General features: G+C 60.2%; 61 protein-coding genes (1 of these 61 running past the window's edge). 36 read left to right on the top strand and 25 right to left on the bottom strand.

Features of this window, described 5'->3' with window-relative positions:
- The 5 genes from ACR0MO_RS10765 to ACR0MO_RS10785 form a co-directional block, all read left to right on the top strand.
- Positions 1-391, top strand: partial view of an ABC transporter substrate-binding protein gene (locus tag ACR0MO_RS10765; protein WP_480891163.1) — the final stretch only. 1,097 nt of this gene lie to the left of the window's left edge; the window shows 391 of its 1,488 coding nt (coding positions 1,098-1,488); the start codon falls outside the window, past its left edge; the stop codon is at positions 389-391.
- A gap of 69 nt (positions 392-460) precedes the next feature.
- Positions 461-1,408, top strand: coding sequence for an ABC transporter permease (locus ACR0MO_RS10770; protein WP_480891166.1), 948 nt, complete (start codon positions 461-463; stop codon positions 1,406-1,408).
- A complete protein-coding gene (locus tag ACR0MO_RS10775) occupies positions 1,405-2,220 on the top strand; it encodes an ABC transporter permease (RefSeq protein WP_170521202.1) in 816 nt (271 codons plus the stop codon). The genes ACR0MO_RS10770 and ACR0MO_RS10775 overlap by 4 nt, the downstream gene beginning before the upstream one ends.
- Positions 2,217-3,815 carry an ABC transporter ATP-binding protein gene (locus ACR0MO_RS10780; protein WP_480891169.1) on the top strand — a complete coding sequence of 533 codons (1,599 nt, stop codon included), beginning with the start codon at positions 2,217-2,219 and terminating at the stop codon, positions 3,813-3,815. The genes ACR0MO_RS10775 and ACR0MO_RS10780 overlap by 4 nt, the downstream gene beginning before the upstream one ends.
- 35 nt (positions 3,816-3,850) lie before the next feature.
- The gene (locus ACR0MO_RS10785; RefSeq protein WP_480891172.1) at positions 3,851-5,302 is read left to right on the top strand and encodes an aldehyde dehydrogenase family protein; all 1,452 of its coding nucleotides are present in this window, start codon (positions 3,851-3,853) and stop codon (positions 5,300-5,302) included.
- On the opposite strand, the gene pncB is transcribed toward ACR0MO_RS10785, so the two are convergent.
- Positions 5,299-6,591 (bottom strand): nicotinate phosphoribosyltransferase, encoded by a 1,293-nt coding sequence (pncB, locus tag ACR0MO_RS10790; protein ID WP_170623290.1) that lies wholly within the window; start codon positions 6,589-6,591, stop codon positions 5,299-5,301. The two genes, ACR0MO_RS10785 and pncB, sit on opposite strands and share 4 nt — an antisense overlap.
- Positions 6,592-6,756: 165 nt before the next feature.
- Between pncB and ACR0MO_RS10795 the strand changes: the two genes are divergently transcribed.
- Positions 6,757-7,287: a hypothetical protein gene (locus ACR0MO_RS10795; protein ID WP_170453574.1), complete on the top strand. Its 531-nt coding sequence runs from the start codon at positions 6,757-6,759 to the stop codon at positions 7,285-7,287.
- Here the strand turns inward: ACR0MO_RS10795 and pncA are convergent.
- Positions 7,284-7,877 (bottom strand): bifunctional nicotinamidase/pyrazinamidase, encoded by a 594-nt coding sequence (pncA, locus tag ACR0MO_RS10800; RefSeq protein ID WP_170453575.1) that lies wholly within the window; start codon positions 7,875-7,877, stop codon positions 7,284-7,286. The genes ACR0MO_RS10795 and pncA overlap by 4 nt on opposite strands.
- A 92-nt stretch (positions 7,878-7,969) precedes the next feature.
- Between pncA and trhO the strand changes: the two genes are divergently transcribed.
- Together trhO and ACR0MO_RS10810 are read left to right on the top strand one after the other, a co-directional pair.
- The gene (gene trhO, locus ACR0MO_RS10805) at positions 7,970-8,875 is read left to right on the top strand and encodes an oxygen-dependent tRNA uridine(34) hydroxylase TrhO (protein WP_170453576.1); all 906 of its coding nucleotides are present in this window, start codon (positions 7,970-7,972) and stop codon (positions 8,873-8,875) included.
- Positions 8,876-8,940: 65 nt separating this feature from the next.
- Positions 8,941-9,453: a potassium channel family protein gene (locus ACR0MO_RS10810; protein ID WP_170623288.1), complete on the top strand. Its 513-nt coding sequence runs from the start codon at positions 8,941-8,943 to the stop codon at positions 9,451-9,453.
- A gap of 3 nt (positions 9,454-9,456) precedes the next feature.
- Here ACR0MO_RS10810 and ACR0MO_RS10815 read toward each other — a convergent pair whose 3' ends face one another.
- The gene (locus ACR0MO_RS10815; RefSeq protein ID WP_170623286.1) at positions 9,457-9,786 is read right to left on the bottom strand and encodes a hypothetical protein; all 330 of its coding nucleotides are present in this window, start codon (positions 9,784-9,786) and stop codon (positions 9,457-9,459) included.
- Between the two features lie 188 nt (positions 9,787-9,974).
- Here ACR0MO_RS10815 and betB point away from each other — a divergent pair, with 188 nt between their 5' ends.
- The 3 genes from betB (at position 9,975) to ACR0MO_RS10830 (ending at position 15,370) form a co-directional block, all read left to right on the top strand.
- The gene (gene betB, locus ACR0MO_RS10820; RefSeq protein WP_170623284.1) at positions 9,975-11,429 is read left to right on the top strand and encodes a betaine-aldehyde dehydrogenase; all 1,455 of its coding nucleotides are present in this window, start codon (positions 9,975-9,977) and stop codon (positions 11,427-11,429) included.
- A 147-nt stretch (positions 11,430-11,576) separates the two neighbouring features.
- A complete protein-coding gene (locus ACR0MO_RS10825) occupies positions 11,577-14,018 on the top strand; it encodes an FAD-dependent oxidoreductase (RefSeq protein ID WP_170623282.1) in 2,442 nt (813 codons plus the stop codon).
- Positions 14,015-15,370, top strand: a complete 1,356-nt coding sequence (locus ACR0MO_RS10830; RefSeq protein ID WP_480891177.1) for an MmgE/PrpD family protein — start codon at positions 14,015-14,017, stop codon at positions 15,368-15,370. Before ACR0MO_RS10825 ends, ACR0MO_RS10830 begins: the two co-directional genes overlap by 4 nt.
- A gap of 144 nt (positions 15,371-15,514) precedes the next feature.
- Here ACR0MO_RS10830 and ACR0MO_RS10835 read toward each other — a convergent pair whose 3' ends face one another.
- Genes ACR0MO_RS10835 through ACR0MO_RS10855 form a run of 5 tightly spaced genes read right to left on the bottom strand, consistent with a single transcriptional unit; the run spans position 15,515 to position 20,167 of the window.
- Positions 15,515-17,647, bottom strand: coding sequence for a hypothetical protein (locus tag ACR0MO_RS10835; protein WP_480891179.1), 2,133 nt, complete (start codon positions 17,645-17,647; stop codon positions 15,515-15,517).
- Positions 17,644-18,513, bottom strand: a complete 870-nt coding sequence (gene motA, locus ACR0MO_RS10840) for a flagellar motor stator protein MotA (RefSeq protein WP_170453583.1) — start codon at positions 18,511-18,513, stop codon at positions 17,644-17,646. Before motA ends, ACR0MO_RS10835 begins: the two co-directional genes overlap by 4 nt.
- A 47-nt stretch (positions 18,514-18,560) precedes the next feature.
- Positions 18,561-19,142, bottom strand: coding sequence for a MotE family protein (locus ACR0MO_RS10845; RefSeq protein ID WP_480891181.1), 582 nt, complete (start codon positions 19,140-19,142; stop codon positions 18,561-18,563).
- Positions 19,142-19,627 (bottom strand): DUF6468 domain-containing protein, encoded by a 486-nt coding sequence (locus tag ACR0MO_RS10850; protein ID WP_170521227.1) that lies wholly within the window; start codon positions 19,625-19,627, stop codon positions 19,142-19,144. Before ACR0MO_RS10850 ends, ACR0MO_RS10845 begins: the two co-directional genes overlap by 1 nt.
- 9 nt (positions 19,628-19,636) lie before the next feature.
- The gene (locus tag ACR0MO_RS10855; protein ID WP_480891183.1) at positions 19,637-20,167 is read right to left on the bottom strand and encodes a flagellar basal body-associated FliL family protein; all 531 of its coding nucleotides are present in this window, start codon (positions 20,165-20,167) and stop codon (positions 19,637-19,639) included.
- A gap of 86 nt (positions 20,168-20,253) precedes the next feature.
- On the opposite strand from ACR0MO_RS10855, the gene fliF reads away from it, so the two are divergent.
- From fliF to fliP, 4 genes are read left to right on the top strand one after another with little or no spacing between them, the layout of a single operon-like run.
- Entirely contained in the window at positions 20,254-21,840 is a 1,587-nt protein-coding gene (fliF, locus tag ACR0MO_RS10860; protein ID WP_480873142.1) for a flagellar basal-body MS-ring/collar protein FliF, read from the top strand.
- Entirely contained in the window at positions 21,840-22,436 is a 597-nt protein-coding gene (locus ACR0MO_RS10865; protein WP_170453586.1) for an ABC transporter ATP-binding protein, read from the top strand. Before fliF ends, ACR0MO_RS10865 begins: the two co-directional genes overlap by 1 nt.
- Positions 22,429-22,716: a FliM/FliN family flagellar motor C-terminal domain-containing protein gene (locus ACR0MO_RS10870; protein ID WP_170453587.1), complete on the top strand. Its 288-nt coding sequence runs from the start codon at positions 22,429-22,431 to the stop codon at positions 22,714-22,716. Before ACR0MO_RS10865 ends, ACR0MO_RS10870 begins: the two co-directional genes overlap by 8 nt.
- Positions 22,716-23,444, top strand: coding sequence for a flagellar type III secretion system pore protein FliP (gene fliP, locus ACR0MO_RS10875; protein WP_170453588.1), 729 nt, complete (start codon positions 22,716-22,718; stop codon positions 23,442-23,444). The genes ACR0MO_RS10870 and fliP overlap by 1 nt, the downstream gene beginning before the upstream one ends.
- Before the next feature lie 105 nt (positions 23,445-23,549).
- On the opposite strand, the gene ACR0MO_RS10880 is transcribed toward fliP, so the two are convergent.
- Positions 23,550-24,158: an ABC transporter substrate-binding protein gene (locus tag ACR0MO_RS10880; protein ID WP_170453589.1), complete on the bottom strand. Its 609-nt coding sequence runs from the start codon at positions 24,156-24,158 to the stop codon at positions 23,550-23,552.
- On the bottom strand, positions 24,148-24,963 hold the full coding sequence (locus ACR0MO_RS10885) for an MlaA family lipoprotein (RefSeq protein ID WP_170453590.1): 816 nt from the start codon (positions 24,961-24,963) through the stop codon (positions 24,148-24,150). Before ACR0MO_RS10885 ends, ACR0MO_RS10880 begins: the two co-directional genes overlap by 11 nt.
- Positions 24,964-25,254: 291 nt before the next feature.
- Between ACR0MO_RS10885 and ACR0MO_RS10890 the strand changes: the two genes are divergently transcribed.
- The 4 genes from ACR0MO_RS10890 to ACR0MO_RS10905 are packed head-to-tail and all read left to right on the top strand — an operon-like array spanning position 25,255 to position 27,997.
- Positions 25,255-25,710 carry a RidA family protein gene (locus ACR0MO_RS10890; RefSeq protein WP_480891186.1) on the top strand — a complete coding sequence of 152 codons (456 nt, stop codon included), beginning with the start codon at positions 25,255-25,257 and terminating at the stop codon, positions 25,708-25,710.
- Entirely contained in the window at positions 25,707-26,474 is a 768-nt protein-coding gene (locus tag ACR0MO_RS10895) for a glycerophosphodiester phosphodiesterase family protein (RefSeq protein WP_480891188.1), read from the top strand. Before ACR0MO_RS10890 ends, ACR0MO_RS10895 begins: the two co-directional genes overlap by 4 nt.
- A gap of 45 nt (positions 26,475-26,519) precedes the next feature.
- A complete protein-coding gene (locus ACR0MO_RS10900) occupies positions 26,520-27,707 on the top strand; it encodes a GNAT family N-acetyltransferase (RefSeq protein ID WP_170453593.1) in 1,188 nt (395 codons plus the stop codon).
- A complete protein-coding gene (locus tag ACR0MO_RS10905) occupies positions 27,704-27,997 on the top strand; it encodes a 4a-hydroxytetrahydrobiopterin dehydratase (protein ID WP_170453594.1) in 294 nt (97 codons plus the stop codon). Before ACR0MO_RS10900 ends, ACR0MO_RS10905 begins: the two co-directional genes overlap by 4 nt.
- Here ACR0MO_RS10905 and ACR0MO_RS10910 read toward each other — a convergent pair.
- The 4 genes from ACR0MO_RS10910 to ACR0MO_RS10925 form a co-directional block, all read right to left on the bottom strand.
- Positions 27,994-28,305 carry a hypothetical protein gene (locus ACR0MO_RS10910; RefSeq protein ID WP_170453595.1) on the bottom strand — a complete coding sequence of 104 codons (312 nt, stop codon included), beginning with the start codon at positions 28,303-28,305 and terminating at the stop codon, positions 27,994-27,996. The two genes, ACR0MO_RS10905 and ACR0MO_RS10910, sit on opposite strands and share 4 nt — an antisense overlap.
- Before the next feature lie 24 nt (positions 28,306-28,329).
- Positions 28,330-28,674, bottom strand: a complete 345-nt coding sequence (locus tag ACR0MO_RS10915) for an EF-hand domain-containing protein (protein WP_480708411.1) — start codon at positions 28,672-28,674, stop codon at positions 28,330-28,332.
- Between the two features lie 11 nt (positions 28,675-28,685).
- Entirely contained in the window at positions 28,686-28,931 is a 246-nt protein-coding gene (locus ACR0MO_RS10920; RefSeq protein WP_170453597.1) for a glycine zipper 2TM domain-containing protein, read from the bottom strand.
- 103 nt (positions 28,932-29,034) lie between these two features.
- On the bottom strand, positions 29,035-29,520 hold the full coding sequence (locus ACR0MO_RS10925) for a peroxiredoxin family protein (RefSeq protein WP_170623267.1): 486 nt from the start codon (positions 29,518-29,520) through the stop codon (positions 29,035-29,037).
- A 100-nt stretch (positions 29,521-29,620) separates the two neighbouring features.
- Here ACR0MO_RS10925 and ACR0MO_RS10930 point away from each other — a divergent pair, with 100 nt between their 5' ends.
- The 5 genes from ACR0MO_RS10930 (at position 29,621) to ACR0MO_RS10950 (ending at position 32,878) form a co-directional block, all read left to right on the top strand.
- Positions 29,621-30,832 carry an NAD(P)/FAD-dependent oxidoreductase gene (locus ACR0MO_RS10930; RefSeq protein ID WP_480891191.1) on the top strand — a complete coding sequence of 404 codons (1,212 nt, stop codon included), beginning with the start codon at positions 29,621-29,623 and terminating at the stop codon, positions 30,830-30,832.
- The gene (rsmD, locus tag ACR0MO_RS10935) at positions 30,829-31,389 is read left to right on the top strand and encodes a 16S rRNA (guanine(966)-N(2))-methyltransferase RsmD (protein WP_480891193.1); all 561 of its coding nucleotides are present in this window, start codon (positions 30,829-30,831) and stop codon (positions 31,387-31,389) included. The genes ACR0MO_RS10930 and rsmD overlap by 4 nt, the downstream gene beginning before the upstream one ends.
- Before the next feature lie 150 nt (positions 31,390-31,539).
- Positions 31,540-31,887, top strand: a complete 348-nt coding sequence (locus ACR0MO_RS10940; protein ID WP_480780731.1) for a hypothetical protein — start codon at positions 31,540-31,542, stop codon at positions 31,885-31,887.
- Positions 31,888-32,038: 151 nt separating this feature from the next.
- The gene (locus ACR0MO_RS10945; RefSeq protein ID WP_480891196.1) at positions 32,039-32,674 is read left to right on the top strand and encodes an HAD family hydrolase; all 636 of its coding nucleotides are present in this window, start codon (positions 32,039-32,041) and stop codon (positions 32,672-32,674) included.
- A 24-nt stretch (positions 32,675-32,698) separates the two neighbouring features.
- Entirely contained in the window at positions 32,699-32,878 is a 180-nt protein-coding gene (locus tag ACR0MO_RS10950; protein ID WP_480891199.1) for a hypothetical protein, read from the top strand.
- Here ACR0MO_RS10950 and map read toward each other — a convergent pair.
- The 3 genes from map to sfsA all read right to left on the bottom strand — a co-directional run bounded on the left by map (position 32,866) and on the right by sfsA (position 35,331).
- On the bottom strand, positions 32,866-33,678 hold the full coding sequence (map, locus tag ACR0MO_RS10955) for a type I methionyl aminopeptidase (RefSeq protein WP_480708409.1): 813 nt from the start codon (positions 33,676-33,678) through the stop codon (positions 32,866-32,868). The two genes, ACR0MO_RS10950 and map, sit on opposite strands and share 13 nt — an antisense overlap.
- Before the next feature lie 108 nt (positions 33,679-33,786).
- Positions 33,787-34,584, bottom strand: a complete 798-nt coding sequence (locus ACR0MO_RS10960) for a hypothetical protein (RefSeq protein WP_480891202.1) — start codon at positions 34,582-34,584, stop codon at positions 33,787-33,789.
- A gap of 33 nt (positions 34,585-34,617) precedes the next feature.
- Complete coding sequence (gene sfsA, locus ACR0MO_RS10965) at positions 34,618-35,331, bottom strand: DNA/RNA nuclease SfsA (protein ID WP_480708407.1); 714 nt, start codon at positions 35,329-35,331, stop codon at positions 34,618-34,620.
- Positions 35,332-35,380: 49 nt separating this feature from the next.
- On the opposite strand from sfsA, the gene ACR0MO_RS10970 reads away from it, so the two are divergent.
- Genes ACR0MO_RS10970 through ACR0MO_RS10985 form a run of 4 tightly spaced genes read left to right on the top strand, consistent with a single transcriptional unit; the run spans position 35,381 to position 38,295 of the window.
- Positions 35,381-36,103: a molybdopterin-binding protein gene (locus tag ACR0MO_RS10970; RefSeq protein WP_170623257.1), complete on the top strand. Its 723-nt coding sequence runs from the start codon at positions 35,381-35,383 to the stop codon at positions 36,101-36,103.
- Positions 36,100-36,810: a GNAT family N-acetyltransferase gene (locus ACR0MO_RS10975; protein WP_170623255.1), complete on the top strand. Its 711-nt coding sequence runs from the start codon at positions 36,100-36,102 to the stop codon at positions 36,808-36,810. Before ACR0MO_RS10970 ends, ACR0MO_RS10975 begins: the two co-directional genes overlap by 4 nt.
- A gap of 28 nt (positions 36,811-36,838) precedes the next feature.
- Positions 36,839-37,396, top strand: a complete 558-nt coding sequence (locus tag ACR0MO_RS10980) for a peroxidase-related enzyme (RefSeq protein WP_480583912.1) — start codon at positions 36,839-36,841, stop codon at positions 37,394-37,396.
- Positions 37,393-38,295: an OmpA family protein gene (locus ACR0MO_RS10985; protein WP_170623253.1), complete on the top strand. Its 903-nt coding sequence runs from the start codon at positions 37,393-37,395 to the stop codon at positions 38,293-38,295. The genes ACR0MO_RS10980 and ACR0MO_RS10985 overlap by 4 nt, the downstream gene beginning before the upstream one ends.
- Positions 38,296-38,353: 58 nt before the next feature.
- On the opposite strand, the gene ACR0MO_RS10990 is transcribed toward ACR0MO_RS10985, so the two are convergent.
- The gene (locus tag ACR0MO_RS10990; protein ID WP_170453610.1) at positions 38,354-39,259 is read right to left on the bottom strand and encodes a LysR family transcriptional regulator; all 906 of its coding nucleotides are present in this window, start codon (positions 39,257-39,259) and stop codon (positions 38,354-38,356) included.
- 226 nt (positions 39,260-39,485) lie between these two features.
- Between ACR0MO_RS10990 and ACR0MO_RS10995 the strand changes: the two genes are divergently transcribed.
- Both ACR0MO_RS10995 and ACR0MO_RS11000 read left to right on the top strand, forming a co-directional pair.
- Positions 39,486-39,926 (top strand): DUF4399 domain-containing protein, encoded by a 441-nt coding sequence (locus ACR0MO_RS10995; RefSeq protein WP_170521267.1) that lies wholly within the window; start codon positions 39,486-39,488, stop codon positions 39,924-39,926.
- Positions 39,927-39,995: 69 nt separating this feature from the next.
- The gene (locus ACR0MO_RS11000) at positions 39,996-40,604 is read left to right on the top strand and encodes a LysE family translocator (RefSeq protein ID WP_170453612.1); all 609 of its coding nucleotides are present in this window, start codon (positions 39,996-39,998) and stop codon (positions 40,602-40,604) included.
- A gap of 6 nt (positions 40,605-40,610) precedes the next feature.
- Here ACR0MO_RS11000 and ACR0MO_RS11005 read toward each other — a convergent pair whose 3' ends face one another.
- On the bottom strand, positions 40,611-42,638 hold the full coding sequence (locus ACR0MO_RS11005; RefSeq protein ID WP_480891205.1) for an FAD-dependent oxidoreductase: 2,028 nt from the start codon (positions 42,636-42,638) through the stop codon (positions 40,611-40,613).
- A gap of 137 nt (positions 42,639-42,775) precedes the next feature.
- On the opposite strand from ACR0MO_RS11005, the gene ACR0MO_RS11010 reads away from it, so the two are divergent.
- The 3 genes from ACR0MO_RS11010 to ACR0MO_RS11020 all read left to right on the top strand — a co-directional run bounded on the left by ACR0MO_RS11010 (position 42,776) and on the right by ACR0MO_RS11020 (position 45,538).
- Entirely contained in the window at positions 42,776-43,261 is a 486-nt protein-coding gene (locus ACR0MO_RS11010; RefSeq protein WP_170453614.1) for an RNA pyrophosphohydrolase, read from the top strand.
- Between the two features lie 67 nt (positions 43,262-43,328).
- Entirely contained in the window at positions 43,329-44,702 is a 1,374-nt protein-coding gene (locus ACR0MO_RS11015) for a radical SAM protein (protein ID WP_480891208.1), read from the top strand.
- Complete coding sequence (locus ACR0MO_RS11020) at positions 44,699-45,538, top strand: DUF547 domain-containing protein (RefSeq protein ID WP_170453616.1); 840 nt, start codon at positions 44,699-44,701, stop codon at positions 45,536-45,538. The genes ACR0MO_RS11015 and ACR0MO_RS11020 overlap by 4 nt, the downstream gene beginning before the upstream one ends.
- A 165-nt stretch (positions 45,539-45,703) precedes the next feature.
- Here ACR0MO_RS11020 and ACR0MO_RS11025 read toward each other — a convergent pair whose 3' ends face one another.
- Together ACR0MO_RS11025 and nth are read right to left on the bottom strand one after the other, a co-directional pair.
- Positions 45,704-46,693 (bottom strand): adenosine kinase, encoded by a 990-nt coding sequence (locus ACR0MO_RS11025; RefSeq protein ID WP_170521279.1) that lies wholly within the window; start codon positions 46,691-46,693, stop codon positions 45,704-45,706.
- Entirely contained in the window at positions 46,690-47,334 is a 645-nt protein-coding gene (gene nth, locus ACR0MO_RS11030) for an endonuclease III (protein ID WP_480891211.1), read from the bottom strand. The genes ACR0MO_RS11025 and nth overlap by 4 nt, the downstream gene beginning before the upstream one ends.
- A gap of 130 nt (positions 47,335-47,464) precedes the next feature.
- On the opposite strand from nth, the gene ACR0MO_RS11035 reads away from it, so the two are divergent.
- Both ACR0MO_RS11035 and ACR0MO_RS11040 read left to right on the top strand, forming a co-directional pair.
- Positions 47,465-48,316: a bifunctional helix-turn-helix domain-containing protein/methylated-DNA--[protein]-cysteine S-methyltransferase gene (locus tag ACR0MO_RS11035; protein WP_170453618.1), complete on the top strand. Its 852-nt coding sequence runs from the start codon at positions 47,465-47,467 to the stop codon at positions 48,314-48,316.
- A gap of 177 nt (positions 48,317-48,493) precedes the next feature.
- The gene (locus tag ACR0MO_RS11040) at positions 48,494-48,928 is read left to right on the top strand and encodes a glyoxalase superfamily protein (RefSeq protein ID WP_170631145.1); all 435 of its coding nucleotides are present in this window, start codon (positions 48,494-48,496) and stop codon (positions 48,926-48,928) included.
- A gap of 54 nt (positions 48,929-48,982) precedes the next feature.
- Here the strand turns inward: ACR0MO_RS11040 and ACR0MO_RS11045 are convergent, their stop codons facing one another.
- Entirely contained in the window at positions 48,983-50,422 is a 1,440-nt protein-coding gene (locus ACR0MO_RS11045; RefSeq protein WP_480891213.1) for an aldehyde dehydrogenase family protein, read from the bottom strand.
- 211 nt (positions 50,423-50,633) lie between these two features.
- Here ACR0MO_RS11045 and ACR0MO_RS11050 point away from each other — a divergent pair, with 211 nt between their 5' ends.
- Complete coding sequence (locus ACR0MO_RS11050) at positions 50,634-51,284, top strand: peroxiredoxin (RefSeq protein WP_480891215.1); 651 nt, start codon at positions 50,634-50,636, stop codon at positions 51,282-51,284.
- Positions 51,285-51,324: 40 nt separating this feature from the next.
- Here ACR0MO_RS11050 and ACR0MO_RS11055 read toward each other — a convergent pair whose 3' ends face one another.
- The 3 genes from ACR0MO_RS11055 to ACR0MO_RS11065 form a co-directional block, all read right to left on the bottom strand.
- Positions 51,325-52,098, bottom strand: a complete 774-nt coding sequence (locus tag ACR0MO_RS11055) for a glycosyltransferase family 25 protein (protein WP_480583796.1) — start codon at positions 52,096-52,098, stop codon at positions 51,325-51,327.
- Between the two features lie 101 nt (positions 52,099-52,199).
- Positions 52,200-53,213, bottom strand: a complete 1,014-nt coding sequence (locus ACR0MO_RS11060) for a Hint domain-containing protein (RefSeq protein WP_170623236.1) — start codon at positions 53,211-53,213, stop codon at positions 52,200-52,202.
- A 240-nt stretch (positions 53,214-53,453) separates the two neighbouring features.
- The gene (locus tag ACR0MO_RS11065; RefSeq protein ID WP_170453623.1) at positions 53,454-54,143 is read right to left on the bottom strand and encodes an outer membrane beta-barrel protein; all 690 of its coding nucleotides are present in this window, start codon (positions 54,141-54,143) and stop codon (positions 53,454-53,456) included.
- Positions 54,144-54,177: the final 34 nt, after the last annotated feature.

Consider the following 54,177-nt stretch of genomic DNA (forward strand, 5'->3'; position numbering starts at 1 on the left):
ACAACTGGCCGAGGTTGGGATTACCGCCGAGATCATCAATGTCGAATGGGCGCAATGGCTGGAATCGGTGTTCAAAGGCAAGGATTTCGGCCTGACCATCGTCAGCCATACCGAGCCGATGGATATCGGTATCTATGCGCGGCCTGACTATTATTTCCAATATGACAGCACCGATTTTCAGGCGCTGATGGATCTGCTGAACACCACAACCGACCCGGACGAACGCACCCGGTTGATGGGCGAGGCACAACGCCTGATCGCCAGCGACTATGTCAACGGATACCTGTTCCAACTGGCCAAACTGGGCGTGGCCAAGGCTGGCGTGCAGGGGCTGTGGCAGAACGCGCCCACGGCGGCGATTGATCTGACGGCGATCAGTTGGGCCGAGTAAACTGGTGTTTCTGACTGGCAGGCTCATCGTATCGGCCTGCCAGACATATGACCTTAATACAGACCGGAAATGCTCGGATACGCTCTCAAACGACTGATCTCTTTGATGATCAGCCTTGCTGTCGCCTCGGTGGTGATCTTTGCCGTGATCGAGATCGCGCCGGGCGATCCGGCCTCGTTCATGCTGGGTGTGAACGCGCAAGAGGATACGCTGGCTGCGCTGCGGGCCGAGTTGGGCTTGGACGGGTCCAAAGTACAGCGGTATTTCAGCTGGGTCGGTGGGATGCTGGTGGGGGATTTCGGCACCTCTTACACCTACCGCACGCCGGTCTCGCAGATGATTGCGGATCGGCTTTGGGTCTCCTTGCCACTGGCTTTGTATGCGCTGACCCTGTCGACCCTGATCGCCTTTCCGGCAGGCATCTACGCTGCCGCGCGCCGGGGCAAACCCGGCGATCTGACGGTGATGGGAGCCACGCAACTGGGCATCGCCGTGCCGAACTTCTGGTTCGCGATGATGCTGGTCCTGATCTTTGCCATCAACCTGCGCTGGTTCAATGCGGGCGGGTTTGCAGGCTGGGACAAAGGGTTCTGGACCGGTATGCATTCCCTGACCCTGCCCGCGATTGCCCTGGCCCTGCCGCAAGCGGCCATTCTGGCGCGTGTGATGCGGTCGTCCTTGCTGGACATTCTGGGCGAGGATTTCATGCGCACCGCCCGCGCCAAGGGTCTGTCCCGCCGTCAGGCGCTGTGGCGGCACGGGGTTCGAAATGCGCTGATCCCGGTGCTGACCATTATAGGGCTGCAATTCTCGTTCCTGCTGGCCGGGTCGATCATCATCGAACAGGTCTTCTACCTGCCCGGCCTCGGGCGGCTGGTGTTTCAGGCAATCTCGGCCCGTGACCTGATCGTGGTGGAATCGGTAGTCATGCTGCTGGTCTTCGCTGTCATCACGGTGAACTTTCTGGTCGATCTGGCCTATGCCGCCGTTGACCCAAGGCTAAGGAGCCGGACATGAGCCGCAACCTGATCCTTGGCGCGGTGCTGTCCTCGTTGGTCCTGCTGGCGGCGTTGGTGTCTTTTGTCTGGACGCCGTATGATTTTGCGGCTCTGAACATTCCGCAGAAATTGCAGCCGCCCAGCGCGCAGCACTGGTTCGGCACCGATCATTTCGGGCGCGACATGTTCTCGATGATCATGGTCGGCGCGCGGACGTCGATTGCGGTGGCACTGGTCGCAGTTGGGATTGGCATCGGCTTGGGCGTGCCGCTGGGTCTGACAGCGGCGGCACGCAAAGGGTCGTGGCTGGATGAGGTCATTATGCGCGGCAATGATCTGGTCTTTGCCTTCCCCTCGCTCGTCATAGCAATCCTGATCACGGCCGTTTTCGGGGCCGGAGCCATCAACGCGATCATCGCCATCGGCATCTTCAACATCCCCGTTTTCGCGCGCATCACCCGAGGGGCCGCGCTGTCGCTGTGGGAGCGCGAGTTCATCCTCGCCGCCCGTGTCTCGGGCAAGGGCGCGGCGCGGATATCGGTGGAGCATATCCTGCCTAACGTCGCCAACCTGCTGATCGTGCAGGGCACCATTCAGTTCAGCCTGGGCATTCTGGCAGAGGCGGGCTTGAGCTACGTTGGTCTTGGCGCGCAACCGCCCACGCCAAGCTGGGGTCGGATGCTGGCAGACGCGCAGACAATGGTCAGTTTCGCCCCGCATTTGGCTCTGATTCCGGGTCTGGCGATCATCGTCACCGTGCTGGGGCTGAACCTGCTGGGCGATGGGCTGCGCGACTGGCTAGACCCCAGAATCCGGGTGGCGCGGGCATGAGTTTGCTGCGGATCGAAAACCTGTCCCTGGGTATCCACGGGGTCGAGATTCTGAAACAGGTCAGCCTGATGATTGCGCCCGGTCAGATCGTGGCAGTGACCGGGGAAAGCGGCTCGGGCAAGTCGATGACCGCGCTGGCCGTGATGCAGTTGTTGCCAAACGGGGCCGACAGCGGCGGCTCGATTTTGCTGGATGGGCAAGAAATTCTGAACCGGTCCGAGGCTGAGATGTGTGCCTTGCGCGGCGCCTCGATCGGGATGGTGTTTCAGGAACCGATGACCGCGCTGAACCCGGTCAAGACCATCGGCGACCAGGTGATGGAGACCATTCTGATCCACAAAGCAATGCCCCCCGCGCAAGCGCGGGAGCGGGCACAGGAAGTGCTGACGCGCGTCGGCCTGCCACCGGATCGCTTCCCCTTGTCCCGCTACCCGCACGAGCTGTCGGGCGGGCAACGTCAGCGCGTGGTCATCGCCATGGCCATAGCCCTGCGCCCCAAATTGCTGATCGCGGATGAGCCGACAACGGCGCTGGATGTGACCACTCAGGCCCAGATTCTGGACCTGCTCAAGGGGTTGGTGACCGAATACGGCATGGGTCTGCTGATGATTACCCATGATCTGGCCGTTGTCGCCGATATGGCGGATCAGATCGTGGTCATGCGCCATGGCGAAGTGGTCGAAAGCGGTGCGACGGATCACTTGCTGCGCAATATGCAGCACCCCTATACGCGGATGCTGTTCGAGGCGTCGAACCATCAGGTGGCACTGCCCGACGCCCAGCAGCCGCACCCGTTGCTGGAGGTCACGCAGGTGATCCGCGACTATCGCCTGCCCCGCAAAGGCCTGTTCGACGCGCCGGGCCATACCCGTGCTGTGGATGGCGTCAGCTTCACCCTCAACCGGGGAGAGCGGCTGGGGCTGGTCGGAGAGTCCGGATGCGGGAAATCGACCCTAACGCGGGCTATTTTGGGGTTGGAAGAGGTTCAATCGGGTGACATCCGGCTGGAAGGTCAGCCGGTTTTTTCAGGCCACAAACCCAACCCGGCGGTGCGCCGCAAGATGCAAGTGGTGTTTCAGGACCCCTATGGCAGTTTCAACCCGCGCCACCGCGTTGCCCGGCTGATTACGGAACCTTTTCACCTGCTTGACACCCCTCCCAAGGGGGCAGAGCGGCAGGATCGGATTGCCGAAATGCTGACCGCCGTGGGGCTGCGTCCTGAGGATGCCGACAAGTACATCCACGAATTCTCGGGCGGGCAGCGGCAGCGGATTGCCATCGCCCGTGCGCTGATCATCCGCCCAGAACTGATCCTGTTTGACGAAGCTGTCTCGGCCCTCGACGTTTCGGTCCGGGCGCAGATTCTGGATCTGTTGGCCGAACTTTGCTCGGCCTATGATTTGACCTACCTGTTCATCAGTCACGACCTGAGCGTCGTGCGCACAATTACGGACAGGGTGATGGTCATGCAGGCCGGGAAGATTGTTGAACAGGGCGAAACCGAGCAAGTCTTCACCAACCCGCGTCATCCGTACACGCAAAAACTGATCTCGGCCGCGCCGCAATTGCCTGAGATCGGGAAGGGTGCCGCATGAGGTTTCCCATATTAGAGCCGAAATAGGAGCTTCCGATGACCGACCCGATTTGGTTTGATCCCAGCCTCTGTCTGATCGGAGGCATATGGCAGTTGCCGGACGGGGGACAATCGCTGCCCTTGGTCAACCCGTCCGATGGATCGGAGATTTGCCGCATCGCGCGGGGTGGTGCCGCAGATATGGATGCGGCAGTCACGGCGGCCCGATCTGCGTTGGACGGCGACTGGGGCCAAATGCCCGCGTTCGAGCGGGGGCGCATCCTGAGCCGCCTGAGGCGGTTGGTTCAGGAACGGGTGGAGGATCTGGCCGTGTTGGAGGCGATGGATGTTGGTAAACCGCTGACTCAGGCGCGGGCGGATGCCGTCGCCCTGGCGCGCTATTGCGAGTTCTACGGTGGCGCGGCGGATAAGGTGATGGGCGAGACGATCCCGTATCTGGACGGCTACACGGTTTACACGCTGCGCGAACCGCATGGCGTGACGGGTCATATCGTGCCCTGGAACTATCCGATGCAAATCATTGGCCGTTCGGTCGGGGCGGCGCTGGCCATGGGCAATGCCTGTGTCCTGAAACCGGCGGAAGAGGCCTGCCTGACCGCGCTGGCCTTTGCCCATCTGGCGACCGAGGCCGGGCTGCCTGCCGGGGCGCTGAATGTCGTGCCCGGATTGGGGGCCGAGGCCGGGGCCGCGCTATCCGGGCATCCAGGCGTTGACCATATCTCGTTTACAGGTTCGGTTGCGACGGGCGCTTTGGTGCAGCAGGCGGCGGGGCGAAATGTGATCCCCGTGACGCTGGAACTGGGCGGGAAATCACCGCAACTGGTCTTTGACGACGCCGATCTGGACGCGGCCCTGCCGTTTCTGGTCAATGCAGGCATTCAGAACGCAGGGCAAACCTGTTCGGCCTCGTCCCGCATTCTGGTGCAGCGTGGCGTCTATGATCAGGTCAGGGTGCGCATGACTGATGCCTATGGCCAACTGAGCGTGGGTCCGGCGATGGATGATCTGCGGGTGGGCCCCCTGATCTCGGACCGGCAAAAGACCATCGTCTCGGGGTTTCTGGCGAAAGGCGGGGATCTGACCATCGCCGCGCAGGGGCAGATCACCGCCAACGCGCCAGCGGCCGGGGCCTATGTCCGACCAACCCTGTTCGCGGACGTGCCCCCCGATCACGTTTTGGCGCAGGATGAGATATTCGGCCCGGTTCAGGTTCTGATCCCGTTCGACACGGAAGATGAGGCTCTAACCATTGCCAACAGCACCGACTACGGCCTTGTCGCCAGTATCTGGACACGCGATGGCGCGCGGCAGATGCGGTTGGCAAAACGTCTGCGCTCGGGTCAGGTGTTTATCAACAACTATGGTGCCGGGGGCGGCGTCGAATTGCCATTTGGTGGGGTCGGTAAATCCGGTCACGGTCGCGAAAAAGGGTTCGAGGCGCTCTATGGCTTTTCGCAACTCAAGACCGTTGCGGCCTATCACGGCTAGACGATCACCTCGATTGCCTTCTGCGCGCCAACCCCAAACACCCGTTTGTAACGGTCGATCTGATCCGCCGGTCCCATCGCCTTTTCCGGGTTGTCCGACAATTTGACCGTCGGTCGCCCGTTGGCCGAGATCGCCTTGCACACCAGTGAAAACGGCGCAAGCGCGTCGCCCGGTACCAGACCGCGAAAGTCATTTGTCAGCAGAGTGCCCCAACCGAAGGAGATATTGGCGCGGTCCGCAAACTGGCCGTGCAATTCCTTGATCTTGTCCACGTCCAATCCGTCCGAAAAGATGATCCGCTTTTGCGTCGGATCCTCACCGCGGGATTTCCACCAGTCGATGGCCACTTCGGCCCCGGCAGCGGGATCGCCGCTGTCGACCCGGATCCCGGTCCAGCCGGCCAGCCAATCGGGTGCGCGATCCAGAAACCCTTTGGTGCCGTAGGTGTCGGGCAGGATAATCCTCAGATTGCCGTCATGCTCATCATGCCAGTCGCTGAGGACATCGTAGGGGGCCTGCGCCAATTCCTCATCCGTGTCGGCCAGCGCGGAATAAACCATGGGCAGTTCGTGGGCGTTGGTGCCAATGGCCTCAACCTCGCGCCGCATGGCGATCAGGCAATTCGAAGTGCCGGTGAAGGATGACCCCAGGCCTTCGATCATCGCCTGAACGCACCAATCCTGCCACAGGAAGGAATGCCGCCGCCTTGTCCCGAAATCCGCAATCCCCAGCCCTTCGATCGAGCCAAGCTGCGCGATCTTCTCCCACAACCGCGTCATGGCCTGAGCGTAGAGCACCTGCAATTCAAACCGGCGCATCTGGTTCAGCACGGCGCGCGAGCGCAGTTCCATCAATACGGCCAAAGCGGGGATTTCCCACAACATGACCTCGTGCCATTTGCCCTCAAACGTCAGCTCATACTGATCACCCTTCCGCTCAAGATGATAGGGCGGCAGGCGTGTGTTCTCGAACCACTCCATGAAATCTGACCGGAACATCTGCCGTTTGCCGTAGAACATATTGCCCCGCAGCCAGGTACTTTCCCCACGGCTGAGGCTGAGCGAACGGATGTGATCCAGTTGTTCCCGCAACTCTCCTTCGTCGATCAAATTGGCCAAAGGCACGTGATTCGACCGGTTGATCAGTGAAAATTCCACATTTGTTTGAGGCTTATTTCGAAACACTGACTGGCACATCAGCAGTTTGTAGAAATCTGTGTCGATCAAAGACCGAACAATCGGGTCGATCTTCCATTTGTGGTTGTAGACACGGGTCGCGATATCGACCATGGGGAACTCCTGCGATTTCCGTTGTTAGATCAATCAGCACGGGGAATGGCAAGAGTCGCTGATCTGGTGACAATGCCCGCTTGACGTCACAAAGCGGGCATATTGTTTGGTCTTATCACCGATTAGTGAGGGTGTGGGATGGAAGAATAAGGCTGTTAGTGGTGTATGAGTCTTCGGTACGACTTTGATATTGTAAGGAAAGCACTGGACGAACAAACGCCTGACGCGCCGCCGACCTCTGGTCCGGACGGGGGTCAGGTGATTGCGCTGTTTCGGGATGTTAAGACGTCTGATGCGCTGCGCGGGGCGTCGCCCAAGATCCGCAAGATGTTTCAGGATGCGGGCTTCGGGCTGGCGGCGCATGACAGTGGAATTGCGCCTGACGTCTACCCACCTGCGGACCAGCCCGAGCGCGAACGCATCCTGTCGGCGCTGTTCGCCAGTATCAAAAGTCAGGGCGTTCAGGGCGAATACAGTGGCGAGTTCGATTTCATGCAGTTTCTGGATCACGTCCAGCGGGCGCGCCCGGTGCAGGGCGTTATGCGATCCGAGCCTGTTGTTCAGCCTCCGATGCCAACCCCGGTCAGCCGGTCCAAACGGCGCGCGGTTCCGGGGCGGATCGGCTTCGCCCTTGGTTTGGCCGTAATCCTGTTTGTGCTGTTCAAATTCCTCGAAGCGGCGGGTGCCGGGAGTTAAACCAGTTTGACCCCGGCCTGACGCATCGCCTGTTCGGCTGCCGCCATCGACCCGTCCATATCGATGCCCCGGCAGGCATCCAGCCGGACGGTGACATCCAGACCCAGTCGCGCCGCATCCACTGCCGAGTAATGCACGCAGAAATCCGTGGCCAACCCAACCAGAGTCACGCGCGACAAGCCCCGCGTTTCCAGATACCCCTTCAGGCCCGTTGGCGTTGTCTGATCGTTTTCAAAAAAGGCTGAATAGCTGTCGATGGCACTGCGAAACCCTTTGCGGATGATCAGGTCCGCATCGGTCCGCAGGTCGGGGTGAAATTCGGCCCCCTGACTGCCCTGAACACAGTGATCGGGCCATAGGACCTGCGGGCCATAGGGCATTTCGATCACCTCGAACGGGGATTTGCCGGTGTGTGAGCTGGCAAAGCTGGAATGACCCGCCGGATGCCAGTCCTGCGTCAGGATCACGGCGTCGAAATCACCCATCATGGCGTTGATCGGGGCCACGACCTCATCCCCGCCTGCGACGGCCAGCGCGCCACCGGGGCAGAAATCGTTCTGGACGTCGATTACGATCAGGGCGTGGGTCATCGCGGTCTCCTTTGATCTATCGGTACGGCGTGGTGCGGGGGGCGTCAATCCGGTCCCTTGCGACTCTGCGCGCGCGGGTTTAGATCGCGCGCATGTATACGATCGCTGCCCTCTATCACTTCACCCGCTTTTCGGATCATGCCGCCCTGCGCGACCCGCTGCTGGAGCTTTGCCGCGCCCAGTCGGTCAAAGGCACCTTGCTGCTGGCGCAAGAGGGGATCAACGGCACCATCGCAGGCCCGCGCGCCGGGATCGATGCGGTGCTGGCGCATATCAAGGCGCTGCCCGGCTGCGCGGACCTTGAGTGGAAAGAGGCGACTGCAGACCATCCGCCATTCGGCAAGATGAAAGTGCGCCTGAAGAAAGAGATCGTGACCATGGGCCAGCCCGATGTCGACCCGCGCGCGCGCGTCGGCAACTATGTCGAGCCGGAGGACTGGAACGACCTGATCCGGTCCGACGATGTGGTGGTGATCGACACGCGTAACGATTACGAGGTGGCGATTGGCACGTTTGAGGGCGCAATAGACCCTGAAACCGCCAGTTTCCGCGAATTTCCCGCCTGGTGGGAAGAAAACAAGGACCGCTTCCACAACAAGCGCGTTGCCATGTTCTGCACCGGCGGTATCCGCTGCGAGAAATCGACCAACTACCTGCTGGGGCAGGGGGTCGAGGATGTCTATCACCTGAAAGGCGGCATCCTGCGCTATTTGGAAGAGATGCCAAAGCAGGACAGCACCTGGCAGGGTGAATGCTTTGTGTTCGACAATCGCGTCTCGGTGGGGCATGGGCTGGTCGAAGGCCCTCATAAGCTGTGCCATGGCTGCCGCCGCCCGATCCTGCCCGAAGATATGAAGCGACCCGAATACGAACACGGCGTGACCTGTCATCGCTGTATCGATGAGACTTCAGAGGCCGACAAGGCGCGCTTTCGCGAACGGCAAAAGCAGATCCTGCTGGCGCGCAAACGTGGTGTTGAACACTTGGGTTCCGATTAAATTCGGCTTGCAGGCCCGCGGCTTAGACCGGATGATCGCAGGCAGACCAGCCTGACGGAGTGTCCATGCACCGCGAACCCACAACCCTTGCTGAATGGAAATCCACCCTTCTGGCCGCGCTGGGGCTGGTGCTGGCTAGCTTTCTGGCCTGGTTCGGGTTGTCGCGCCTGAGTGAAGCAACAGCCGGGGATACCATCGGCTCGATTGCCTCGGTCGGTCTGCTGCTCTGGATCGTTTCGCAATCCTGGTACTACATGACACAGGTGAAATCGCCGCGTCGGCTGCTGTTCCTGATGGGCGTTTCGTTCATTCAGGTCGTGCCGTTCTTGTTCGCCGCTGTGTATGGTGCGTTTGGATACAACGACAACTGCGTGATTGGCGCGCAGGGTCCGGCGGATATTCTGTATTTCTCCTACGTGACCTTCACCACCGTCGGATACGGTGACATGTCCCCGACGGGGTTGTGCCGTGGTCTTGCCGTGGCCGAAGCGGTGACCGGATACATTCTGCTGGGAATGTTCGTTGCTGCTGCGGTTGCGCTTTACGCGCGCAATCACGGTCAAAATGACCCGAATTAGAGCCTATTTGTTCTGATCAATCCAACGCGACATCATTCGCTTGTCACGAAAGCACTCAGACGGGATCGGGCGTCGCTTGCTGCGCGAAATACGCTCGGCAAAGGCGACCTGTTTGCCGGTCGGGTAGTTGTCGAATTGCGAGGTCGCACGGGGTTTGTGCGCCGATATCCAGTCTGACAGCATTTTTCGGTCACGCTGCACGTCGACTGGGATTTCCAATGCCGACCGTTCAGCAATCGCTTGGGCATAGCGCATTTGCCGGTCCGTGACCGGAAGCAGGTGGTAGTCGTTGCTCGAGCCTCCAAGGGCTGAATTTCGCGTGTTCTGGGTCATCGGTCGATCCTCTGACTATGTAGAACATAAATAGAACATTAACCAAGATTTTCAAGGGTAGCCCTTGGCGCGCAGGCGTCATCTTGCCGTTGTGCGGTTTTTATTGACTGATCAATCAACAACCGATAGGCCGGGATAAACTGCCCCTCGCGCAGTGCATTGGCGCATCAGACCAAGAGGAACCCGGTATGAAGTTTCAACCCAAGGCCAGTCATTTCATCAACGGTGTCTATGTCGAAGACACCAACGGCGCGCCGATTGACGTCATCTACCCGGCGACCGGAGAGGTCATCGCACGCCTGCACTCGGCCACGCCAGATATTGTAAATATGGCTCTAAATAGCGCAAAAACGGCTCAGGCGGAATGGGCGGCGATGTCGGGAACCGAGCGCGGCCGGGTACTGCGCCGGGCCGCCGATATCATGCGCGAGTGCAATCGCGAATTGTCGATCCTTGAAACCCATGACACCGGCAAGCCCCTGCAGGAAACGCTGGTGGCCGATGCAACCAGCGGTGCCGACGCATTGGAATACTTCGGAGGTCTGGCTGCGTCTTTGACCGGTGAGCATATCCCGTTGGGCGGCGGCGATTTCGTCTACACCATCCGCGAGGCGCTGGGCGTTTGCGTTGGCATCGGTGCGTGGAACTATCCGACCCAGATCGCCTGCTGGAAAGGGGCCCCGGCGCTGGCCTGCGGCAATACGATGATCTTCAAACCCTCGGAAACCACGCCCCTGTCGGCGCTGCAAGTGGCCGAGATTCTGATCGAAGCGGGCGCGCCCAAGGGGGTCTACAACGTGGTGCAGGGCTATGGCGATGTGGGTGCCTCGCTGGTGACCGATCCGCGCGTGGCCAAGGTCTCGCTGACCGGGTCGGTGCCGACGGGCCGTAAGGTCTATGCCGCTGCGGCAGATGGGATGAAGCACGTGACCATGGAGTTGGGCGGCAAATCCCCGATGATCGTGTTCGACGACGCCGATATCGAAAACGCTGTCTCGGGCGCGATTCTGGGCAACTTCTATTCCTCGGGGCAGGTCTGTTCCAACGGCACCCGTGTGTTTGTGCAAAAGGGCATCAAAGAGGCGTTCCTGACCCGCCTGTCCGAACGTCTGGCCACTGCCAAAATCGGCGACCCGCTGGACGAAGAGGTCAATTTCGGCCCCATGGTCAGCGAAAACCAGATGAACATCGCGCTAGGCTATGTCGAAAAGGGCAAGGCCGAAAGCGCGCGTCTGGTTTATGGCGGCAAGCGGATCGAGGGCGACGGGTTCTACATGCAGCCCACCGTTTTCGCCGACGTCACCGACGACATGACCATCGCGCGCGAGGAGATCTTTGGCCCGGTCATGTCGGTTCTGGATTTCGACACCGAGGCCGAGGTTCTGGCCCGCGCCAATGACACCGAGTTTGGTCTGGCCGCCGGGGTCTTTACCAATGACCTGACCCGCGCCCACCGCATCGTCGCCGGGTTCGAGGCGGGGACCTGCTACATTAATACATATAACCTGGCCCCGGTCGAAGCGCCCTTTGGCGGATCAAAAATGTCAGGTGTCGGGCGCGAGAATTCAAAGCTGGCGATCAACCATTTCAGCGAAATGAAGACGGTCTACGTGTCCATGAACGACGTTGAGGCTCCGTACTAAGTGAGTTTCGCATGAGATAGGCTCATGCCAATAAATTCTGTTCCCGACATTTCGCGTCGGGAACAGAACACATGCCATTTCCAACCTATGGCTGACTTACCTGTAACCGTGCCGCTCTGACCGCGACCGCTTTACAGGAGAGACCCCATGAAAACCCACGCACAGGCCGTCGTTATCGGAGGGGGCCTTGTTGGTTGTTCAATCCTTTACCATCTGGCCAAGCTCGGTTGGACTGACGTTGTTCTGCTGGAACGGGATGAACTGACGTCAGGCTCGACCTGGCACGCGGCGGCCAACATCCACGGGCTGCATGACAACAACAATGTCACGCGGATCCAGCACTATACGATGAACCTGTATAAAGAGCTGGAAAAGGAAACCGGTCAGGGCTGCGGCGTGTTCCAGCCGGGCTCGCTTTATCTGGCTCAAACCGAAGACCGCGAGCATCAGTTGCGGTTGCAGGAGGCCAAGGCGCGGTTCTACGGCCTGAACTTCTATGAGATCAGCCGCGAGCAGGCCAAGGAATTGCACCCGCTGGCGCAGTTCGATGATATCCGTTGCATCATGTACGAACCCGATGGTGGCAATGTCGATCCGTCCGGTGTGACCATGGCCTATGCCGCAGGCGCACGGGCCATGGGTGCCACGATTGAGCGGTTTTGCCCTGTAATAGGGACTGAACAACAGTCAGACGGGTCGTGGATCGTGCGGACTGAAAAGGGTGACATCCACGCGCAATGGGTCGTCAATGCCGGGGGCCTCTGGGGGCGCGAGGTTGCGGCGCTGGCCGGGATCGAATTACCACTGCAACCGACAGAGCATCAGTATTTCGTGACCGAGGCCATCGATGAAGTGGCCAATATGGGCCGCCGTCTGCCGTCGATCGCGGATCGAGATGGCGAGTATTACTTCCGTCAGGAAGGCAACGGCCTGCTGATCGGGGCCTATGAGAAAGACATGCGGTTCTGGGCTGAAAACGGCACGCCGCTGGATTTTGCGCATGATCTGTTCCCCGACGATCTGGATCGGATCATGGAAAACGTGATCCGCGCCACCGAACGTGTTCCGGTTGCCGCCACCGCGGGCGTCAAACGCGTCATCAACGGCCCGATGATCTGGTCGCCGGATTCCAACGCGATCTGGGGCCCGGTGCCCGAGCTACAGAACTATTTCTGCTGCACCGGTATCATCCCAGGCTTTTCGCAATCCGGCGGGCTGGGCCTGTTGGCGGCGCAATGGATGATCGAGGGCGAGCCGCAATACGACATGTTCGCCTGGGATCTGGCCCGCTTTGGTGATTGGGCCGACAAAAAATTCACCAGGGCGCGGGTCGAAGATCAGTATTCGCATCGCTTCGCCATCCACTTCCCGAACGAGGAACGCAGCGCCGGTCGCCCCGCCCGCGTGCGCCCGGCCTATGAGATGCAAAAGGATATGGGCTGCGTGTTCGGCCTGAACTGCGGCTGGGAACATCCGCTGTGGTTTGCCGACCAGCCCGGCACGGTCGAAACCAACGGCTTCACCCGCCAGAACTGGTGGGAGCCGGTCGGGCGTGAAGTTCAGATGTTGCGGGACGCGGTCGGCGTGATCGATATCTCGAACTTTGCCAATTACGTGATCAAGGGCCCCGGCGCCTATGATTGGCTGGATCGTCTGGTCGCCAATCGTGTCCCGACCGAGGTCGGGCGGTCCTGCCTGACCCCTTTGATCTCGGTGCGCGGTGGTGTGGCCGGGGATTTCACCATCACCAAGGTTGCCGAAGACGAATATATGATGATCGGCTCGGGCATGGCCGAGCGCTATCACCAGCGTTTCTTCAACATGGTCGACCTGCCCGACGGTACCACGCTGGACGTCGCGACCGACCGGATCGCCGGATTCAACGTGGCCGGTCCGAAATCCCGCGATGTCCTGCAACGCCTGACCAACGCGGACCTGTCGAACGAGGCGTTCCGCTTCATGCGCTCGCAAACCATCGAAGTCGCAGGCGTTACCTGCCTGGCGATCCGTGTCAGCTTTACGGGCGATCTGGGGTGGGAGCTGCATTGTGCTGAATCCGACCAAATCAGGCTCTATTCAGCGCTTTTGGAGGCCGCGAAGGACCATGGCGGCGGCCCGGTTGGCGGCCGCGCGCTGGGGTCGCTGCGGATCGAAAAGGGCTATGGTTCCTGGGGGCGCGAATATTCTCAGGAATACTGGCCGCAAGAGGTTGGCCTTGCGGGCCTGATCAAACTGGACAAGGACTTCCTGCACAAAGACGCGTATCTGTCCATCAAGGACAATGCCGCGCGTGAGGTCCTGTCGAACTTCGAGGTTGACGCCGCAGATGCCGACGCCAGCGGGGGTGAGCCGATCTTTGCCCCGGATGGCACGCCGGTGGGCCGCGTGACCTCGGGCGCATACGGCTATTCGGTCGGAAAATCGCTGGCCATCGGCTATGCCGACCCTAAGGTGGCCAAACCCGGCGATACGGTCGAGATTTACATTCTTGGCAAACCCCACAAGGCCAAGATCCTGTCAGACCCCCCGTTCGATCCGGCAGGCCACCGTTTGCGTGACGTGAAACCGGTGATGGAGGGCGCGGCGTGACCAACAGCTTCGCCCGTGTTGCCGATTTTGCGCTGACGCGGGCGGCTGCCGACATGCCGACCAGCGCGCAGGAGGCTGCGGCGCTGATGATGCTGGACACGATGGGCATCCTGATCGCCGCGGGACCGATGGAGGCGGGCGTGATCGCGCGCGACACCGCAGCGCTGCTGTATGCCAGTTCCGATCCGTCCTTCAGCGCGCGCATGATGTTCGATGGCCGTTCGGTCAGCATGGCGGGCGCGGCTTATGCGGCGGCAACGCAGACCGACAATCTGGACGGGCATGACGGCTATAACCCGACCAAGGGGCATATCGGTGTTGTGGTTCTGCCCGCGCTGGCGGCTTTGGCTGAACATTGCCCCAATCTAACGGGCCCCGAGGCCCTGGCTGCGGTGATCACCGGTTACGAAATCGCAGGCCGCGCGGGGCTTTCGCTGCATGACAGCGTCAGTGATTACCACACGTCCGGCGCCTGGAATGCCTTGGGTGTGGTCGCCATGGCCGCACGTTTGCGCGGGCATGGTGACGACCAGTTGCGGCAGGCGCTGGGCATTGCCGAATACCACGGGCCGCGCAGCCAGATGATGCGCGAGATTGCGAACCCTACCATGCTGCATGACGGCTCGGGCTGGGGGGCAATGGTCGGTGTTTCAGCCGCTGTTCTGGCCGAGCGTGGATTTACCGGGGCCCCCGCGATCACGATTGAGGCGGACAGTGCGGCCCCGCATTGGGACGATTTGGGCAGGTTCTGGCAGGTCGAGCATCAATATGTGAAACCCTATCCGATTTGTCGGTGGGCGCATGCTGCTATCGACGCGCTTAGGGCTGTCATGATCGACCACGATTTGACCCATGATCAGATCAAATCGGTGCAGATCAACAGTTTCCATCAGGCGGCCTGCCTGTTTGCAGGTGTCCCGCAAACAACGTCGCAAGCCCAATACTCTCTGCCATTTGCGGCCGCTGTTCACGCGATTTATGGCCGTATCGGCGTCGAACATATCTCGGGCACCGGACTGTCTGACCCGGTCGTCGCTCGGTTCATGTCGCGCATAAAGGTCACGGAACGTAATCGGCATTCTGCCCGTTTTCCCGAAGGGCGCTGGGCGGATGTCGAGATCGAAACCACCGACGGGCGCGTTCTGCACTCCGGAGACACCCATGCCCGAGGCGGGCCGGAATCGCCAATCTCGCGGCAAGAGGTGATCGAGAAGTACACGCAATTTGCCGCTCCGGTCATCGGCCCAACCCGCGCCGAGCAAATCCGCACGGCAATACTGGGCTGGACCAATCCACATTCTCGCTACGCGGATCTGGCCGAGTTGCTGTATCAGCCACCGCTCGGAGGATAAGGCAGGTTGGCCTGCTCGGGGCACAATTTATTCACTGAATACTGACCCCTTGCTGTTCGAACCAGTTCCTTGTCACGAACGGATCAGGCCCAAAAAGCGATAGGCTGCGACACTCAGATCAAGGATGCGTGGATCGGCACTGGATCACTCAGACTCAACGGCGTTTAATAACGTGCTGATCTGCTGCCGCGCTTCGATGCTGTCGTTCAACAGGTTGGCCGCATCCGCAAGGGGTTTATCCGCCAACCTCTCGGGCGGGTTTCTCAAGGCTTGCGTGGTTTCGCTCAGCTTTACGTATTTACCTACTGCGTTCGCGTCTGTCTTCTCCAGCAGGTCCGCGAGCCAGAAATACCTATTGGCCGCTTGTAGATCACCCAGTTCGCTCAACACTTCTGCGGCCTTTGCGAATTCTTGGCTGGCCTCCAGCGCGCGGGCCCTCAAAGCACTGGCCTCGTCCGAGGAGTCATCCGCAAGCTCCAGCATCGCCTGATGTGGGCGGTTATTCTGTAACACTGCCCGCGCCCGCAACCGCGCCCGTTCGGATCGTCGTGCGCGGTCTTGGTCCCGGTTGGCAAATGCAAAAGCCCGGGACCTAAAGCCAAGCCCCATCAACCGTTCAGACAGAGCTATCGCCGTCGGCGTTGATACACCGTCGGCTTGATCACCCGACAAAGTCAAAACCTGCCGCAAAAAGGTGACGTCATCAGCACGCTCAGCCAGCAATTGCAGATGCCGGTCCAAAACCGCAGGCGCGTCAGAACCGTCCGGCAGCGTATCGATCAGGTCAAACGCAGCGTCGAATTCCTGGGTCAGTGCCAAAGCAACCGCATGCGTTCTGGTCATCATCGGCCCCATCTCTGACTGGCGGAGTTCCGTCGCATAAGCCGCCGCCAATTCCAGTTCCTGCGGGGAAACGGCCCCCCGGTCGGTCCATCGCTTCTCGACCAGCCGGGCCAGAGCCAATGCGGCCTCATCCGGCGCGTCCGGTGCGGTGATGACCTGGGACAGATGTTCCTCCTCAGCCGCCATATCGCCTTCGGCTTCGGCGACTTTTGCCCTGGCGTGTGAGAGTGCCGGGGTGGTTGCATCCTCAACCCGGTCCACCGACCGCAAGATCCGCCGGGCGGCTTCCAATTCTTCTGCGTTGACCAAAATCGAAGACAACCGAGGCCCGAGACTGCGTCTCAGGTGATCAGGCAGCCGCGCAAAGCCCTGCTCGATCGCCTCAACCCTTGCCTCCGGCGCCAATTCCTGTTCAGCCAACGCCGCCCACAGGGCCGCATCGCTGTCGCAGCGTTGCAGCCCTTGAAACGGAGATGTTGCCGACAGCGGCCGATTGTCCACGATATGGGCGATTGCCTGGACACGGTCCGCGTCAGAGTTTTGATCCGCCAGCATTTTTAGCATTTGAACCGCCTCAGCACCGAAACCATGGAACGCATACAGCCTGGCCAAAGCCATTGCCCGGTCCTCATCCAGATCATCAAACTCTTTGAACAAGCCAGCGCGCAGCTGCGCGACCTGCTCCTGAAACGGTCGCGAATCCGACCATGTTTCAAACCCAAGCTCGACCGTCGTGAAACACGCCGGTTTTGCATCGATTTGCGGGAATTCAGCACCAAGAATGGCATTCAGGTCGTCCAGAACGGTCGACAGCTGCACATTCGACTGCAAGCCGTCGATCATGGGCAAAGCCGGTAAATCGGAGGACCGCCTTGGGCGGATTCCGGCCAGGTTCAGGTCCAGCACCTCTCGGTCCGCGCCCTGCAATAGTCTGGTCGACAACTGATCTTTGAACGCTTGACCGCTCATCGACAGTAAAGGCAATTCGAACGATGTCACGGGGTCTTGACGTGCGCGTTTCTTCTGTGGTTCAGGCCGGGGCGGGGGGATATCGGCCAACAAAGAAGGCAACGCTGTACCCGGCGCGATGTCCGGAACAATCATCGACTTCCGATACAGGAAAGCCGAGGCAACACAGTCGCAGCCGAATTCCAGATCCAGCCCGTCCCCGGGTTTCTTTTGCGACACTGCGGCCAGACGATTTGTGGTCAACCGTCCAAAGACCGCGTTGGTTTGGAAGGTCGCAGCCTCCAGATCGACCGACAATCGCGCCCCGTTCTTGCGATGGGTCAAAACCCAACCCGTGTCGGGCGGCACGTTGAACACCAGTCGTGTGAAGCCCGCGTGTTCACCCGACCGAACCGTCACCTCTTGCGCGAATGCAGGTGACGCAAGCGCGATCAGGGCAGCAATCAGCTTTAAAAGTCGGGTCATGCCGCCGCCTGCTTGAGCTCTTTCAACGCCTCTTCAAGTTCGGAAAAACCGGGGCGGTTATGCGTAGGGGTGTTTTGGCGGCCGACTTCGATGCACATGGCCGCGTTATGGTTGTGCAGGTTGGCGACCAGCACCTCTTTTATGAGTTGATAGAAATGGTTGTCCTCTTCCACAACGGTCTTGAGCTTACCCGCGAAGGGGCCGACCAGCCCGTAGGCCAGAAAAACACCCAGAAATGTCCCCACCAACGCCCCGCCGATCAGCTTGCCCAACACCTCGGGCGGCTGGTCGATCGAGCCCATGGTTTTGATCACACCCAGAACGGCAGCAACAATCCCAAGTGCCGGAAGCCCGTCCGCGACGGTTTGCAACGCGTGGCTCGAGTGCATGGCGTGATGGAAATTCGCCTCCATCCGTTTTTCCAACACCTCCTCGACCTGATGTGGGTCGTCATAGTTCATTGCGGCTGAACGCATCGTGTCGCAGATCAGATCGACGGCTTCTTTGTCGGACTGAATCTTGGGATAGGCGGAAAACAGGCTGGAGTTTTCGGGGTCTTCGATATGTTGTTCAACCTCGACCGGATTGGCCCGCGCGATGCGGATCAGCGAGAACAGCAGGCACAAAAGATCGCGATAGTCTTCGGGCTTCCATTTCGGTCCCTTGAAGACCTTTCCCATGTCTTTGATCGTGTGTTTGACACCGCCGATATCGTTGCTGATCAGAAAGGCCCCAACCGCCGCACCGCCGATCATCATCATCTCGAACGGGAGCGATTTCAGGATGATGGTCATCTTGCCCCCGGCGGCCAGATAGCCGCCGAACACCATCACGAAAATGACGACAATTCCAACAATTCCAATCATTTGCGATCCCCAGATGTGTTCAGGACAGGTTTGGTTTGCATGGCCGTCTACTCTTGCGGTGCGGTGGCGTTACGGCCCGCCATGACGACGCTGACCGTATAGGCCGCATCGGGGCTGAGACCGGCCAGGATGTTCGCGGCGACTTCCGGCGGCATGCGGGACAGAAATCCGGATGCAAATGTCGGGTCCATGGTTTCGAACAAGGCGGCTGCGTCTTTGGGTTTCATGTTCTGGTAGACATCCGTCAGCTGCGTCAGGTCGGTCTCTGCCGCCTTGTCCGCAACCGCCAGGGTCGCACGCAGAGACTCTTCAGCCTCCTGCAACGCCGCCAAGCGGGTTTCGATGGCCTCGCTTGCGATCTGGAGCGCCTTTTCCTTGTCCAACACCACATCTTCACGCTGTTTCACCCGCTTTTCGCGGCGCAGCAGTTCCGTCAGAACGACCTGAATGTCGCGCGTATCGGTTGGGGTTTGGGTGGCTTTGATCTGTTCAGGCTCGGCAGATTTGGCAAGGGCAGGCCCCGCCTCTAACCCAACGCGGATGGCCGCAGACCCGATCATCAGAAGTGAGATCACCGTCAGCACCCCGGCGCGAGGGCGGTCTCGTTTGGTCGCCCGTCGGATGCCCATCAGGTGGCCTCATTCATTTTGCGGCCGTGCCGAAAGAACATCAGGCCTTCCGGGGCCTTGGCCGTGGTCTCCTCCGCCATATCTTCGGAATCTTGGTTCGGCTGATCTTCAGGCGGGGTCTCATCCGCGGCCTCAGGCGATTCTGATGCCTCGACCTTTGGGTCCGGGGGACCCGCTTGTTCGACCTTTTCTTCTTCGGCTGGAATCACGTCATGCATGGACGCCATCATCAATTCCAACCGCTGTGCCACGCTTTCTGCACGTTGCGTCAGCTCTTTCAACACATCGCCCGACTGATCCGAGGCAGCGCGCGCGTTGTCGAGGGACTTTTTCAGCTCATCCGCTTGTGACGACAACACAGCCACCGCGCCGCCCACACCTTTTTCAAGGTCGGTGAATCGCCGCAACCTGCGCGACAGGACGAAGCAATACAGACCCGCGCCCAAAGCGCCCGCAACCAGCAAAATATCCGCAATAAGCTCCAATCCCGCCTCCTAATTCAGTACAAATTCCATGACCAGCACGTCGCGCACCCGGCCTTCGCCCGTAACAATCCCGATCCGCCGCAGCAGATGTCCCCGGATCCGCGTCAATGCCAGCGGGTCTTCCAGATCCGACACCTCGACCGCCCGCAGATAGCCGTTCAGCACATCCATGATTCGCGGTTGTATTTTTTTCACATCAGCGATGTACGGAGCGTTAACTTCGAGCTGTGCGTGAAATTTCAAATGGCGCGACTGGCCTTCGGTCAGAGAGATGATCACCGGCGGCAAATCGACGAATCCCACATCCGCAAGGGGTTTGGCCTTGCTCTCTTTCGTTTGGTCATCTGTTGCCGATTTTTCAGCCCCGCCGCCAATCGGCAACAGACCTGATGCCGTCAGAAAATAGCCGCCTGCCGCCCCGGCCACGGCCAGAATCAACCCGACCATCAAACCCTTTTTCCCTTTTTTCTCAGGGGTTTCCGCCTGTTCTGCTGTTGCGTCGGCCATGACGTCCTCATCCATCTGCTGTGAATCCGTCATATCCCCTCAGGGACTAACCGATTGTTAAGGGCAATCGTCCAAACAGGGGATGCGCCGGGCAGAATGTCGGCGAGTCGGAGGTGAGCGTGCAGCAGATCGGAACTGTCTGGGCAAGTTTGGACAGGCGAAAACAAATCATCGTTGCCGGTGCGGTTGTGCTGGTGTTTCTCGGGATTCTTGGCATGTCGCGGCTGGCGACCGCGCCGTCGATGACCTTGCTGTATGCGGGGCTGGAAAGCGGTGCCGCTGGTGACATCGTCCGTTCACTGGATCAGCGCGGTGTGCCCTACGAAATCAGGGGCGGGTCGATCTATGTGCCCGGCGGGCAGCGGGATGAGCTGCGGATGACGCTGGCCAGCGAAGGCCTGCCCGCGAATGGCAATCGCGGGTACGAGCTGCTGGATTCCCTCAGCGGGTTTGGCACCACATCCCAGATGTTCGATGCCGCCTATTGGCGCGCGAAAGAAGGCGAGCTTGCCCGGACGATCGTCGGCAGCCCTCATGTCAGTCAGGCGCGGGTGCATATCGCAAATGGATCGGCCAATCCGTTTCAGCGCAGCGTGGCGCCCACGGCCTCGGTTTATCTGGTGCCGTCCGGCGCGGATGTGACCGGCGATCAGGCCAAGGCGATCCGGTTTCTGGTCGCCTCGGCTGTCAGTGGCCTGGCGCCGGAAAATGTAACGGTTGTCGATTCGAACGGGGCCGTGATTGGCGCGCAGGACACTGCGGTTGCGGCTGAGACGGCGGATGACAAATCCCGCCAGCTGCGCGAGCGTGTTCTGCGTCTGGTCGAGGCGCGTGTTGGGGCCGGCAACGCTGTGGTCGAGGTCAGCGTGGACACGGTGACCAAAACCGAATCGATCCGCGAGCGGCGCTTTGATCCCAAAGGGCGCGTCGCGATCAGTACAGATGTCGAAGAGCGTTCGGACAGCGCCCGCAACCAATCTGCGGATGTGACGGTCGCCTCGAACCTGCCCGATGGCGATGGGGCAGGCGGTGACGAATCGAATTCGACCGCAACGCAGACGCGCGAACGGATAAATTACGAAGTCTCCGAGACCGAGTTGGAGGTTCACACAGCACCGGGTGCCATCAAACGTCTGACTGTTGCAGTTCTGGTCAATGGAACGCGCACGGTTGACGCCAGTGGGGCCGAAAGTTTCGCGCCTTTGCCGCAGACCGAATTGGATGCATTAGAGGAGCTGGTTGCCTCGGCCGTTGGATTTGACGCGGACCGCGGGGATGTGATCACCCTGAAATCGCTGGATTTGCCGCCGGTTGACCCGCAGGGGACGTTGGTGTCGGCATCGATGTGGCAGTCCATTCATCTGGACGCGATGTCGCTGATCCAGATGGCTGTATTGGCGGCGGTCTCGCTGGTTCTGGCCATGTTCGTCATCCGCCCGATCCTGATGAAACCCGCCACAGCACCGGCCTTGCTGCCCGCAAGCGCCGGGGATGTCACCGAAGGCGCACCTGTGCTGACCGGCGAAATCGCACCGGATGGCAGTTCGGACTTCACGCCGCTGGCCGCGCAGGCCGAAGTGCCCGCGCTTGGTGTGGCCCCGTCACAGGATCCGGTCGACCGTTTGCGCGCGATGATTGGCGACAAGCAGGAGGAGACGGTCGAAATCCTGCGCAGTTGGCTGGAGGAAGGTGAGGAGCGCGTGTGATGACAATTGCTCATCTTCTTGAAGATTTCACTGTTCAGGCCAACGGCGGGCAGGTTCACCTGCTGGACGAAGACGCCCTGGAGGAACAGCGCCTGGCCGCCTTTGAGCAAGGCTATGGGGCGGGGTGGGAAGACGCCTTGCAGGCGCAGGAACAAAGCCGGGGGCAAATCTCGTCCGAGTTGGGCAAATCGCTTGAGGATATGTCCTTTACCTATACCGAGGCGATCACCCGCATGTCGCTGTCGCTGGAGCCGATGTTTCAGAGCCTGACCAATCTGGTCTTACCGGACATGATCGACCGGGGCTTTGCCGCGCAACTGGTCGAACACCTGTCCGAGATGGCGCGTGAACAGATCGGGCAGCCGATGCAGGTCATCGTGCCGGTCGGATGTATGGCCGAGGTGGACGCCCTGATCCCCGCGACCCTGTCACCGAGGCCGAAAGTGATCGAAGACCCCGCGCTCGAGCAGGGACAGGCCCGGTTGCAGGTCGGCATAGCCCGCAGCGAGGTGGATTGCAGCGCGCTGCTGGACTCGGTCACGCGGGCCTTCGACGCATATGTTTTTGAGGCAAAAGAGGCATTGTCAAATGAGTGACCCCCAGACCCAAAACTCTGAAAAACCGAACCCTTTTGACGCGGTGCCCATCGAAGTGACCGTATCCGTCGGTCGCGCGCGCCCCCTGATCCGGGATTTGCTGAACATGGGCGAAAACGCTGTGCTGACGTTGGACAAAAGGATCGAAGACCCGGTGGATCTGTATGTCGGGGATCAGTTGGTTGCCCGCGGCCTGCTGGAGGAGATGGAGGGCGACCGGGCGGGTCAACTGGCGGTCCGACTGACGGAAATTGCCGATCTGCAAAACGGGATTGGTTGATGCGCCTGCTGATCGGGCTGGTCTTGGCGGCGGTTCTGATGCCGTCGCTTGTGGCCGCGCAGGAGGTCTCGCTGTCTTTGGGTGAGGGTGGATCACTCTCGGCGCGTACGATCCAGTTGATCCTTCTGATCACGGTCCTCAGCCTCGCGCCGGGGCTGGCGATCATGATCACCTGTTTTCCGTTCCTGATCACGGTTCTGTCGATCCTGCGTCAAGGGATCGGGCTGCAGCAATCGCCGCCGAATATGCTGATCGTCAGCTTGGCACTGTTTCTGACCTATTTCATCATGGACCCGGTCTTTACAGAGGCCTGGACGACCGGAATCCGCCCGATGATCGACGAAACGATGGAGGTGGAACCAGCGCTGGAGCGCGCGCTGCAGCCGTTTCGCGCCTTTATGGCTGCGCGGCTGGATGGCGATACGTTTCAGGCCATGGCTGCGCTGCGCCCGGGGGGTGAGGCGATGGAACTGTCGCCAGATGCCCCGCTGTCCGTTCTGATGCCGTCCTTCATGTTGTCCGAGATCGCGCGCGCGTTTCAGATCGGGTTTTTGATCTTCCTGCCGTTTCTGATCATCGATCTGGTGGTCGCGGCGGTGCTGATGTCGATGGGCATGATGATGGTGCCGCCTGCAATTGTATCTTTGCCCTTCAAGCTGGCGTTTTTCGTCATCGCCGATGGCTGGGCCTTGATCGCCAGTGCGTTGGTGCGCAGTTACATGCCTTAGCGCTGCCCCTTTTCAGATAGTCAGGCAGGGCTTCAAAGCGCCTACCTGAACGAAAAAAGCCGCGTTGTGTTCGACAACGCGGCCCAGATGTTTCTGAAAAGCCGGTCAGGCTGTGCGGTTCAGATCCTTGATCAACCGGTTCAGGTCGCCGCCACGGGCGTCCAGCATCGCTCCGATCTCGGTACGTTCGGTCAACAGCAGGTTCACGCCTTCGATGAACATGTTGTAGAACTTGTCGCGCCCCGATTTGTCAGACACCAGAAACGTCACTTCGAACGGGGATGAGCCCTGCAGTTTGACCATGGTCCGGACCTCAAAACCGGCGCGGATTTTGCGGGCGTTACGTACATTGACCTCACCGCCGATAAACTCGCGGAAGCGGCGGCCATATTTGCGCGAGATGTAGTGTTGGAAGGCCTTGGTAAACTGCCTCAACTGTGCCGGGCTGGCCGAGCGGGCATCGGCCCCCAACGCATAGCGCGCCATGATCGGCACATCGGCGTATTGCACAAAGATCTTCTCGAAATCGCGCAGCATGGCGTTCTCGGACTTGCCCGAGGCGATGACGCGGTTGATCTCGGCCACGACGCTGTTCACCAGCGCTTTGGCGCTGGCTTCGGTCTGGGCCAGCGCGGGCAAAGGCAGGGCGGTCAGTGCCAATCCGGCCAGACCGGCAGAAAGAAAATGACGACGGTTCAAAGAATTACTCGGCATAGGGGTCCTCGTAAGGGTCTAGGTAGGGGTCCCTGACAGGGTCGGTTCCGATTTCGGCGTAGGGATCGGAGTACAGGTCCAGATAGGCGTCCTCATCATCGCGCGCCAGTTCGAACCGGCGATTTTGCAGATAGATCAGGCGGGCCTGGGCGTAACTGTCGGCGCTTTCATAGAGGATCGAGTCAACCGTGTCCGAAAACCGTCCCCGGTCGCCCATGCGGCGCACAACCTCGGCATAGACGCCAAGGTTGTCGGCGGGCCGGGTCGGCGTGAAATTGATCGGGTTCGAGAACAGGTTGACCACAACGCCGACCGCATCGCGCGTTGTCGATGGGCCGTAGAAGGGCAGCTCGACATAAGCCCCCTCACCAAATCCCCAGACGTGCAGGGTTTCGCCAAAATCCGTATCGACCGGCGGTAGGTTCAGTTCGTCCGCCGGGGCCGAAAGCCCAAACCCGCCGACGGTCATGTTGACCACAAAGCGCAGCAACGCGTTGCCCATCTGCTTGGGGTTGCCCTGCAAAAGGTAGTCGACCGCCTGTCCGGGCAGCGAGATGTTTTCGGCAAAGGTGCTGAAACTGGTCACCATCGGATCGGGCACGATCTTCACGTACCCTTTCGAGGCCGGACGGAACAGGAACCGGTCAACGCCCAGATTGAATCTGTGGATGCCCCGGTTGGTGTTTTCGTAGGGGTCAAACACCTCACCCCGGGCGGCCTGCTCGGGCGGCTGGGTGGCGCAGGCCGACAGGACCGGCAACAGGGACAGCACAATAAGGTGTTTCAGGCGCAATCTGCTCAACACGGTCTTAGCTACTCCAAAGTGACCTGACCCGGGCGGGTCGGGCTTTCAATCGATAATATAGTGCCGCGTTGGCACAAGTCGTTGTCACATAGTTGTTTCGCGTCTCAAATGAAACATCTAGCGTTTAGCGCGTCTGCTACTGCGCGGTAAAGTGACATAGCTTCAACACTTCGGAATAAGAGAAGTTACGCCCAGATCGCAGCCGATCGGCAAAATGCCGGTTTATCGCTTTCCCCGCCGCGCCTGACCGGGTAGCGTCCGGCCGAGTCGACAATTGGTGAGGACGATCCCATGAGTATCACAGCAAAACTGGAAAGTCTGGGCGTCAGCCTGCCCGACGCCCCCGCGCCTGCGGCAAACTATGTGCCGTTCGTGCGTATGGGCAACATTGTTTACGTGTCGGGCCAGATTTCGAAGGCGGATGATCTGATCACCGGCAAGCTGGGCGACGACATGGATGTCGAGGCCGGTGCAGCGGCGGCAAAGGTCTGCGCCATCAACCTGTTGGCACAAGTCAAAGCGGCCTGTAGCGGCGATATCGAAAAGCTGGTGCGCGTGATCAAGCTGACCGGTTTTGTGAACTCGACCGCTGATTTTACCGCGCAGCCGCAGGTGATTAACGGCGCGTCCGATTTTCTGGTCGAGGCGCTGGGTGATGCCGGGCGTCATTCACGATCAGCCGTCAGTGCCGCATCCCTGCCGCTGGGTGTCGCGGTTGAGATCGAAGGAATTTTCGAGGTCCAATGACCCCCAGACTGCCACCGGAATTCCTGCAGGTCCCGATTGCGCATCGGGCCCTGCATGACACGTCGGACAACTGCCCGGAAAACAGCCGGGCGGCGATTCAGGCGGCAATTGATGCCGGGTACGGGATCGAGATCGATCTGCAATTGACCGCGGACAATCGTGCGATGGTCTTTCACGACTATGACATGGCGCGTCTGACCGGCCAGCCCGGCCCGATCCGGCGGATCACCTCGGCGCAGGCGGCGGACACCCCATTGCTGCACGGCGATGACGGTATCCCCGCACTGGACGAGGTGCTTGCGATGGTCGCTGGAAAAGTGCCGCTGCTGATCGAGCTCAAGGATCAGGATGGCGCGATGGGCACCGATGTCGGCCCGCTTGAGGCGGATGCCGTGCGGGCCTTGCAAGGTTACGAAGGTCCGGTGGCGCTGATGTCCTTCAACCCAAACAGCGTGGCCGAACTGGCCCGGTTGGCCCCGCATCTGCCGCGCGGGATCGTAACCAGCAGTTATGATCCGCAGGACTGGCCGCTGTCTGACAAAATCTGCGACCACTTGCGCGGCATTCCGGATTTCGACAGGGTCAATGCCAGTTTCATCAGCCATGAGGTCACGGATCTGGACCGCCAACGCGTCGCCGAGTTGAAAGCTCAGGGAGTCCCTATTCTGTGCTGGACCGTGCGCTCGCCCGAGCAAGAGACACAGGCCCGCACCGTTGCCGACAATGTGACCTTCGAAGGGTATTTGGCCCCGCATCCGGGTTGAACCCACCCCCGACCGTCACAGATAAAGGTCAGACGCGGAGGGCACATGGATCAGGCGCAAATCGAGGTTCAGGTCGTAGGCACGCTTTCGCAGATTTCTGCGGTCGAGTGGGATGCCTGCGCGTGTCCCGAAGCTGCCGATGGCGGGCGCCCGCTGGATCCGTTCACCACCCATCGGTTTCTGCTGGCGCTGGAAAACAGCGGCTCGGTCGGGCGGGGCACTGGCTGGCAGCCGCAATATCTGACCTGCTATCTGGACGGGATGCTGATTGCGGCGGCACCGATGTATGCCAAGTCGCACAGTCAGGGCGAATATATCTTCGACCATAGCTGGGCACATGCCTATGAAAACGCGGGCGGGCGCTATTACCCGAAACTGCAGATTGCCGTGCCCTTTACCCCCGCAACCGGGCGGCGGTTTCTGGTGCGTCCGGGCTATGAAGCGATTGGCATGTCGGCGCTGGTGCAGGGTGCGGTGCAGTTGGCGGCAGACAATCGGGTCTCATCAATCCACGCGACTTTTTGTACCGAGGATGAGGCGTTGGCGGGCGAACAGATGGGCCTGATGCTGCGCCAATCGCAACAGTTCCACTGGCTGAACGACACCTATGCCGATTTCGACGGGTTTCTGAACGCCCTGTCCTCGCGCAAGCGCAAGAATATCCGCAAGGAACGGGCGCAGGCAAACGGGTTTGGCGGTGAGATACGCACGCTGACCGGCGATGATCTGCGCCCCGAGCATTGGGATGCGTTCTGGCGGTTCTATCAGGACACCGGCGCGCGAAAATGGGGCTCGCCCTACCTGACGCGGCAGTTCTTCGATATCGCTCAGGATACAATGGCGGATGATATGGCCTTGGTTCTGGCCGAGCGCGACGGGTATCCGATTGCCGGGGCGCTGAACTTTATCGGGCGCGAGACGCTGTTTGGTCGGTACTGGGGCTGTGTCGAACATCACGCCTGCCTGCATTTCGAACTGTGCTATTATAGGGCCATCGACTTTGCCATCGCTCAGGGCCTGCAGCGGGTCGAGGCGGGCGCGCAGGGGGAACACAAGCTGGCGCGCGGTTACCTTCCGGCGCGCACCTACAGCCTGCATTGGGTCGGCGATCCGGGATTTGCCGATGCCGTCAAAAAATATCTGGACGCCGAAGGCCGCGCGGTGGGAGAAGAGATTGAGATTCTGACGGATTACGGCCCGTTCAGAAAATCGAACCCGGAGGAACAGCAATGACCGAGCTTTTGTCGACCGAGACCCGTGGCCCCCTTCTGGACCCGCTGTTCAACAATGGCTGGACCATGGTCGAAGGCCGGGACGCGATCACCAAGACCTTTATTTTCGACAATTTTGTTGCCGCCTTTGGCTGGATGACACAGGTGGCGATCTGGGCCGAGAAATGGAATCACCACCCCGAATGGTCCAACGTCTACCGCACGGTCGAGGTGACCCTGTCCACCCATGACGTCGGCGGGTTGTCCGCGCTGGACGCCAAGCTGGCGCGCAAGATGGACAGCCTGATCTAGCCCCGATCCCCGCGCGATCCCATTCCGCCGGCCAATGAGGCTGCAACGCCCATCTGCTGGAACTCGGCCGGGGTGACGGTGCCGTCGCTGACATTGATATTTCCGGGGATGCGGGTTGTGCGGTTGCCCACCTGCCGCACGCTGCGTGCAGCCGGATTAATATCAAGGCATTTGGTATTGTAGCAGGTCAGCCCGCTGAGATTGATCTGAATGCGGGGTTGACCGTCCGGCCCCGTGACAACAGGGGCTTGCGGTACATCACAGGCCGCAAGTGCAACAAGCGCCCCAAAGGCGATCCATTTGTTCATAGCGCGCTCCTGTTCAGAGTTGGCCTAGTCCAGTCGTTCGTTTCCGTCCTGATCGGCAGAGGTGAAGTCGCGACCCATCTGCGCGTCGTACTCTGATCTTGAGATAAAGCCGTCGCCGTTGTGGTCAACGTCCCGGATCTGATTGATGTCCAGAAACGGTTTGGCTTCGTCCAGACCCAACGTGCCGTTCTTGTCCTCGTCCATCGTTTGAAAGGCGTAATCGGAAAAGGCGTTGAACTCGTCCTTGGACAGAAACCCGTCATTGTTGGCGTCAATGTTGTTCAGTTCTTTTTCGTGCAACTCGGCCACGGTTTCCGCGCTGGCTGCACCCGCCAGGGCGACAGTCGCGGCAAGAATAAGTGGTTTCATTTTCAATCCCCTCAACATGCGAATCTCTGCCCTTCAAAACCGCCCGCAGCAGCGCCCGCCGCTGTCAGGATTGTCTTACCAGACCCGCCGCCGAACTGGTTGCCGATTGCGCCGCCGATCAATGCGCCGCCCAAGGTTCCGCTGAGGCAGGCAATCTCGTGCTGGCGCGCGGCTTGTTGTTGCGGGGTGGGGGCCGGACCGCAGGCGGCCAAAACGCCTGCGCTGACGGCAATTAGGGAAATAAATCTGAGGCTCATAAATCAACTCCCGTGTTCTATGCGCCAAGTATTCGCGCAACGGGGCGTTGTATCAAGTTAATTTGGGTTCATCTGGCCCCGACGATGCCGGGGCCGTCAGGGTTCAGATCACGTCCAGCAGCCCCTCGCCCGCGGAAACCTCGCACGCGCCGGGGTTTTCTTCCAGGTTCAGGGCTGTGACGGTGCCGTCTTCGACCAGCATGGCATAGCGTTTGGACCGTGCGATCAGCCCGGCAGGCGGGGCGTCGAAATCCATGCCGATCGCCTTGGTGAACTCGGACGCTGCGTCGCCTAGCAGGGTCAGGCCCGCCTCGGTTGCGCCGGTGGCTTCACCCCATGCTTTCATCACGAACGGGTCGTTGACGGACACGCAGATGATCTCATCCACGCCCTTGGCGTCGAACTGGTCTTTGGTGCGCATGAAGCTGGGCACATGCGCTGAATGGCATGTCGGAGTGAACGCGCCGGGTACGGCAAAGATCACAACTTTGCGGCCTTTGGTCTTGTCTGAAATCCGCACCTCTTCCGGGCCGTTCGCACCCAGTTGAGTGAGAGTCGCATCTGGTAGCTGGTCACCTGTCGAAATCATTTATAGCACTCCTGTTGATTGGATTTGCAGAGTCGGGTTCAGCCGCAATATAGGTGACCACGTGGATGAGACCACGGGAATTCGACAGGGTGGGAGGAACATGAGCCATATTGTCGTGATCGGTGCCGGGCAGGCCGGGGCATCTTTGGTTGCGCGCCTGCGCAATGATGGGTTTGACGGGGATATCACCCTGATCGGGGCCGAGCCGCATCTGCCCTATCAGCGCCCGCCCTTGTCCAAGGCCTATCTGCTGGGTGAGATGGAGCTGGAGCGTCTGTTCCTGCGGCCCGAAAGCTTCTATGCCGACAACAACATCACTCTGCGTCTGGGCCGGCCTGTTACGGCGATTGATCCGCAGGCCAAAACCGTGACCGTGGGCGATGACGTCATCTCGTATGACGAACTGGCGCTGACCACCGGATCGGACCCGCGTCGCCTGCCCGCTGCGATCGGTGGCGATTTGCAGGGCGTGCACGTGGTGCGCGATCTGGCCCATATCGATGAGATGGAGCCTCGCGTCACGGACGGTGCGCGTGCCCTGATCGTGGGCGGCGGTTATATCGGGCTTGAGGCCGCAGCCGTCTGCGCCAAGCGCGGTGTGAAAGTGACCTTGGTCGAGATGGCCGACCGCATCCTGCAACGGGTCGCGGCCCCCGAGACCAGCGACTATTTCCGCGCGCTGCATACGGAATACGGCGCCGATATCCGCGAAGGCGTCGGGCTGGATCGTCTGGTCGGTGACAATGGCAAGGTGGTTGGCGCTGTTCTGACCGACGGAACCGAGCTTGAGGTGGATTTTGTAGTAGTGGGCGTTGGTATCGCCCCCGCGACCCAACTGGCCGAGATGGCGGGGCTGGAACTGGACAACGGGATCAAGACCGATGCCCATGGCCGCACCTCGGACCCGTCGATCTGGGCCGCCGGGGATTGCGCGTCCTTCCCGCATGGCGACACGCGCATCCGTCTGGAAAGCGTGCCCAACGCGATCGATCAGGCCGAGATCGTAGCCCAGAACATGATGGGCGCGGCCAGGGATTATGTGGCAACACCGTGGTTCTGGTCGGATCAATTCGACGTCAAACTGCAGATCGCAGGCCTGAACACCGGCTATGATCGCGTCGTGACCCGGCAGGGCGAAGGCCAGAGCGTGTCCTTCTGGTATTACGACGGCGACCGGTTGATTGCCGTGGACGCGATGAACGATCCGCGCGCCTATATGGTCGCCAAACGGTTGATCGAAATGGGAAAAACCGCCGATCCGGCCATTGTGGCCGACCCGGATGCGAACCTGAAACCGCTGCTCAAGGCGTGAGGATCATTGCCGGAGAATTCCGGGGCCGGGCTCTGGCCTCGGTCGGCAAGGGGGACGCAGGCGCGCATCTGCGTCCCACCACCGACCGCGTGCGCGAAAGCCTGTTCAACGTCCTGACCCATCAGATCGTTTTCGACGGCCTGCGCGTGCTGGACCTGTTCGCAGGTACCGGCGCGCTGGGCCTTGAGGCGCTGTCGCGCGGTGCGGCCCATGTCACGTTTGTCGATGACGGGCGGGTGGCGCAGGGATTGATCCGAAAGAATATCGACCTGACCCGCAGTACGGACCGTACCGATCTGATCCGCCGCGATGCAACGCGGCTGGGCGACAACCCGGATGCCCCTTACGATTTGATCTTTCTGGACCCGCCATACGGCAAGGCCATGGGCCAAAAGGCCCTGGCCAGGGCGGTCGAGGGCAATTGGATCGCCCCGGACGCACTGATCGTGTGGGAGGAAAACGCCCCCATGACCGCGCCGGACGAGTTCGATCTGCACAGCGCCCGAAAGTATGGCGACACGCATATCTCGCTGATGTGGCGCAGCGCGGAAAACTGACGCTGATCCGCAGCAAGGCTGGATTCACATTCCCGTGATCGACCCTGCCAAATGGTTAATGCCCTATTTTGCGGAGGTTCGGGACACATTTTGGGCCAGAATCGCCGGTAGCCGAAATTGAGTTTAGCAACCCGGACAGTGAGTACCTGAATGTTTTCCAAGACCCTTCCAGCCCTGCTGATCGGCTGTGCCGCCGCCTCGGCCAGTGTGGCCGAAACCCAGATCGACATGGATGATTTCTTCGTCAACTGCATCTCAGACGTCAACAGCGAGGGTGTGACGCTGGTGCGTTCGGGTGGATCCGACAAAGGCTACATCATGACAACTGACGTGCAGGGCGAGGCGGATATTTACCCCGGCCTGGACAGCATGACATTCCTGCTGATGCAGGATACCGGAGTGATCACCTTTGTCGTCGATTATCACAGCATGGAATATGACATGATGGTCAAGGGGGCGGGGCAGCAATTTGACAGGGGCACATGCTCGGCATCCTGAACGGGTTGTGACCGGTTCGGTGCACTTGACCCAACACTCTGACAAGGCGAACTGTTTCAGATTGAAACGGCGCGCGCGGATTGCTGCTGAGCGTGGAATTGCGCAGGGGCCTGCACTGGGCTAAGCCGGGCGCAAAATCCGCGGAGGCTTCATGCACGATCTGGTCATCTTCGATTGCGACGGCGTTCTGGTCGATAGCGAACCGCTGTCCAATCAGGTTCTGGTGGACAATCTGGCCCGGTACGGCCTGGACCTGACACTGGAAGACAGCGTCGGGTTTTTCCTCGGCGGGACAATGGCTGGCGTGCGGGACAAGGCGCGTGCGTTGGGGGCCGATTTGCCGGATGACTGGATCAATGAGGTCTATGCGGAAACCTACGAGCGTTTGCGTCAGGGTGTGGCATTGATGCCGGGTATTCGGGACCTGCTGGATCGGCTCGATAAGCACGGGATTCCGTTCTGCGTGGCCTCGAATGGCAGCCCGGACAAAATGGCGATCACGCTGGGCCAGAACGGGCTTTGGGATCGGTTTCAGGGTGCCATGTTCTCGGCCCACCAACTGGGAACCGCAAAACCGGACCCCGAGATGTTTCTGCTGGCCGCGCAGCATTTTGGCGCATCCGCCCCGGTTGTAATCGAAGACAGCCATAACGGCGTCACAGCCGCGATGCGCGCGGGCATGCGGTGTCTTGGCTTTGCGCCCGAAGGGGGTGGTGCCAAACTGTCAGAGATTGGCGCAGAGGTCTTCACCGACATGGCCGAAGTGCCGCGCCTTTTGGGAATTTGACCCTTCCGTGCTAGTGTCTTGGTCATGGACCGCGCACTGACACCACCGATTTGGTCATTCTCACAAGAGGCTGAGGCCACACCGGCCCCCGAGCGCAAGCCAATGCGCGCGCCGGTTTTTATCAACGACGCGCTAACGCCCTGGGGTCACGAAACCCTGCTGCTGAAACTGCTGCGCGACCAGGCCGCCGATCACGAAGAATAGGTCGGGTGGAACTTGCCGCCGGGTGACAGGGTAAAGATTTCGACCCCATCCGCCGTTACACCCACCGAATGCTCGAACTGCGCCGACAGCGACTTGTCGCGGGTCACGGCGGTCCAGTCATCGGCCAGCGTCTTGGTCTCGGGGCGGCCCAGATTGACCATCGGCTCGATGGTGAAGAACATACCCTCTTCCAACACGGCCCCGGTGCCCGGGCGGCCATAGTGCAGGACGTTGGGCGGGGCGTGGAACACCCGGCCCAGCCCGTGACCGCAGAAATCGCGAACAACGCTCATCCGGTGCGCTTCGACATAAGCCTGAATCGCATGACCGATATCGCCGAAAGTGTTGCCCGGCTTGACCATCTCGATGCCCTTGAACAAGGCGTCATGGGTGACCTGGATCAGACGTTCAGCCTTGCGTGGCAGCTTGCCCGCAACATACATGCGCGAGGTATCACCGAACCAGCCGTCAACGATGACGGTCACGTCGATGTTCAGGATGTCACCATCCTTGAGCTTTTTCTCACCCGGAATGCCGTGACAAACCACGTGATTCACGCTGATACAGCTTGCGTGCTGATAGCCCTTGTAGCCGATGGTCGCCGAGGTCGCGCCCGCGTCTTCGACCATTTGGGTAATCAGCTCATCAATCGCGCCGGTCGTCTGACCGGGAAACACATGCTGGGCAATATCGTCGAGTATCCGCGCAGCCAAGGCCCCTGCCGCATGCATGCCGGCAAAGTCACCCTGTTCGTAGATGCGGATACCGTCTTTTGTCAGACGGCCACGATGGTCTTTCATCGACGCTAAGCTCCAAATGTTTCGCGCAGCCCCTTACTTACGCTGCTTGCGCAGAAAGTTCCAGAGGGTGCGGGGTCGCGGGAAGAGTTTACGGATCAAACTGAAGCGCTATTGATTGGCCAAGCGTTTCGCATGCACCATATACAGGTTTTCCAATATGTCCTTTGGACACTGAATTGTTGTGGTGTTCAATTCTTCCCGACAAAACGTCAACATCCTCAACAATAATGTTGGTTCAGTAGAGTCTACAAAAACCTTGTCGCTGTCGATACCGGGAATATCCGAAAATGTAAGTGTTGTAAAAGTCGGTGCGACTCCAAAAGACGTGTGCATAAGAGTATTTGCACACCGTTTCTGTTCATCGTTTGATAAATTGACATCGATGACTTGCACAGTTGCTTCAATGACGTTGCTGCTACTGGTTGACCAATTCCCATAGCAACCAGGTCTACTCATCTTCAGACCGTTGCAGACTGCACGACGAACCTGAAGCGCGGAGTTGGTAAAATCTACATCAATGTCTTGCGGGAATAGTGTATCCTTCACCTCGCGATTTTCGGTTTCGAGGTTTTGGAATATCAAAATCAGGTTCGATCCTCCACTCAGTGAGTTTTGGGAAAGAAACCATGTATCAGGGTCTCCCATCATTCGCAGATCGCTACCGGCATTGTCAGCAAGTATCTTAGCCAAAGAGGCTGAGTAGAATGCCGTATCTGGAGAAACTTGCCCTGCAATTTGCATGACAATTTCCTCCGACCAGAAACTCAACTGATCAACTTCCAAGTTTTCCTTTGTATACCGTGCAATCGGATCGTCCAAAATCGAAGAAGGTGCGGCACTATCAGCAGAAAGCTCGGTTGCCAATAATACGTTGAAAAACAAATAGCTAATCGTCCAAATTTTCATCTTCAATTACCTTTGTACGCTGTTTGATCTCATTTAATTGGATGGAGCAGTTAGGTGTTTGTTGGCAACTACCCAAACACCTTCCGGCGTAATCCGTGTCCCATAGACCAACCGCTCAACGCCCTTCGCCTGTGCTGCCTCAAACGCCGCCGCATAGGCCGGGTCGATATCCGCGGCCAGCGCAAATCGGTCGCAATCGGTGCGCTGCACCAGATACAGCATGATCGCCCGGTGCCCCTGCGCGGCCATCGCCGCAAGTTCGCCCAGATGCTTGGTGCCGCGCGCGGTTACGCTGTCGGGGAACTCGGCCAGACCGGGTTGGCGGGACAGGGTGACGCTTTTGACCTCGACATAGGCGTCGGGCAGGCCAGGCGCGCTCAGCAGAAAGTCGATGCGGCTGTTTTCGCCGTATTTCACCTCGGGGCGGACGGTTTCATAGGCGGCCAGTTCGGGGATTTCACGCGCCTCCAACGCCGCACGCAAGGCCTTGTTCGGGACCGATGTATCGACCCCGGTGAAATGCCCGTTTTCGTGATCGACCAGTCGCCAGCCATATTTCAGCTTTTTCTTCGGATCGTCATTGGGCTCCAGCCAGATTTTCTGGCCCGGCTCGGCCAGCCCCATCATCGAGCCGGGATTGGCGCAATGGGCTGTAACCTCGCGCCCGTCCTCCAGCGTGCAATCGGCCAGAAAGCGTTTGTAGCGGCGGATCAGGCGGGCGGGGACAAGAGGGGTTTCAAATCGCATGCCCCACGGCCTATACCTGCCCCAGGGGTCGATCAAGAGGAAGAGCGCCATGGCCAATCCAACCGCTGCAATGCTGGTGATCGGGGATGAGATTCTCTCGGGCCGGACCCGCGACGCGAATATGCACTATCTCGCCGGAGAGTTGACCAAACAGGGCATCGACCTGAAAGAGGTCCGCATCGTCAGCGACGACGCGCCCGAGATCGAAGGGGCCGCAAAGGCGCTGTCCGACCGGTACGATCATGTGTTCACCAGCGGTGGCATTGGCCCGACCCATGACGATATTACCGCCGATTGCATCGCGCGGGCCTTTGGGGCGCATATCGACATTCGCGATGATGCGCGGGCGCTGTTGCAGGCGCATTACGACAAATCCGGCCTTGAACTGAACGAGGCCCGCCTGCGCATGGCACGCATCCCGGACGGGGCGATTTTGATCGACAACCCGGTCTCGACCGCGCCGGGCTTTACCATCGAAAACGTGCATGTGATGGCCGGGGTGCCGTCGGTGTTTCAGGCCATGGTGGCCAGTGTTTTGCCCAAGCTGACCGGTGGCAGCCCCCTGTTGTCGCAGACCCTGCGGGTGAATCGGGGCGAGGGCGATATCGCAGCGACCCTCTCCGCGCTGGCCGAAACCTATGATGACCTGACAATCGGGTGCTACCCGTTCCAGATCAACGGTGTCTTTGGCGCAAATGTCGTCATTCGCGGTACCGAGGGCACCCGGATCGACGCCGCCATGACCCAACTGGCGAAAGAGCTGGAGTTGTGAACGTCAACTGGGCCGACATTGTCGACGGCACCTGGCCCGCGGCCCGCTATGAACGGCTGGGCCCGTTTCAATTGCGCGAAGGGCAGGGCGGTGGCTCGCGGGTGTCGGCGGCCAATGCGTTTGGCCCTGTCAGCGACACGGATATTGAAGCAGCCGAACAGGCGATGCTGGCCATGGGGCAAAAGCGCATCTTTTGCCTGCGTCCGGGGGACGAGGCGCTTGACGCGCAGCTTGCCGCACGAGGGTACGAGGTGCTGGATCCGGTCAACATCTATTCCTGTCCGGTATCCCATCTGACCGACCAGCCGATCCCGCGTGTCATGGTGTTCACCGTCTGGGAGCCGCTTGCGATCATGCGGGATCTCTGGGCGACCGGGGGTATAGGGCCGGAACGCATCGCCGTGATGGAGCGCGTCAAAGGCCCCAAGATCGGCCTGTTGTTGCGGCATCAGGATCAACCCTGCGGGGTCGCTTTTGTTGCTATTCATGACGGTGTTGCAATGCTTCATGCGCTGGAAATTCTGCCCGATCACCGCCGTCAGGGCATGGGCCAGTGGGCGGTGCGGGGTGCCGCGATCTGGGCGCGCGAACATGGTGCCGAAACCTTCAGCGTGATCTGCACCAAGGTGAACGACGGGGCAAATGGCCTGTACCAAGCGCTCGGGATGGAGATCGCGGGCGAATACCATTACCGTCAGCTTATCTAACACAGAGGTTTTCGTGACACATCAAGACATGCCTACCGCGCTGGACCTGCCCATGGTAGACCCGCTGCCGCCCGAGACGCAGAAATACTTTGATATCTGCGTCGAGAAACTGGGCATGGTGCCAAATGTGCTGAAGGCTTATGCCTTTGACATCGACAAGCTGAACGCCTTTACCACCATGTATAACGACCTGATGCTGGCAGATAGCGGGTTGTCAAAGCTGGAACGCGAGATGATTGCAGTGGTCGTCTCATCCATCAACAAGTGCTTCTATTGCCTTGTGGCCCACGGGGCTGCCGTGCGGCAGTTGTCGGGCGACCCAAAGCTGGGTGAGATGCTGGTGATGAATTACCGCGTCGCGCCGCTGGACGACCGCCAACGCGCCATGCTGGATTTCGCTGCCCGGATGACCAAAGCCAGTACCGAAATTGAAGAGCCCGACCGCCAGCGTCTGCGCGATGTCGGGTTCTCTGACCGGGATATCTGGGACATTGCCAACGTGACCGGGTTCTTCAACATGTCCAATCGCGTGGCCAGCGCCACGGCTATGGTTCCAAACCCCGAGTATCACGCACAGTACAGATGATCCGAACGCTAAGCCTTTTGACCGTGATCCTGGCCAGCCCGCTGGTTGCGCAGGAACTGACGCTGCCGCAATCCGCACAGCAGATCAGTCAGCGGATTTCACCGCTGGACAGCTATGATCTGCCAACCGGGCCATTCGCAGATGGAGCGGTTCCGGCCCGAACGGTCGAGGGGCAGGTTGAAAGGGTCACATGGCGGTTGCAGGCCGGGTCCAGCACGACGCTGCAATTGCTTGCCCCGTTGCGCGACCAGATCGAAGCGCAGGGGTATGACATTCTGTACGAATGCGAGGCCCGCATTTGCGGCGGCTTCGATTTTAGGTTCGGCACCGAAGTGGTGCCAACGCCGGATATGTATGTCGCCATTCAGGACTATCGGTTTCTGTCCGCGCAGAAGGGATCCGAGGTGCTGAGCCTGCTGGTCAGCCGGAATCCGCCGGATGGCTATGTGCAGATGATCCGGGTAACTCCGGTTGATGCGCCGGCCCCGGCACCTGTCGTGATCGATCAGAGTGTGGATGGGGCCGGCGGTTTGCTGGCTGAATTCCAGCAAACCGGTCATGTCATTCTGGACGACCTGCACTTTCGCACCGGCGAGGTTGCGCTGGGCGAAGGCCCCTTTGCCTCGCTCGCGTTGCTGGCCGGGTTCCTGACGGATAAGCCGGACACGCGGCTGGCGCTTGTGGGGCATACCGACGATACCGGCGCCTTGCAGGCCAATATCGCAGTCAGCAAGCGCCGGGCCGAGGCCGTTCGAACCCGTCTGATCGAGGCGCATGGCGTGGCCGCCGACCGGATCGAGGCGCAGGGCGTCGGCTATCTGGCCCCCATCACCTCAAACGCCACCGCCGAGGGCCGCGATGTCAATCGCCGGGTCGAGGCTGTATTGCTGGTCAACTGACGCATAAAAAAAGACCCGCACCAAAAAAGCGCGGGTCGCTAAAGTTCACCGGGAGAATTTACCAATCCATCGGGCCCTTTTCGTTGAAGGACTCGACCAGAAAATCAATGAAAGCCCGCACTTTCGGCTGCGTGAAACGCCCGGGCGGGTAGACGGCGTAAACACCCTGAACCTCATCCGGCAGCGACGGCATCGCGTCCAGCACCTGGCCGGATTTCAACGCATCCGCATACAGATAGCTGGGCAGATAAGCGATCCCGAGGCCCGAGATCGCAGCATTCAGCAGGGATTGCCCGTCATTGACGCTGAGCCAACCGGCGGTGCGCACCTGACGCTTTTCGCCCGATGGCGCGGTCAGTTTCCAGACATTGCCCGAAGACTGGCTGGAATAATGCAGCAACTTGTGTTCGTTCAGGTCGTCGATCTTCTGCGGACGTCCGAATTTCTCGATATAGCTGGGGGCCGCAACCATGCGTTTGACGGTTTCCGTGAGTTTGCGCGCGCGCAGGGTGCTGTCTTCCAGCTCACCAATGCGCACGGCCACGTCAAACCCTTCGGAAATCAACTCAACATAGCGGTTGTTCAGCACCATGTTGACGGTGATATCCGGGTAAGCGGACAGGAATTCGGACAGAACAGGGGACAGGTGATTGACCCCGAAATCCGTCGCGACGCTGATCCGCAACAGGCCTGACGGGGCCGATTGCATCGAGGTAACCAGTGCATCCGCCTCGCCCGCGTCATTCAGAACGCGGCGCGCGCGGTCGTAATAGGCCAATCCGATTTCAGTTGGGGACACCCGGCGCGTTGTGCGGTTCAGCAGCCGCGCACCCAGACGCGCCTCAAGGCTCGAGACGTGCTTGGACACGGCCGATTTGGAGATGCCCATCTTCTTGGCCGCATCGGTGAAGCCACCCTGGTCCACCACGTTGGCGAAGGCTTCCATTTCGGTCAATCGATCCATACTCGTTCCCCAGGTCTTACGTTCGACGTCAGTTTTGACGCTCAATCTGGGCGGAAACGGGGCAGACATGGGATAATATCAGGGTTTTGAATCGGATCGTTTGCAGTTCAGAAACGTTGAAACAATGGTTTCCGATCCAATAACACCCCGGTCAAACGGTGATTTCTAGACATTTTTTCATTTGTGCTATGCTGAGAATGGCATTTTTGTGTCCTGGGAGGAGATCATGAAATCACTATTTGCCATTGTCGCGTTTTGTCTGTCCGCTGGTCTGGCCCTGGCCCAAGCGCAGACCCCATCCAGCCCTGACGCCAAGGTCTATTTCGTGAACCTTGCGGATGGGGACACGGTTCAATCGCCGGTGACGGTGGTCTTTGGCCTGAGCGGTATGGGCGTCGCGCCAGCCGGGACCGAGGCCGAGAATACCGGCCATCACCATCTGCTGATCAACCGCCCGCCGATTGGCGAAGGCGAGGACGGCGCGGATGAGCTGGCTTATGGCCTGCCCGCCGACGACAATCATATGCATTTCGGCGGCGGTCAGACCGAGGTGACGCTGGACCTGCCCGCAGGCCAGCACACTCTGCAATTGGTGCTGGGCGATGCGGGTCATGTACCGCACAACCCGCCGATTGTGTCCGAGGTGATTACGATTACGGTCGAGTAGACGCCCAGATACGCCTGTTTACTTTCACGCTGATGTAAGGAACTCTCCGACGTGTGATCGGAGGGTTCCATGTCGCTTGAGTTTCTTCTTACATCGCTGATCGTCGTGCTGTTGCCGGGTACGGGCGTGATCTACACGCTGGCCATCGGGCTTGGCCGGGGGTTTCGCGCCAGCGTTGCGGCGGCGGCAGGCTGCACGCTTGGGATTGTGCCCGCCGCTGTGGCCAGCATTATCGGGCTGGCCGCGCTGCTGCACACCAGTGCGCTGGCGTTTCTGGTGCTCAAATACCTTGGTGTACTCTACCTGTTCTATATGGCCTGGGGCATCGTCCGCGAGGGCGGCGCGATGGAAGTGAGTGCCGAGAAATCGACCACAGGCTACTTTAAGATCGCGACGACCGGCACGCTGATCAACGTGCTGAACCCCAAGCTTTCGCTGTTCTTTCTTGCGTTCCTGCCGCAATTCCTGCCCACGGACACGGCGCATGCGGGTCTGGCGCTGGTGCAACTGGCGCTTGCCTTCATGGCGATGACTTTTGTTGTGTTCATCGCCTATGGGGCCTGCGCGGCGCTGGCGCGGGATTACATCATTCATCGCCCATCTGTGATGGCTTGGATCAAACGCTGCTTTGCAACGGCTTTTGGCGCGCTTGGGGTGAAGCTTGCACTGTCTGACTGACCGGGCCTAAAGCCCGGCCGCCAGACGTGTGCCCTGATTGATTGCCCGCTTGGCGTCCAGTTCCGCCGCGACATCTGCGCCGCCGATCACGTGCGGAGTGATGCCCCGTTCGATCAGCGCGTCTGCCAGACTGCGCTCGGAGACCTGACCGGCACACAGCACGATGTTGTCGGCTGCGATCAAGGTCGGGTCCGCGCGTTCCTCGCCAAAGCTGACATGCAGGCCGTCTTCGTCAATGCGTTCGTAGTTCACGCCGCCGACGAAATTGACATCTTTCATCTTCAGCGTCGCGCGGTGAATCCAGCCGGTCGTCTTGCCCAGCCCTTTGCCGTGCGCCTGTTTCTTGCGCTGCAACAAGGTGACCTGACGCGCTGGGGCCGCAGGCTGCGGGCCTTCGGGCGCAAGGCCCGCGCGGTGGTCTTCCGGGTCTGTCACGCCCCATTCCTTCATCCACAGCGGCAGATCGGTGGTGGCGCTGTGGCCGTCTTCCAGCAGAAACTCCGAAACGTCGAAGCCGATGCCGCCCGCGCCGACAACGGCGACGGATTTGCCAACCTCGGCCTTGCCGCGCAGCACGTCGATATAGCTGAGGACATTGTCCCCATCCTGTCCCGGAATCTGCGGATCACGCGGAGTGACGCCGGTTGCGATGACCACCTCGTCAAAGCCGGTCAGGTCGTCGGCACCAACCTCGCGGTTCAGTTCCACGTTCACGCCCAGATCGTCCATCATGGTGCGGTACCAGTCGACGAGGCCCCAGAACTCCTCTTTCCCCGGCACCTGTTTGGCCATGTTCAACTGCCCGCCGATCTCGGACGCGCGGTCGAACAGGGTCACGTCATGGCCGCGCTGGGCAGCGGTCATTGCGGTGGACAGGCCAGCCGGACCTGCGCCGACGATGGCGACCTTTTTCACGGTATCAGTCGCAGCAATCACCAGTTCGGTTTCGTTACAGGCGCGCGGGTTGACCAGACAGGTGGTCAGCTTGCCGCTGAACGTGTGGTCCAGACAGGCCTGATTACAGGCGATGCACGGCGCGATCTGCGCGGACTGACCGGCAATGGCCTTGTTCACGAATTCCGCATCCGCCAGCATCGGCCGCGCCAGCGAGACCATATCAGCGCAGCCGGTCGACAGGACTTCTTCCGCCACTTCCGGCGTGTTGATCCGGTTCGAGGTGATAACTGGGATCGACACCTTGCCCATCAGCTTTTTCGTCACCCAGGCAAAGGCCGCGCGGGGAACGCTGGTGGCAATGGTCGGAATCCGCGCCTCGTGCCAGCCGATGCCGGTATTCAGGATCGTCGCACCCGCTTTCTCGATCTCTTGCGCCAGTTGCACAACCTCGTCATGGGTCGAGCCGTTGGGGACCAAATCGATCATCGACAGGCGATAGATGATGATGAAATCTGTTCCCACCGCCTCGCGCGTGCGGCGCACGACCTCGATTGGCAGGCGGATGCGGTTCTCATACGAGCCACCCCAGCGGTCGGTGCGCTTGTTGGTGTGGGTCACAAGGAACTGGTTCAGGAAATAGCCCTCGGACCCCATGATCTCGACCCCGTCATAGCCTGCCTTCTGGGCCATTCGGGCCGCATTCACGATGTCGCTGATCTGTTTCTCGATACCCTCTTCGTCCAGCTCATGCGGCGGGAAGGGCGAGATTGGGGATTTCACCGGGCTGGGGGCCACGCATTTCGGGCCATAGGCATAGCGGCCCGCGTGCAGGATCTGCATGGCGATCTTGCCGCCCGCCTGATGCACACGTTCGGTCACGATGGAATGGTTTGCCACCTCTTTGTCGTTGGTCATCATCGACGCCCCCGGCAAAACCGAGCCTTCCAGATTCGGACCGATCCCGCCCGTCACCATCAGCGCCACGCCACCGCGCGCCCGGTCGGCATAAAACTCGGCCACCCGGTTCCAGTCGCCGGTCTCTTCCAGTCCAGTGTGCATCGAGCCCATCAGCACGCGGTTTTTCAGCGTGGTAAAGCCCAGATCCAGCGGGGCCAGCATGTTTGGGTACGCAGTCATGGTGAAACTCTCCCTCCCGTCTCCGCGTTTTAAATTGACGTTCACGTCAACTTTGTCACGCGAAACCTAACGTCACCCCCTATGCTACCGTGGCGGCGCTTGTTAGAGGTGGGCAAAACAACCTTGCGAGGCCGTGCATGACCCCTGATCAGATCGCCAAACTGCCCTATCGCCCCTGCGTTGGTCTGATGCTGATGAACGCCGATGGGCAGATCTTTGTCGGTCAGCGCAACGATCGCCACAAGGACGCCTGGCAGATGCCGCAGGGGGGTGTGGACAAGGGCGAAGACCCCCGCGATGCGGCGCTACGCGAGCTGTGGGAGGAAACCGGCGTCACCTCTGATCTGGTCGAGGTTGTGGCCGCAACCGATGGCTGGCTGCCCTATGATCTGCCGCATGACATCGTGCCCAAGATCTGGAAAGGCCGCTATCGCGGGCAAGAGCAGAAATGGTTCCTGCTGCGCTTCACGGGCCGCGACGATCAGATCAACATCGAAACCGAACATCCTGAGTTCACCAAGTGGAAATGGCAGGACCCGGATCGGCTGATTGAAGAAATTGTGCCTTTCAAGCGTGACGTCTATGAACAGGTGGTGGCTGCGTTTTCCGAACATCTGGGCTGATCACCGCCCCGCACGTTGGCGTGAGGGGGCGTAGTCGCGTCCTGAGACCCCCTTTAGCTTGGGGTCCATGAAAGACACCTTACCCGAACCGATCACAGCCAAACCCGCCGGACGCCGATTTGAAGGCCCAGACCGACGCGCGCCCTTGCGCGACGGTTTGAAAGGGTGCGGTGAGTTTGGGGCCACTCAAACAGCAGGCCGGTTCTACCCGATGGCCTGCGTTGCGCTTGAGGTGACGCAGCGCTGCAATCTGGACTGCACGCTGTGTTACCTCTCGGACCGGGCCGAGATGACCTATGATCCGCCGCTGTCGGTCCTGTTTGCGCGGATTGCGACAATCAACAGCCACTATGGCCGTGGTGCATCGGTACAGCTGACCGGCGGCGACCCGACCCTGCGCAAAACCGAAGACCTTGAGGCGCTGTGCCGCGAGATCAAGCGGTTGGGCATGCGGTCCTGCCTGATGACAAACGGCATCCGCGCCAGCCGGGCGTTTCTGACCCGTCTGGCGGCGGCCGGTCTGGATGATGTCGCGTTCCATGTCGATATGACTCAGGACCGCAACGGGTTCGAATCAGAGGCTGAACTGAACACTGTGCGCGAAAAATACCTTGCCCGCGCCCGTGGCTTGGGTGTGCGGGTCCTGTTCAACACGACGGTGTTTGGCGGCAACTTTGGCGATCTGCCCGATCTGGCGCGGTTCTTCCGGGACCAGCCCGAGGTTGCCTTTGTCTCGTTCCAGATGCAGGCCGATACAGGGCGCGGCGTGCTGCGCGCCCGCCCGGATGCCATCACGCAGGACAGTGTGATGCGCGCGATCGAGCGTGGATATGGCACGACACTGGATTTTGATGCGGCTTCCGTCGGTCATTCTGCCTGCAACCGCTACGCCAGCGTCCTGACCGCCGGGGGGCGAGCGGTCTCCTTGCTGTCGAACGCCAAGCTGGTGCAGCAGGTGATCGCCGCGTTGGAGCGGTTGGACACGGGGCGCGAGGCGCATCTTGTGATCCGGTCCACGGTCCGTCGGTTGGTGCTGCGGCATCCGGTTTTGGCGGTGTGGGCGGTGGCGCATTTGGTGGCCTCGGTCGCCCGACTTGGCCCGGGCTTGCTCCGCGGTCGGGTGCGGCGGCAGGCGGTGTTCATCCACAACTTCATGGCGGCAGATGCGTTAGAGGCGGATCGCTGCGCCTCATGCGTGTTCATGGTGGCGACCGGGAACGGACCCTTGTCCATGTGCGTCCACAATGCCCAGCGCGATCAGCATCTGGCCGCTCCGGATCGGATCGATAGCCCGATGGGAACCTATTGGTGGAACGCGGCGATGCGAGGGTTGTCGTCGCGGCCGGAAATTCCTGCGCTGGGCGACCCGGCCCATGCGCCGCTGAAGCGATTGAAGGGGCAGATGCGTCTGACCCGCCGGGACCGAAAGGATGCCTCGTGAAAAAGCTGCTGATCGTCTTGCTGCTGCCTTTGCTGGCGGCCTGCGCCAGTGTCGAACGGCTGGCCCTGCCACCTGCCGAGGCCTTGCCGGGCAACGCCCTGACCCGCAGTGCCCCGCCGCCCGGGCAGCGCGTGAATCACAGCGATTGGAGCGCGTTTCTGTCCCGCTATGTCGCGCCCGATGCGCAGGGGGTGAACCGCGTGGCCTATGCCAGCGTCACCGCGTCTGATCGTGATCGTTTGGATGAGTATCTGGGGCAATTGCAATCCGTTGACCCGGCACGCCTGACACGCGATCAGCAACTGGCCTATTGGATCAACCTCTACAACGCGCTGACCGTGGATGTCGTCCTTGAGGCTTATCCGGTCGACTCGATCCGCGACATCACCGACGGGCCGCTTTCCTTTGGCCCATGGGATCGCCCCCTGGCCACGGTCGCAGGGCAGAGTTTGACGCTCAACGATATCGAACACCGGATCATCCGCCCCGGATTTGATGAGCCGCGCATCCATTACGCGCTGAACTGCGCCGCCGTGGGCTGCCCGAACCTGATGGATCGGGCGTGGGAGGCCGGAACTCTGAAACAAGACCTCGCCGCAGCCGAGCGGGCCTATATCAACGACCCGCGCGGCGTGCGTTTTGATGATCGCGGGGGGCTGATCCTGTCCAAGATCTATATCTGGTTCCGCGAGGATTTCGGAGCGAATGAGCAGGACGTGCTGACCTATATCCAGACCGCAGCCGCCCCTGAATTGCGCGCCAGATTGCAAGAAGTCCGGCGCGTTAAGGCTTATAGATACGACTGGGCGCTGAACGGCGCGGCGGCGGGGTCATAAAGGCGCGGGATCAAGGCCGAAAGGCCGCCGCGCCAGCGCCGACCCGCCCCCACGGGGCGGCGCTTTTGCACCGTCAATCTCTGTTTTACCCGCGCAGTTGGTTGCACCATTAAGTGCGAGGTTCAATTGGTACAAGCGCCACCCCGCAGGTCGGCGCTGGCGCGCCTATAGCAACCCCTCGCTGCGCAGCAAGTCCTGCATGTTGGCCTCGGGACGCGGACCGATATGGCTGATCACTTCGCGGGCGCAGACATTGCCGATGCGGGCGCAGGTCTCGTAATCGCGGCCCGTGGCCATGCCAAACAGGAAGCCTGCGGCGAACTGATCTCCGGCCCCGGTTGCATCCACCGGCACCACCTTTTCGACCGGCACATCGACGCGCTGGCCATCATGCAGAACAGTCACGCCATCGCCGGAACGGGTGCACACGACCAGAGGGCAGATACCGGCGGTTTTTGCCAGCGCCTCTTCCAGATCATCGGTTTTGAACAGCGATTTGATTTCGGCCTCATTGCCGATCACGAAATCCAGTTCGTTCTCGATCAGCAGCAGGAAATCGACGCGATGCCGTTCGACGCAGAACGGATCGGAAATCGCGATCCCGGCCTTGCCGCCACCCTTATGACAGGTGCGCGCGGCCTCAAGGAATGCCGCCTTGCCTTTTTCCTTGTCGAACAGGTAGCCCTCAAGGAACATGATCTGGCTGTTATTGGCCACATCGGCCGAGACATCCTCGGACGACAATTCCGACGAAATCCCCAGATAGGTGTTCATCGACCGCTCGCCATCGGGCGAGACAAAGATCATCGAACGCGAGGTCGGTAACTCTCCGCCTGGGACCGGCGGGTTCACGAAATCGACGCCGTCTTCGTTCATCGCATCCGCATAGAACCGACCCAAGGCGTCATCATGCACCCGTCCGATAAAGGCCGCGTCCAGACCCAGCGCCCCGGCACCGGCAATCGTATTGGCGACCGAGCCGCCCGGTGTCTGCACCCGGCCTTCCATCGAGGCATAGAGCACCTCGCCACGCTCCTGCTCGATCAGTTGCATGATGCCTTTTTCGATGCCCATCAGTTCCAGGAAACTGTCATCGGCCTGGGAAATCACGTCCACAACGGCATTTCCGATGCCGGTCAGTTGGTAGGTCTTCATAGGGTTTTGTCCTCGAATTGACAGAGATCACGGATGATGCAGGTCGGACATTGCGGCTTGCGCGCCTTGCAATGGTACCGGCCATGCAGGATCAGCCAGTGATGCGCATGGAGTTGGAAGTCGGCAGGAATATTGTCTTCGATGGCGCGCTCGACCGCGTCCACATCCTTGCCGGGGCAGATACCGGTGCGGTTGCCGACACGGAAGATATGCGTATCCACCGCCTGCGCCGGTTGCCGCCACCACATGTTCAGCACCACATTGGCGGTCTTGCGCCCGACACCGGGCAGGGATTGCAGCGCGGCGCGGGAGTTGGGCACCTCACCACCGTATTCGTCGACCAGAATACGGCTCAGCTTGATGACATTCTTGGCCTTCTGGCGGAACAGGCCGATGGTCTTGATATGCTGGGTCAGACCTTCTTCGCCCAGATCCAGCATCTTTTGCGGCGTGTCGGCGATTTTGAACAATTCGCGCGTGGCCTTGTTGACGCCCGCATCGGTCGCCTGCGCCGACAGCGCCACGGCGACGACCAGAGTGTAGACGTTCACATGCTCCAACTCGCCCTTGGGTTCGGGGTCGGCTGCCTGAAAACGCGTAAAGATCTCGCGGATCGTGTGGTAATCGAGTTGCTTTGCCATCCGCGCCTTAATGCCGCTCGCAAGGCCATGACACAACCCCTTGGTTCCGGCCCAAAGCCAATGCGCAAGTTCCGGGTCGCGGGGGCGCGGCCTGCGCGCTATGGTTTTGGCATCAGATGAGGTGACTGCCATGAACGTCCAGACCCCGGAAAGCGGATACCACTACAACGTCATGCGCCGCGCGATCGAGCTGATCGATCAGGGCGGCGAGGGCCTCAGTCTTGAGGAACTGGCGCAGCAGATGGATATGAGCCCGGCCCATTTCCAGCGACTGTTCTCGCGCTGGACCGGCGTATCACCGAAACGCTACCAGCAATACCTGACGCTGGGCCATGCCAAAGCGCTGCTGCGCGAGCGGTTCACGACGCTGGAAACCGCCCATAACGTGGGCCTGTCCGGCAGTGGCCGCTTGCATGATCTGTTTCTGAAATGGGAGTCCATGAGCCCCGGCGAATACGCCCGCAAAGGCGCAGGTCTGACGATCTATTGGGGCTGGTTCGAAAGCCCCTTTGGCCCCGCGCTGGTGATGGGCACCGACAAGGGCATCTGCGGCATGGCCTTCGGGGCCGAGACCGGCGAGGAAGAGGCGATGGAGGATATGCTGTCGCGCTGGCCCTTGGCCGAGTTCGTCGAGGACCCGATGCACCTGCGGCCCTGGGTGCTGAGCGCCTTCGGGTCTGTCAGCGACCGTTTGCAGCCGACGCCTTTGTACCTGATCGGCTCACCCCTGCAGATCAAGGTGTGGGAGGCGCTGATGCACATCCCCTCGGGCCAAGTCACCACCTATTCCGAGATCGCGCAGCGGGTGGGCTCGCCACAGGCCGTTCGTGCAGTCGGAACGGCGGTCGGGCGCAACCCGGTCAGTTGGCTGATCCCCTGCCACCGGGCGCTGCGCAAATCGGGCGGGCTTGGCGGCTATCACTGGGGCCTGCCCGTCAAACGCGCGATGCTGGCCTATGAAGCCGCGCAGGCGGATGCCTGATTGACAGAACGTCCCGGCGCTGTCATATGGCGCGCCAGGTACGGGTCCCCTGCCGTTCGCGGCCTTTGGCTTTGGTGAAACCCGGTTGAATGCATATCTGTTGCCCTTTCCTGGCGCACGGATGGCAATGCGAACACCGTCCTGATTTCGCGCCCCTATAAGGAAGCGAGGCAAGACATGACTATTGATCAAGACATCGCTCCGGTTTCGGAGCTGAAGGCGCAGGCAAAGCGACTGCGCGAGAGGCTGCGCAGCGCGGATGTGATCCTGTCGCATAGCGAGGCCCTAGAGCTGGTGGCCCATCAACAAGGGGCCAAAGACTGGAACACGCTGCGTGCGATGGCTGGCAACCGGCTGCATCTCAGGGTCGGTGACCGGGTCAAAGGACGCTATCTGGGTCAGCCGTTCAATGCGGTCATTCGCGGTTTGACGATGCTGGGTGATGGCGGGCACCGCCGTGTGACGCTGCAATTCGACGCGCCCGTGGACGTGGTGCGGTTTGACAGCTTCTCGGCCTTCCGGCAGCGCGTGACCGGCGAGATCGGTTGGGACGGGCGGTCTACCCGTCATACATCGGACGGAGAGCCGCAGCTTGTCGTCCAACCAGCCTGAAAATAAAGCGAGGCACCCTGGGGTGCCTCACATTTTGATCGTAGAAAACAGGCGTTACTCGGCGGCCCAGCCACCGACGGCTTTGACTTCCAGAAAATCCTCAAGCCCCCAAATGCCGCCTTCGCGCCCGTTGCCGGATTGCTTCATGCCCCCGAACGGAGACCCCGCGCTGCGCGATTTGCCGTTCATCTCGACCATCCCCGAGCGCAATGCCCGCGCCATGCGATTGGCGCGCTCGCCATCCTGTGTCTGGACATAGTTGGTCAGGCCATATGGCGTGTCATTGGCGATCTCGATTGCCTCTTCCTCGGTGTCGAAGGGGATCATGGTCAGGACGGGGCCAAAGATTTCCTCGCGCGCGATGGTCATCTGGTTATTGGCATCGGCAAAGACCGTGGGTCGCACGTAGTAGCCCTTGTTCAGACCCTCAGGCCGTCCGGTGCCGCCTGCGACCAGACGCGCGCCTTCGTCGATGCCTTTCTGGATCAGGTCCTGAATTTTGCTCCACTGCACCTCGTTCACCACAGGGCCGATATGGCGGCCTTCCTCGGCAGCGGGGCCAACCTTGACCATGTTGGCCACCTCGGCGGCGGTTTCGACGGCCTGATCGTAGATCGGGCGCTGGACCAGCATCCGGCTGGGGGCGTTACAGCTTTGGCCGGTGTTGTTCATCATATGCAAGACACCGCGCTTCACCGCATTTGCATCCGCATCGGCAAAGACCACATTCGCGCCTTTGCCGCCCAGTTCCAGATGTACCTTTTTCAATGTGTCCGCAGCCGCCTTGGAAATTGCGGTTCCCGCACGGGTCGAGCCGGTAAAGCTGATCATGTCCGCATCCGGATGGCTGGACAATTGCGAACCGACGCCAACCCCGTCGCCATTCACCAGATTGAACACGCCGGGCGGGAAGCCCGCGGCATCCATCAACTCGGCAAAGATCATCGCATTCAGCGGGCTTTGCTCGGACGGTTTCAGAACCATCGTGCATCCGGCAATCGCGGCGGCACCGACCTTGAGCGTGATCTGGTTCATCGGCCAGTTCCAGGGCGTGATTAGACCGGCAACGCCGACAGCCTCGTGGATGATGCGGTCGTTCGGGGCATGATCGCCCAGCGGATGTTCGAAGGGAAAGGCCTTGGCCGCGCGGATGAAGGTGTTCAGGTGGTACATGCCCGCCCCTGCCTGAGCCGCCCGCGCCAAATCGATCGGCGCTCCCATTTCCAGCGACATAGCCTGTGCCAGATCTTCGTTGCGGGTCTGGTAGATCCCGGCAAGTTTCTCGACCAGTGCAATCCGCTCGGCAACCGGGGTGGCCATCCAGCCGGGCAGGGCCGCCCTGGCAGCAGCAACGGCGGCATCGGTATCAGCCTGTCCGCCCAGTGAGATCACCGCGCAGGGCTCTTCTGTCGATGGGTTGATGACGTCGAAGTCATTGGGCGCGGATGGGGCAACCCATTGGCCGTTGATGTAGAATTCACGCTTTTCGATCATGGCTCTCCCTCCTGATCAGACGGCATTGGGGCCGGTTTCGGGGCACTCTGGCACTGGCGGCATAGCGGGGCAAGAGGGCGTTTTGATCAAATCTCTTACCGCTTGCAGCGGGAATGGCGTATCCTTGCGCAGGCCAATGGTTTAACTCTGACGCAGAGTGTTTAGGTTTACGGCAACCGACTCGGGTTTTTCACAGGAAAGGAGATGCACCATGGGTTTGCGCATCAATGACACGGTTCCCAATTTCACCGCAGAAACGGATCAGGGCACCGTTCAGTTTCACGACTGGATCGGTGACAGCTGGGCGATCCTGTTCTCGCACCCGAAAGACTTCACCCCGGTTTGCACCACCGAGTTTTCGGCTGTGGCCCAGTTGAATGACGAATGGGCGGCCCGAAACACCAAGGTGATCGGCGTATCGGTCGATGGCGTGGAAGATCACAAGAAGTGGAAGAAAGACATCGAGGCTTATGAGAACGCCAATCCGGGTTTTCCGATCATCGCCGATGATGGGTTGGCCGTGTCCAAGGCGTTTGACATGCTGCCTGCCGAAGCCTACCTGCCCGACGGCCGCACCCCCGCCGACAGCGCCACCGTGCGGTCGGTCTTTATCATTGGGCCGGACAAGCAGTTGAAACTGTCTATGACCTATCCGATGACCGTGGGCCGGAACTTTGCCGAGATCCTGCGCGCGCTGGACGGGTTGCAGATGTCGGCCAAGGGTGTTGCGACGCCTGCGAACTGGGTGCCGGGCGAGGATGTGATCATTCCGCCTGCCGTGTCGAATGAAGATGCCAAAGAGAAATTTGGCGAGTTCGAGACGATCTTTCCTTATCTGCGTAAGACCAAGGCGCCGTCTTAAGACGGACCGGGTCAGGGGGGCTGTCTGCCCCCCGCCGCGCCTAGAGGCGCGACTCCCCCCGAGGATATTTATGGCCAGATGAAGCAGGCGGGCGCTGTGGGTAGCTGTAGAGTTTTGCCCTGTAGGCCGCGCGCTTGAATTCGCGGGTCAGCTTGTCGCTGAACGGCGGGCTTTTCTGGATTGTCGAGCCGCCGATTTCACCGGCGATTTCCCGGTTGCCGCTGCCGAGCAGGGTGTGGATCGGTTGGCCGGTCAGCCAGTGCATTTGCAGAAACGTATCGACCGGGCGGTCGATCTGATCCGTGGCGGCCAACATGCGCGCGGCGGCGCGACGTCCCACCATCTGGCAGACACATTGCAACCCGACCACCCAAGGCAGAACCAGGCGCAGCCCGTTTTCCTCGGCAATGGTTTGTGCCGGAATCTCGCGTTGTTTGACCGGTATGCGGATGTAGTGATCCGGGGTCGCCTCGCGCTTCAAAAGCGCCAGGATCTGCTGCAATTGGGCAGGGTCGATACGCAGATCATCTTCGGTGATGAGTGCCAGATCGATGTTTTCGTCCACCATTTTCTGCCAGATGCGGCGGTGGCTTTGGAACACGCCGATCTCGGTGGGCAGCAGCGCAAAAGGGTAGTGGGGCCGATGCAGATTGCCGGGATGCAGGCAGACATCCGAAATTTGTTCCGGGTCGCGCCCGTTCACGGCCTCGAACAATTCGGCGTTGGGCAGGTCCGCGCAAAGCCTTTCGGCGTTTTCCCGCCGGGCGGTGCTGGAAGACATATGAATGACGAACGAGCGCATTGGCATGTGCATAGAGCACCCCGGCGTGTTGGGGAAGGGTGGTGATGGCGAAACACAGAGCCGTGACTGTTTGAAATGTTCCATTTGGCAGATAATGGCCGTTTTCCAGGGGTTCAAGCTGCGTGGGCGGCGGGGCGGGTTATCGACCAGGGATTTTCCAGCCCGCAGTTTAATATAAGCGTGTGCCGCAGCAGGCGTATTTCGAAGGGTTTCAGGACGGGCAGGACGGTGGGGCCGTATCCTTTTGCGCCCTGCCTGAGCGTCGGGAATAGGTTTAGCAGTTCCTTTCGAGTCTCGGCGGTCATCGCGCTAAGCGTCGTGTCGCCCGGATAAAGGGATTCAGACCAGATGCCATCGACATTCACCAGTTCATGCTGATCGAACAGGATATGGATGTAGTCGACGCCTTCATCTGGTGGCAACTGGCGGACAGATTTGCCATCAACCAGATTTTTGGCCGGGGCCAGCATCATTGGGGCGGAACAAAAAAGCTCCATTTTTGGGGAGGAAACCGCGATCCGATGTTGCGGTGAAACCACCAGATCGCGATTGGTGCAGGTGGTTGAAAAATGGTCCGACCTGACCCGGATCGGACAGAGATGCGGGGATTGGCGCAGGTCTTGCCGGGACAGCCTGCGTTTGCCGATCCAGCGGACGGGCCGAACCTGACCTCCGGCAACGATGACGGGATCTCCGGGGCGCAAAGCCTCGACCCGGCGGCGGCCTGTTGGTGTCAGGATCATCGATCCGGAGGTGAAGCAGACAAAGGACGGTAGTGTGCTGTATTCGGTTGGGGGTGTTGATGAGGGCCTGCTGGTGACTGCAATCGTGTCCCCGACGTTGGCCTGACCCGATGTGACAACCACATAGATCGGAGAGGTGAACTGCAATTGGACAAAGGACACAGCCTGCCCGTTGATTTCGCCCTGATAGGTTTCGAACACCTGAAAGCTGGAGGAAGAGTTGTGGAAGTTCGGGACACCGCTGAGATCCAGTTGAGTGCTGGAATCCGAGCTTTGCAGAAACGTGTCATCATCGATGATGTCCGCGCTATATGCGGCTTCGATTGAAACGCTATTGGTGCTGAAGGGGTCCGCGCTGAGTTCGTAGATGGTGATGGAGGCCACGGCGGAACGTCTTCCCAGAATTTACAAAAGTTTTCCTTAAGTTTGGGCTAATTCAACTTATAAGTGTTAACATATGGTTTACTAAACCGAGCGCGCGACCGCATGGATATGGGATGGGGTGAATCCCGAGAACCGGGCTTTCACGGATAACAGGAGTTTTGAAAATACATGCCCCCGCCACTTGGGCGGAGGCACGCCAGGGGCGGCGAAACCGGAGACGAACACCGCCCTTGGTGGGGCTCAGAACCCGTAGCGCAGGCCGAAATTGATGCTGAACGTGTCCAAGTCATCCTCGACCGTTCCCGTCGAAGCGCCGGTGGGGGCCAGACGCGCGGATGAGACGTCGAAGGCACGGGTATAGCGCGCATCAACGGTAAAGGCGGTGTCTTCGTTGATGTCATAGGCGACACCGGCGATCAGCTGTGCCGCGAAATCGGTGCCGCTGTCATCCAGCGTGACGCCGGGGCCGTAGGCGAAATCGATATCAGAATAGGTCGCACCCAGACCGAAACCGGCATAGGGGGTGAAGGCGCTGTTACCCTTGAAGTCGAACAGCACATTGGCAAAGAGCGAGGTTTGGGTCACATCGCCCGAGATATTACCCTCGGCCCCCGGGCCATTTCCGGAGAAGTTGACGCCGTCCACGTTGTTGTCGCGATAGGACAGCTCCAGCTCGATCCGCGTGCCAATGGCGTCATTGGACCATTGAGGGATCTCTTTACCGATTGCGATCCCCAGACCGACACCGCCATCGAAATCGGTGTCGACGGATTCGGAAGCGCCGCCGATGCTGCCGCTGAAGTCGGTATCCTGAAGGTCGCTATAGCCCAGGAAGCCGTGGATATAGGTGCCGTCCGTCAGGCTTTGCGCTGACGCGGCGGTCACACCCAAAATCAGCGCCGCCGAGGTAAGAAGAAGTCGAGAAACCATAATCCATGTCCTTTGTTCCGAATGGTCCATGGCG

The organism is Ruegeria sp. K5, assembly GCF_056531805.1.

Coding starts and splice junctions, on each gene's coding strand:
- ACR0MO_RS10770 (WP_480891166.1), top strand. CDS start 461: ATGCTCGGATACGCTCTCAAACGACTGATCTCTTTGATGATCAGCCTT.
- ACR0MO_RS10775 (WP_170521202.1), top strand. CDS start 1,405: ATGAGCCGCAACCTGATCCTTGGCGCGGTGCTGTCCTCGTTGGTCCTG.
- ACR0MO_RS10780 (WP_480891169.1), top strand. CDS start 2,217: ATGAGTTTGCTGCGGATCGAAAACCTGTCCCTGGGTATCCACGGGGTC.
- ACR0MO_RS10785 (WP_480891172.1), top strand. CDS start 3,851: ATGACCGACCCGATTTGGTTTGATCCCAGCCTCTGTCTGATCGGAGGC.
- pncB (WP_170623290.1), bottom strand. CDS start 6,591: ATGGTCGATATCGCGACCCGTGTCTACAACCACAAATGGAAGATCGAC.
- ACR0MO_RS10795 (WP_170453574.1), top strand. CDS start 6,757: ATGAGTCTTCGGTACGACTTTGATATTGTAAGGAAAGCACTGGACGAA.
- pncA (WP_170453575.1), bottom strand. CDS start 7,877: ATGACCCACGCCCTGATCGTAATCGACGTCCAGAACGATTTCTGCCCC.
- trhO (WP_170453576.1), top strand. CDS start 7,970: ATGTATACGATCGCTGCCCTCTATCACTTCACCCGCTTTTCGGATCAT.
- ACR0MO_RS10810 (WP_170623288.1), top strand. CDS start 8,941: ATGCACCGCGAACCCACAACCCTTGCTGAATGGAAATCCACCCTTCTG.
- ACR0MO_RS10815 (WP_170623286.1), bottom strand. CDS start 9,786: ATGACCCAGAACACGCGAAATTCAGCCCTTGGAGGCTCGAGCAACGAC.
- betB (WP_170623284.1), top strand. CDS start 9,975: ATGAAGTTTCAACCCAAGGCCAGTCATTTCATCAACGGTGTCTATGTC.
- ACR0MO_RS10825 (WP_170623282.1), top strand. CDS start 11,577: ATGAAAACCCACGCACAGGCCGTCGTTATCGGAGGGGGCCTTGTTGGT.
- ACR0MO_RS10835 (WP_480891179.1), bottom strand. CDS start 17,647: ATGACCCGACTTTTAAAGCTGATTGCTGCCCTGATCGCGCTTGCGTCA.
- motA (WP_170453583.1), bottom strand. CDS start 18,513: ATGATTGGAATTGTTGGAATTGTCGTCATTTTCGTGATGGTGTTCGGC.
- ACR0MO_RS10845 (WP_480891181.1), bottom strand. CDS start 19,142: ATGGGCATCCGACGGGCGACCAAACGAGACCGCCCTCGCGCCGGGGTG.
- ACR0MO_RS10855 (WP_480891183.1), bottom strand. CDS start 20,167: ATGACGGATTCACAGCAGATGGATGAGGACGTCATGGCCGACGCAACA.
- ACR0MO_RS10865 (WP_170453586.1), top strand. CDS start 21,840: ATGACAATTGCTCATCTTCTTGAAGATTTCACTGTTCAGGCCAACGGC.
- ACR0MO_RS10870 (WP_170453587.1), top strand. CDS start 22,429: ATGAGTGACCCCCAGACCCAAAACTCTGAAAAACCGAACCCTTTTGAC.
- fliP (WP_170453588.1), top strand. CDS start 22,716: ATGCGCCTGCTGATCGGGCTGGTCTTGGCGGCGGTTCTGATGCCGTCG.
- ACR0MO_RS10880 (WP_170453589.1), bottom strand. CDS start 24,158: ATGCCGAGTAATTCTTTGAACCGTCGTCATTTTCTTTCTGCCGGTCTG.
- ACR0MO_RS10890 (WP_480891186.1), top strand. CDS start 25,255: ATGAGTATCACAGCAAAACTGGAAAGTCTGGGCGTCAGCCTGCCCGAC.
- ACR0MO_RS10895 (WP_480891188.1), top strand. CDS start 25,707: ATGACCCCCAGACTGCCACCGGAATTCCTGCAGGTCCCGATTGCGCAT.
- ACR0MO_RS10900 (WP_170453593.1), top strand. CDS start 26,520: ATGGATCAGGCGCAAATCGAGGTTCAGGTCGTAGGCACGCTTTCGCAG.
- ACR0MO_RS10905 (WP_170453594.1), top strand. CDS start 27,704: ATGACCGAGCTTTTGTCGACCGAGACCCGTGGCCCCCTTCTGGACCCG.
- ACR0MO_RS10910 (WP_170453595.1), bottom strand. CDS start 28,305: ATGAACAAATGGATCGCCTTTGGGGCGCTTGTTGCACTTGCGGCCTGT.
- ACR0MO_RS10915 (WP_480708411.1), bottom strand. CDS start 28,674: ATGAAACCACTTATTCTTGCCGCGACTGTCGCCCTGGCGGGTGCAGCC.
- ACR0MO_RS10920 (WP_170453597.1), bottom strand. CDS start 28,931: ATGAGCCTCAGATTTATTTCCCTAATTGCCGTCAGCGCAGGCGTTTTG.
- ACR0MO_RS10925 (WP_170623267.1), bottom strand. CDS start 29,520: ATGATTTCGACAGGTGACCAGCTACCAGATGCGACTCTCACTCAACTG.
- ACR0MO_RS10930 (WP_480891191.1), top strand. CDS start 29,621: ATGAGCCATATTGTCGTGATCGGTGCCGGGCAGGCCGGGGCATCTTTG.
- ACR0MO_RS10940 (WP_480780731.1), top strand. CDS start 31,540: ATGTTTTCCAAGACCCTTCCAGCCCTGCTGATCGGCTGTGCCGCCGCC.
- ACR0MO_RS10945 (WP_480891196.1), top strand. CDS start 32,039: ATGCACGATCTGGTCATCTTCGATTGCGACGGCGTTCTGGTCGATAGC.
- ACR0MO_RS10950 (WP_480891199.1), top strand. CDS start 32,699: ATGGACCGCGCACTGACACCACCGATTTGGTCATTCTCACAAGAGGCT.
- map (WP_480708409.1), bottom strand. CDS start 33,678: ATGAAAGACCATCGTGGCCGTCTGACAAAAGACGGTATCCGCATCTAC.
- ACR0MO_RS10960 (WP_480891202.1), bottom strand. CDS start 34,584: ATGAAAATTTGGACGATTAGCTATTTGTTTTTCAACGTATTATTGGCA.
- sfsA (WP_480708407.1), bottom strand. CDS start 35,331: ATGCGATTTGAAACCCCTCTTGTCCCCGCCCGCCTGATCCGCCGCTAC.
- ACR0MO_RS10970 (WP_170623257.1), top strand. CDS start 35,381: ATGGCCAATCCAACCGCTGCAATGCTGGTGATCGGGGATGAGATTCTC.
- ACR0MO_RS10980 (WP_480583912.1), top strand. CDS start 36,839: ATGCCTACCGCGCTGGACCTGCCCATGGTAGACCCGCTGCCGCCCGAG.
- ACR0MO_RS10985 (WP_170623253.1), top strand. CDS start 37,393: ATGATCCGAACGCTAAGCCTTTTGACCGTGATCCTGGCCAGCCCGCTG.
- ACR0MO_RS10990 (WP_170453610.1), bottom strand. CDS start 39,259: ATGGATCGATTGACCGAAATGGAAGCCTTCGCCAACGTGGTGGACCAG.
- ACR0MO_RS10995 (WP_170521267.1), top strand. CDS start 39,486: ATGAAATCACTATTTGCCATTGTCGCGTTTTGTCTGTCCGCTGGTCTG.
- ACR0MO_RS11000 (WP_170453612.1), top strand. CDS start 39,996: ATGTCGCTTGAGTTTCTTCTTACATCGCTGATCGTCGTGCTGTTGCCG.
- ACR0MO_RS11005 (WP_480891205.1), bottom strand. CDS start 42,638: ATGACTGCGTACCCAAACATGCTGGCCCCGCTGGATCTGGGCTTTACC.
- ACR0MO_RS11010 (WP_170453614.1), top strand. CDS start 42,776: ATGACCCCTGATCAGATCGCCAAACTGCCCTATCGCCCCTGCGTTGGT.
- ACR0MO_RS11015 (WP_480891208.1), top strand. CDS start 43,329: ATGAAAGACACCTTACCCGAACCGATCACAGCCAAACCCGCCGGACGC.
- ACR0MO_RS11025 (WP_170521279.1), bottom strand. CDS start 46,693: ATGAAGACCTACCAACTGACCGGCATCGGAAATGCCGTTGTGGACGTG.
- nth (WP_480891211.1), bottom strand. CDS start 47,334: ATGGCAAAGCAACTCGATTACCACACGATCCGCGAGATCTTTACGCGT.
- ACR0MO_RS11035 (WP_170453618.1), top strand. CDS start 47,465: ATGAACGTCCAGACCCCGGAAAGCGGATACCACTACAACGTCATGCGC.
- ACR0MO_RS11040 (WP_170631145.1), top strand. CDS start 48,494: ATGACTATTGATCAAGACATCGCTCCGGTTTCGGAGCTGAAGGCGCAG.
- ACR0MO_RS11045 (WP_480891213.1), bottom strand. CDS start 50,422: ATGATCGAAAAGCGTGAATTCTACATCAACGGCCAATGGGTTGCCCCA.
- ACR0MO_RS11050 (WP_480891215.1), top strand. CDS start 50,634: ATGGGTTTGCGCATCAATGACACGGTTCCCAATTTCACCGCAGAAACG.
- ACR0MO_RS11055 (WP_480583796.1), bottom strand. CDS start 52,098: ATGCACATGCCAATGCGCTCGTTCGTCATTCATATGTCTTCCAGCACC.
- ACR0MO_RS11065 (WP_170453623.1), bottom strand. CDS start 54,143: ATGGTTTCTCGACTTCTTCTTACCTCGGCGGCGCTGATTTTGGGTGTG.